The organism is Nostoc sp. (genome assembly GCF_036917135.1).
In the GTDB taxonomy this organism is placed as follows: domain Bacteria; phylum Cyanobacteriota; class Cyanobacteriia; order Cyanobacteriales; family Nostocaceae; genus Nostoc.
The window spans coordinates 57,672-105,622 of the sequence record NZ_JBALEA010000087.1 but is presented as its reverse complement, the minus strand read 5'-3'; the positions used below and the strand labels follow the sequence as shown (position 1 = coordinate 105,622).

Below are 47,951 nucleotides of genomic sequence, written 5' to 3'. Positions count from 1 at the left end.
GTAACCGACGTCTTCGCGACAGTCCCCAGATCAGACGGCAGTGGCAGCCAGTGGGTGGTCTCGGACGGCGGCACGTCCAACTTCCGCAACCTCGCTTTTGGATCGCCACTCGCTGGTCTCAGGTTTGGCGACTTCAACGGTGACGGTGTAACCGACGTCTTCGCGACAGTCCCCAGATCAGACGGCAGTGGCAGCCAGTGGGTGGTCTCGGACGGCGGCACGTCCAACTTCCGCAACCTCGCCTTTGGACCGGCACTGGACGGTCTCAGGTTTGGCGACTTCAACGGTGACGGTGTAACCGACGTCTTCGCAGTCTCCTGCAGCTGAAGGCTTTGTGCAGCAAAGAGCCAATGGGGTAAGAGCCGACTTGATTAGCAAGAAAGCTTCGCAGCGGCCATTTGCGAGCTACCAGCAGGCCTGACTCGACACAGAAGAGTGAATGGAAGCGGAATATGGCGACTTAACACCTCTTTATATTCCGCGACAATTTCTTCAGAAACAATCCATTCCCAGTTGGGATTATCAAAAATAAACTGAATAATTGCTCTTGGTACTCCACCCTTAAGGACACCAGAAACTAAAACATTCGTGTCAACAACAACTTTCATTCTCCGCGTCGGTAAGCTTCAACCTCTGCTGCTATTTCTCTACTATTACTGACATGCTTGCTGACCTATTTTGAGTCAGTCTGAAAAGAGTTATGTGCTATATCCAAGACTAAAATTTGCAGCAGTTGATCAGGGTTAGGTTGATGAGTCCGTCAATTGAAAAAATTTTAAGCGAGATTGAGCAATTAACTCCAGAAGAGCAATTGACGGTGATGGGGCATTTGGTGGAGCGGATGAAAAAACATATCACTCAAGCCCAACCAAAACGCAAGTGGAGGGATTTGAAGGGTATGTCATCTTATCCGCTATTGGGTGAGGATGCTCAGGAATGGGTTTCGCGCACTCGACGGGAAGGAGATGAGCATCGAGAAGGGTTGTTGCGAGGAGAGGAATGAGGATTAGTGATGCGTTATATTATGTCCGCTTGATTACTTATTAAACCCGGAGAACCCCAAAAAGCCAAAGCTGTGCTTTGTCTCCCCTCCCGAAGAGCGGGGAGGGGTTGGGGGTGGGGTTCTTTTATTATGGGTAATTTGGCGGATATGATATTAGATGGAGTTTCTCGCTTATTTCTCGATAACTACTTTACATCTGTGGAAAACTTGTGGAAAAACTCACCTACTTCTCCACAAGGTAATTATACTTAATTAAGTTTTACCAGCAAAATATCAAGTTTTCCCCAGTTTTTTCCCAAATCTAAGTTAAATTTAATCAATTTTTATACGTTACTTAATATTATTGACTAAATATTCAGCCGTAAATGCTAATTATCAAACTACTGGTTGTGGAAAACTTAACCTATCTTCAGGATGGTTTTTGGGAACGGCTAGTCATATTGATGCGATCGCTCAGTTGGCGGATAGTTTGTGATAAAGTGCGATCGCTCTGGTGAAGTTGAGTAATTTTATCGCAACTGTAAATCACCGTTGTATGGTCTTTACCACCAAACTCCTCCCCAATTCTTGGCAAACTTAGAGCCGTGTGTTGACGCATAAGATACATCCCAATTTGACGCGCCCAGCTAATCTCTCTGCGGCGTGAGTTACTTTTAAGGTCGTCTATGGAAATATCAAAATTATCCGCCACCACCTTTAAAATTGCTTCGGGGGTAGCTGCCATTTTTTCGTTCGGCGGTTCTAAAACTGGTGTGATATTTTCTACCGTCATCGGTAAGCCCCAAATAGAAATATAAGCCACCGCCCGAATTAAAGCTCCTTCTAATTCTCGAATATTAGAAGTATAGTTAGAAGCAATATACTCAATCACATCGCGGGGAAGACTAATATTTTCATCCTCAGCCTTTTTTTGCAAAATTGCCATTCGCGTTTCTAAATCTGGCTTTTGGATATCTGCAATTAACCCCATAGAAAACCGAGAACAAAGACGTTCTTGCAAACTAGAAATCTGATTAGGAGGACGATCAGAAGCAATGACAACTTGTTTACCAGCTTCGTGTAAAGTATTAAAAGTATAAAAAAATTCTTCTTGGGTGTATTCCTTCCCTTCCAGAAACTGAATATCATCAACTAATAAAAGATCGGCGGCTCGGTAATGCTCTCGGAAACTCTGCATACTATCCTTACGAATCGCTGTAATTAAATCATTAGTAAACTTCTCAGTAGAAACATAAAATATTTTACAATCAGGAGAAATTTCCCAGCGATAATGACCAATAGCTTGCATCAGATGAGTTTTACCCAAACCTACGCCACCGCATAAAAACAAAGGATTAAACTCTTTACCTGGAGATTCTGCAACCGCCAAAGAAGCAGCGTGAGCCATCCGATTGTTGGCACCAACTACAAATCGTGAAAAGACATATTTAGAATTTAATTCAGTATTTTTATGATTGTGATGCAGAACAGCTTCAGAAATACTACTGGAGTTTGGTGATTGCCAAGAAACCTCTCGTTCACTAAAATGAGAAACTTCATCACCTTGAGCAACAGTAATGTAAATTCCCACAGGATGACCGAGAATATCTTCTACTACATGAGCAATGGTATTGATGTAATACTTCTGTAACCAATTACGAGCAAACGGGTTAGGAGTGCGGATTACCAAGCAATTATTTTCTAATCGCTCTGCACTAGCAGTTTTAATCCAAGTTTCAAAGGTGGGGCGAGATAGTTCAAGCTTTAAGCGCTCTAGTACCTGACTCCACAGACTTTCTATGGGAATTTCCACTATCCACCACCTTTGCTGCTAATTGTCACAATAAAAGAGAAAGCATAAATTTAGCGCCGTGTGCAACTTTCTCGCAGACCTAACCCCCAACCCCTTCCCTACAAGGGAAGGGGAGCAAGAATCAAAGCCTCTCTCCCTGTGGGGGAGAGGAATGGAAGTGGGGTTTTAAGGATAAGTTGCACATCGCGTAATTTAGCATTGAGACACGCTAGACCTAAAATAAACTTTTAAGTTGTAATCATTTTGGGACATACCCAGTTGGCAAGATCCTAACACCCACTGACTGACACGGAGAAGCAACGACACATGAAGACAAGAAACCATCACTCAGCCCCCAAAAAGATTAATACCAGGCGTTTGCCCCACAGATGGGGAGCAGATAAGATTCTGGGGATGCTCTCAGGGGTAGCAGTGGTGTTCCTGGCGAGCTGCTCTCTTCTACCAGCGAAAACCTTTGAGACTCAACAAAGCGAGCCTCAAACCCAAAAGATAATAGAACCCAATTCGGTAATTGTCCCTCCGCCAATGATCTCTTCCTCTGGAGACCCTAATTTTATTGTGAAAGTAGTGCAACAGGTGGGGCCTGCGGTAGTTCGCATTGATTCTTCCCGAACAATCACTTCTCGCGTACCAGATCAATTTAACAACGATCCATTTTTCCGGCGGTTTTTTGGAGACGCAGCGCCACAGCCTAGACAACGGGTAGAGCGGGGTAGTGGCTCTGGATTTATCATTAATTCTTCAGGTCAAATTGTGACCAATTCCCATGTGGTAGATGGTGCTGATAGAGTGACTGTCACACTTAAAGATGGCCGGACTTTTGATGGTAAAGTTTTGGGTGAAGACCCTGTAACAGATGTGGCTACAATCAAAATTGATGCTAATAATCTGCCAACTCTATCTGTGGGTAACTCCGATGCTTTGCAACCAGGAGAGACTGTAATTGCCATTGGTAATCCATTAGGCTTGAATAATACCGTCACTGCTGGAATTGTTAGTGCTACAGGTCGTTCTAGTAGCGACATCGGTGCTAGTGACAAGCGGGTTGATTACATCCAAACGGATGCAGCGATTAATCCTGGTAATTCCGGTGGGCCATTGCTAAATACTCGTGGCCAAGTAATTGCCATGAACACAGCGATTATCCGAGGCGCTCAAGGTTTGGGATTTGCTATACCCATTAACACCGTGCAAAAAATTGCCCAAGAATTAATTGCTACAGGTAAGGTGGATCATCCTTATTTGGGTGTTCAGATGGTGACATTGACACCAGAAAATAAAGAAAGAATCAAAAAGGTAGCTGGCGATCGCTTAAATCTGACAGCAGATGACGGCGTTTTGCTAGTTGAGATTGTGCCGCGATCGCCCGCATCTGAGGCTGGACTACGAGTTGGTGATGTGATTAAAAGCATTAATAGCCAACCTGTTACTAAAATCGAACAAGTACAAAAGCTAGTAGAAAATAGCAAAATCGGTACTAAGTTACCAATAGAAGTAGAACGTAATGGGCAAATTGTCCAACTAGGAGTAAAACCTGCTACTTTGCCCGTAAGACGTGAAGGGTGAAGTTAGGAGTTAGGAGTTAGGAGTTATAAAATTTTTCCAATGCCCAATACTTCGGCTTACCTCGGCTTCGGCTCCATCAAGCGAAGTCGAGATGCTCGGCACAAGTCGCGGTAGTTGAGCGTAGTCGAAACTCAGTACAAGTGCCCAATGCCCAAAAGGAGTTTTATCATGACCGAATTAACGCCAATCATTCAATTAGGCAATCCAACATTGCGCCAAAAAGCTGCTTGGGTTGAGAATATTCAAGATGAGCATATCCAAAAATTAATTCAAGACTTAATCGCCACTGTTGTCAAGGCTAACGGTGTGGGAATTGCTGCGCCTCAAGTAGCACAATCCTATCGTTTATTTATCGTGGCTTCCCATCCTAATGCCAGGTATCCCAACGCCCCGGAAATGGAACCTACTGCGATGATTAATCCCAAAATAATTGCTCATTCAACCGAAGTTGTTAAAGATTGGGAAGGTTGTTTAAGTGTTCCAGGAATTAGGGGTTTAGTTCCTCGTTATCAAGCTATTGAAGTTGAATACACTGACTTTCAAGGCAACTTACAAAAGCAAGAATTAACCGATTTTATTGCTCGGATTTTTCAACACGAATACGATCATCTCGACGGTATCGTATTTGTAGATCGTCTAGAAAGCACTCTCGATATGATTACTGAGCAGGAATATCAACAACAAGTTGTTAAAAGTTAATAAATTTGCTCACTGCTCCCTTGCCTCTTTTTCAACGACATTGACGCAATGCCCACAGGTAGCTTGACATCTGGGCTGAGGCTTTAACTTGAAACCAATGGCAAGATGCCCGTCAACAAAAGGGTGTGGGGTGTAGGGTGTAGGGTGTGGGGTGTAAGAAAAATTAGTGGGGGCTTGTACCCACCACTAATTTAAGACCACCAAATCTCCGATTTGGTGGGGGCTTGTACCCTATTGGTTCTGGGGCGGGGTGTACACAAATACCAAGTTTTCTCTTCTTGACACGCAACCCCACACCCCACACCCTAGTTTTGGTTATTAGTAAATTGAGGGCAGGCATCTCACCTACCCTACAAGAGTCTTTTAAATTATTTTGGCAGTCCGCAGACCAAACAGCAGACCGACAGACAAACCAAAGAACAAAGCTAAAAAGCCGATGTAAGCTGCAATTGCAAACATTTATTTTTCTCCACAATACTTCCTAAATCTATTGAATCATTAGTTGTTGGGCATTGGGTATGGGTTATTATCCTTATCCCCCAATCCCTAGTCGCCAATACTTCGGCTTCGCGGTAGTTGAGCGTAGTCGAAACTCAGTACAAGTCCCCAATCCTCACTGCCCAGATTGCGATACAATACAGCCCACGGGCGCTTGTTTGGGGTTGGGCAATGACTTCTGTAATTAATGTAAATTTACCAGGGCAGTCTTATGAGATTGCGATACCTTCTCTACCAGACGCTACAGCAACGGTGAGCGACGCTAACGCACCTTCGGGTTTAGATCAGCTGGGTCAAAAGATGGCCAGTCTCAAGCTAGGCAAAAAGGTATTGCTAGTTTCTAATCCGACGATTTTTAAGCATTTTGGCGAAAGAGTAATTACATCTCTGATATCTGCTGGATTTGAAGTTGCTAGTTGTACCCTACCACCTGGGGAACGCTACAAAACTCTCAATTCCATTCAAAAACTCTACGATATCGCCTTAGAAAACCGCCTAGAACGTTCTTCTACGATGGTGGCTTTGGGCGGAGGTGTGATTGGCGATATGACTGGCTTTGCCGCCGCAACTTGGCTGCGCGGTATTAATGTTGTTCAAGTGCCTACCTCTCTCTTGGCGATGGTAGATTCGGCAATTGGTGGCAAAACTGGCGTAAATCATCCCCACGGCAAAAACTTGATTGGGGCATTCCATCAACCGCGTTTGGTTTGGATTGACCCAGATGTGTTAAAAACCCTACCGATGCGTGAGTTTCGGGCAGGAATCGCAGAAGTTATTAAGTACGGTGTGATTTGGGATGCCGAATTGTTTGCCCAGTTAGAAGCAAGTAAACGTCTCGACCAACTCCGCTATGTAAAACCTGAACTGATAAATTACATAATAATACGCTCTTGTCAAGCTAAAGCTGACGTTGTTAGCAAAGATGAAAAAGAAGGCGGATTACGGGCAATTCTCAACTATGGACATACCATCGGGCATGCAGTAGAAAGTTTGACTGGTTATCGTTTAGTAAATCACGGTGAAGCGGTAGCCATTGGCATGGTAGCAGCCGGTCAAATTGCTGTAGATTTGGGACTGTGGCAAAAGGAAGATACAGAACGTCAAAATGCTTTAATTCAAAAAACGGGTTTACCGACTCAGTTACCAGATGGGGTAGATATTGAAGCAATTATTGAGGCGTTGCAGTTAGATAAAAAAGTCAAAGCAGGGAAAGTGCGGTTTGTTTTACCAAGGTCGATTGGTGTAGTAACAGTTACCGATGAAGTGCCATCGGATATTATTCGGCAAGTGTTACGAGGAATGTGAACAATTTGAAGAACAATTCAGGAGTCAGAATGGGCTAAACGCCCCGCTACCGCTAACAGGAGTCAGAATAAAAATTAGTTGCTCTGTTCTTCAATTACGAATTACGAATTATTCAGCCATGATACTCCAAGCCAAAAATCAATTAACTTTGCAAGAGTTCCTAAATCTTCCACCAGGCGAAGGAGACATAACCTACGAACTTGTTGATGGTAAAGTAATTCCTAAGATGTCACCAAAATTTTTTCACGCAAAACTTACCCGCGTCTTTCTCAATTTGATTGAGCAGTGGTGTGAGGGGAAAGGAGAAGTTTGCCCCGAATGGGCTGTTTCATTAACCCGTCGGGGGCGAGATTGGATGCCAATACCGGATATTTTATATATTTCTAATGAGCATTTACCCGCTAACTGGGACGAAGATGAAGCTTGTCCTGTTCCTCCTGATTTGGTGATTGAGATTATTTCGCCCGGACAAACTTTTGGACAAATGGCGGCTAAAGCCAAAGACTACTTAGATGCTAAGGTGCTGCGGGTGTGGGTATTAGATAGTAAAGCCAGAAGTATCACTGTTTTTTATCCAGATGCAGCGCCACAAACTTATATGGGAGAAGAATTATTGACAGATTCTTTATTTCAGGGATTGGAATTTACTGTTGAACAGGTGTTTCAAAAGGCGAAAATACCATTAGATACCGAATAGCACACTTTTTGACTTTTGCATCTAGCGATCGCTCCTCAATAACACCTCGGGCAAATTTGGGAAATTGTCGATGAGATTTCAGAAGCCGGCAATGGCATTCTAACCCCGCCAGCGCATTGCCTTTCGAGAATAATGCGATCGCTCGACAGTCACAGCCCAAGACGAAAGCACCGTCATTTACCATCTAGAAGCTCTCAAGCAAGAAGCATCACAGCAATGGCAAAAAGTCAATATTTTGGCGCTGCCTACCACGGGAGAATTCACAATCTTAATCGTCTAGCAAACTCATCAACGCCTGAATTTCAACGTCTTGCGGCTCTGACAATTGACGCTGTAAGTTTAATAATTGATTCTGTAATGCTTCTGCCACATGGATCATATGAGATTCTTGGGCAATTTTTAGCTGACTTTCTTTAATTTTGACTTGTTTCAGCAAGTTGTTATCAACATGAATTGAATTGTAATGTTGAGCAATCATAGCTTTACATTTGTTATCAATCTATGGAGTGCAGTTAAATTTATCACCTATGCATTATTCCACACTTTTTTGATTTTTTAAATATCTGGTGATTTAATCTTGAACCCTCGTAGTCTTTACGGGTATGGTGTTCCTTTGATCAAGAGAATGACTATTGAGGTTTCCATGCCTTGAAAGTGTGAGATTTTTCAAATATATAGGTTTGTGGGGCGCGATCGCGATCGCATAACGTAACGCCAGTTACTACAAGGCACTGCCTCACCTACGTAGAAAAGTTGTCGGTTAGTGACATCTACACTAGTCAGCAAAAGTCAGTTGCGGGGGTTTCCCAATCTAGGTGAGTGGTGAATCTAACAGCCAGAAGGGAGTATAGTTTGTATAGTTAGCTTGTTACTGAAATTTTAGTTTGACACTAAGGAATTAAAAAATGTCTACTGATACTCATATAGTTGCTTACGTTGAAGAAAGTGAATTTGATGTTGTTTTAAATGGAAGTGAAGAGAAAGTCGTTGTTGTTGATTTTACTGCTACTTGGTGTGGTCCCTGTCGCCTGATCAGTCCTTTAATGGAGCAACTTGCCCAGGAATATAAAGGTCGCGCCAAAGTAGTTAAGGTAGACGTTGACAGCAACAAGCCGATTTTCAAAAAATTCGGTCTTCGCAGTATTCCGGCGGTTTTAATTTTCAAAGATGGTATTTTAGCAGAGACCATCGTGGGAGTTTCTCCTTACGAAGACTTTAGCAGCGCTGTTCAGAAGCTTCTTTAGCAATTCGTAATAGACATCTGGTGAAAAAGAAAGAATGTAGAGACGTAGCACTGCTACGTCTCTACAAGGATTCTGGGTAACGCATATTTAGTTTCTGGAGATGTCTAATGTTCCCAGCCTGGAGGCAGCGATATTGCAGATGTGGCTACCTTTCTCGCTTCATCTGAAAGCCGTTGCTTGACCGATCAATACCTTGATGTTACTTGCGGGTCGCATCTTTAGCGGCTAGCGCGATCTGTAAACGGATTGCTGCCTCCTTCACTTATTTACCTTGCCCATTGCTGCAAAATGTAAGCATAAAAAGCCTCTTTATCTACTTTATCCATCGCCGAAATTTTCCGACCACTAGGAACTACTTTAGTACGCCCCTGACTAAGGCCAGTGGTAATAATTTCTGTTTCCCATTGGCGCAATTCATAGAATTCTGGATGTCCCAGATAAGCCGTTGCCAAGACATCCCAAAAATAATAATCTTGGGGAATAACTAGTGCATAACATTGTCCCGCTAAATCCGAGATGGGATAGTGGCGTTGTCGTCCCATTTTTTGCACTAATTCTGATGTGACTGGGACATTGTTAGTCAAATCCAAAGGACACATAATAATTTCAATTTGGGTTTGCCATACCCGCGCTGCTGAAACTGCGTCCCAATAAACATTCCATTCGGCGGAACCGTCTTGTCCTGCTTCCAGACTTTTTTCCACATTCCCACCAACATTCAACGCTCCCCCCATCCACACAATCTTGTGAATCTTTGCTTCAATGTCTGGTGCTTTATCCAAAGCTACTGCAACGGTGGTCAACGGCCCAGTTACCATCAACGTTACGGGGTCTAATGCGTCACGTAACACCTGGATCATAAAATCTTGACCTGTTTCGGCAACCAGAGGCGTAGCGATGCTTTCCCTTTGATTGAGAATGGGGAGATGGTCAACGATAAACGAATCACGGCGATAGAGAGTAGGAAATGGATTAATACCGCGCACAGTGCTTTCTGCAACCGAGATATGAGAAAATCCCATCAAATCTATAATTTTACGTGTGGCGCTAACAGCCGGTTGAACGTAGCAATCTGCTGGAGTGACGACAACACCAAGGAGTTCAATATGATCCATCGTCAACAGCAGCATAGTTGCTAGATAATCATCTACACCGCCATCGTGATCCATTAATACAAGTTGTTTTGTCATAAAAGGAGATATTAATATGGATGAGTTTATGGAAGCTGCAATTCAAGAAGCAAAACAAGGCAGACAAGAAGGTGGGATTCCCATTGGTTCGGTTCTCGTCAAGGATGGCAAAATTCTCGGCAGAGGACACAATAAACGTGTGCAAGACGCCGATCCTGTTACCCACGCCGAAATCGATTGTCTCCGCAATGCTGGAAGAGTCGGCAGCTATAGAGGTACAACACTTTATTCAACCTTAATGCCGTGTTACCTGTGCGCTGGGGCAGTAGTACAATTTGGCATTAAAAAAGTCATCGCCGGAGAATCGAGAACTTTTCCTGGTGCTAAAGAATTTATGGTATCTCACGGTGTGGAAGTAATTGATCTTAATCTTGACGAATGCGAACAAATGATGAGTGAGTTTATTGAAACTAATTCTGAACTTTGGAATGAAGATATTGGGAAATAGGGATTGGGGATTGGGTATTGGGTATTGGGGACTGGGTATTGGGTATTAACGTAAGAGTTGTTTTCCAGTCCCCAGTCCCTAGTCCCTAGTCCCTAGTCCCTAGTCCCTAGTCCCTAGTCCCTAGTCCCTAGTCCCTAGTCCCCAGTCCCTAGTCCCTAGTCCCCAATCCCCTTTCCTGAAGAAATGCATCAAATGTAAACCTATCCGGTAGCGAAGTTTGTGCGCCTGATTTTGTTGCCGCTAAAGCACCGGCGGCGGCACCCCAAACCACTGCTTGATGTAAAGAAAGTCCTTCAAAAAGTGCCGCCGCTAAACCGCCATTGAAAGCATCACCTGCGGCTACTGTGTCAAGCACATTAACCCGAAATGCGGGTACAAAAAACTTTTCCTCAGCCGTGGCACAAAAAACACCCTTAGCACCCAGTTTGACGATCGCACATTTCACACCACGTTGTAACAAAACCGCAGCTGCTTTGGCTGCTTGTTCCTCTCCATCCACTGTAAAACCCACCAACTGGGCTGCTTCAACTTCATTGGGTGTAATAATATCTACTAATGTGTACAGTTTATCTGGTAAGTTAGATTGTGCTGGTGCGGGGTCGAGAATTACTTTGATGTTTGCAGCTTTTGCGGCTTTAGCAGCAGCAACCACGGCAGTAATCGGAATTTCTAGTTGTAAAAGTAGTGCTGTAGCTTCTGGTAATAAGTGGGATAATCGCTCTACATCTTCTTGATTGACGCGCCCATTTGCACCAGGAATGACGACGATTTGATTTTCACCAGTATGACTCACGGTGATAATGGCGACTCCAGAACTAACAGTTTCATCTACAAAAATGTTATCAATCTGCACACCAGATGTTTGCAAATTGTTAACAAGTTCCGTACCAAAATCGTCTGCACCTACACGCCCAACTATCTGGGTAGGAATTCCCAATTTTGCTAATGCTACAGCTTGATTGGCTCCTTTACCTCCCGAAACTTTAAAAAATTCTTCTCCTAGCAACGTTTCTCCTGCAACTGGCAACCGAGGTGTTGTTGCTACCAAGTCTATATTGATGCTGCCGAAGACGATAATACTCATGATGCTGATTTCTATTGAGCTTAAAGTTATTTTGATTGATATTACAGGATGCGATCGCAAACTGCATAAATATCGCACTTACTCAAGAACTTGCACAAGAATTGCGATGTCTACGACGGGCTACGCCTAGGCTGTTGACTAGCCCACAAGACTTTATGCAAAATCTGTGTTTTTTGTTTTGGCGTAAAAATTGCTGTTGCAGGCGCTTTCACACTTGCTTCTCCTTTTCGACAGTCGCCGGAAAATTTTTCACTCTCCTTGGAATTTCTCACCAATAACTGGGAACCATACAACTATCGTTCTAATCGCTGTCTTATTAGGAGTAGGTTATGACATTCAAAATTCTCAGTTTAGATGGTGGTGGAATTCGTGGTGTAGTTTCGGTACAAATGCTCAAAGAGGTTGAAAGGCAAATCAGAGAAACTTACGACTTAGAGTTACACCAATACTTTGACATGATTACCGGTACTTCTACTGGTTCGATTATTGCTGCGGGACTGGCGAAAGGCTTAAACACCACTAGACTGCTAGAACTATATCAAAATAAAGCCAAACAAATCTTTCCGCAGCCAGCGAATTTTGAAAAACCCTGGCGATTTGTCAGAGATCTATTTTCACCCAAATATTCTCATGATGGATTAGAGAAAGCGCTTGAAGATGAATCTGTTTTGGGTAAGACTAAAATTGGCGAAATTACCAATACTATATTGTTGATTCTCGCCTATGATATGCGTTATCGCAACACAACTTTTTTCACCAATTTACATCCAGATTTGGGCGCTCGCTGGTATGATGAACTTCCACTCAAGGATATATGTATTAGTTCGTCATCAGCGCCCACTTTCTTCCCACCACGCGAGTTAAAAGCATCTAACGAAGAGAAATTTGGTAACTGGTCATTCCCTCACATTGATGGTGGAGTTTCTGCTAATAATCCATCCTTGGCAGCAATTAGTCAAGCTTTAAAAGTGAGTCGTTCTTATCGTGGTCTCTCGCCAGAAGATCAGAGTAAATATAATTTAAAGGATCTCAAACTAGAGGATATTTCCGTACTTTCTATCGGTACGGGTAGAAGCGCGAACCCATTTGAATATGGAAAAATAAAAAAATGGAACAAATTAAGCTGGGTAGAACGACTTGTGGACGTGTTCATGGAGCCAACAGGTGAAATAAATGCTACGATTTGTCAAAATATCCTTGGAGGTCACAAGTCAGGGCACTACCTCCGATTGGATTTTGATTTGAATGAGAGATACCAAATCTCGGCAAGTGAAGATGAAAATGGAAATGAAAAGTATAAAATCACTCGTACTCTCATAGAAAAAAAAGAGGAGAGGAAAAATAAGTATTTAGTTGAAGCTGTAAAGGAAAACCTCAAAGAATACAAGGATTATGAGAATAATACGCGTGTGAATGAAGACATTGATGATCCCACAGATAGAAATATTACCACTTTGATTGCTGCGGCTCAAGCCTTCGTTGATTATGGTCTGATTTTTGAGTCTAGAGTATATGGTTCTGGACCTCAAGTAAAAGACGCAATTCAACAATTTCTAAAAGGTAATCCTGTTACTCATACAACTACGAACCAGCCCGAGGCGCTACTAGTCTAACATCGTTGCTAGGTAACTCTAGCAATCCTGAATCATTTGTGAAAAACAAGATATCCGACTTATTTTAGAAGTCGGATATCTGCGACTTACAATTCTCAAAAATCAAATCAGATTGCGATAAAAACAGAATTTGTTTTTAGGCGATCGCAGCAAAAGTTGCCTCACTGTTAAAAGACTCCTATTTGATTTTTGAAACACACTTAGGTTGCCCACTAAAATTCGCTGTTAGCCTCTGCAAAACTTGCTTAGTACAACACCAGATTGTGGACAGGTAGCAAGAATCGGAAGTTTACAGATATCTTCAGGGTAGGGTGCAAAATGAAGTTTCCGTTTTTGAGTATCTTCTGGCAAAATATCCCAGACATCGCTAGGTTTACTACCATTTGGGTGATATTTGAGAAAATAGAAGCCGCGTTCAGTAAGTTCACGCGCTCGTCCAGAAACCTTTGTTGAATCGGAGTGCGTAGTTCGTTGCTGACCGCGAATAATCATGCGAAAGTCAGATAATTTACCTAGTCGCACTTCCTGTAATATTTCACCAAGAGCCTTCAGAGCATTTGTACGTTCCAAATCACTAAGCGCTGTAGATAATTCAATTTGCCGACGATAGCGTACACCAGAAACGCCTGTTGCAGAAACTACGGAACCATTGACAATTTTGGCTTGTCTTGGCTTCGAGCGAATTGCATCAACATCGTAAAAATAGCGGTCTGTCTTTACAAAATGGAAAACAGGTTCATACACATTTCGGAGTTTGTCTTTTGCATTATCAGGTGCGCCTTTTACTTTATTCCAAATGACGCTATTGCGAAGAATCCAACCTTGTTTATCGCTCATTGCTAGTGCAACTCTCCAGGGTATACCAATCAGAGATTTACGCTGATATGTATCTCCGAGATTTAACCAAAAAGAGCCACTGGGTTTAAGAATTCGCTTTACTTCACAGAAGATTCTAAGCAAGTTATTGATATAGTCTTCCCACTTGTCTTCAAGACCAATTCCTCCATTAATGTAAGCTCTTTGTCCCCAATAGGGAGGAGATGTGATTACACAATCGATACAATCAGCAGGAAATAACTTTAGTAGGGCATAACTGTCAGCCTGTAAGAACAGTGGTGTGCGATTTGATGAAGTGAGGTAATCCTTAACAGTACCTATATCCTTCAGAAGCTCTTTCTCCTCAATCATCGGAACACCTAGCGAATTCATCCTAATTACTTTACTCGAATTTGAAGGAGCTGTTGCTTTAATGATTCGCTTGTTAGCCTTTGCAAAACTTGCTTCAACACCATCACTGTCCAATCTATATCAGCTTCAGTCGTATCACGCCCCAATGTGATGCGAATTCCGCCCAAAGCCGCTTTTTCGGAATAACCCATCGCTAATAATATTGGGCTAGGGCTAAGTTTACCACTGTGACAGGCAGCACCCGCACTGATGCCAATCCCAGCAAGATTTAGTTGTCGTACCAAAGTTTTACCGCTAAGTTTTTTTCCGTCGGCGTTTTCTAAGCACATACTTACATGGTGAGGCAAACGATCGCAGCTATCACCTGTAGGAATTAAACCCGGAATCTCCGCTAATTGGGCAAAGGCGCGATCGCGTAACTCAATTAACCGTGGTATTTCTGTAGCCAATTCTTGAGCTGCTAATTCTGCTGCTACACCAAATCCGGCAATTATCGGTACTGCTTGCGTACCAGAACGCAGTCCCATTTCTTGTCCACCGCCACTAATTAAGGGCAATAATTCTACACCAGGACGCACATATAGCGCCCCTGCACCTTGTGGCCCATATATTTTATGACTGGAAAGGCTAAGTAAGTCTACAGGAAGTTGTTGCACATCTATAGGTAAGCGTCCCGCAGCTTGAACCGCATCTGTATGGAACAAAGCACCATGCGAACGCACTATTTTACCCAGTTCTGCGATCGGTTGCACTGTCCCTACTTCACTTTGACCGTAAATTATAGAAACCAACACTGTATTATGTCGCAACGCCGCCTTTAAATCCAAGGGATTAACTCTGCCTTTAACATCTACAGACAAGCGCGTAACTTCCCAACCCCACATTTCTAGCAACCTTACTGTCTCAGAAATTGCGGAATGCTCAACGCTGGATATAATTAGATGTTGAGGAACAGCATACAACCGAGCCACACCCATAATTGCGAGATTATTTGCTTCAGTACCACCAGATGTAAAGATTATTGATGCTGGATCGACAGCGTTAATTAAACCAGCAACTTGGACTCTGGCTTGTTCTACAACCGTTGCTGCTCGTTGTCCCCACTCATGTAAGCTGGAAGGATTGCCCCACTGTTGAGTGAGGACTGTTTGCATAACTGCGATCGCTTCTTTTCGAGTTGGTGTAGTGGCGCTGTAATCTAGATAAATTTGCATAAAACCGATAATAGTGAGAACACACGCTAGTAATAAACTGCTGAACTTGTCAGCATATACAGTTGGAGTGGACAAATCAGGAAAAATCTCTGTAATTCTGCATGGATTTTTCCCTTTACTTTGAAAGTTATTTCTCTGCTTAATTCAGAACCCAAAATTTTGGGAATTATAAATATAGCGGTTCTCAATTGGGTGCAGTAGAGTTTTAACCTCACTTCTATTGAAGGGTAGAGGCTTTGAGTCTTACTCCCCTTCCCTTGTAGGGAAGGGGTTGGGGGTTAGGTTTTGTATTTAACTTAAGTGAAAACCGCCTTATATCTATATCCACTCCCAATCTACTTTTAACAGATTACAGTGCAACTTATCTCTAGACAAAGATATTTTTTATATATCTTTTTACTCATATTCTCCCTCGCTGGTTGTCAACGAGTCCAGTCCTTCAATCAGCGTCTAGCACCCTTACCACAAGATCCGTTAGTTCAAGTTTACTTTAACCATTCTGAGTCTTCAGAATACCAAGAAGCTTACCGTCAGCAAACTCGCCTTGGGGATGATTTAGAAAAACAGATTGTCGATGCTATTACCCACGCTAAATCTACAGTAGATGTGGCGGTGCAAGAATTACGTTTACCCAGAGTTGCCCAAGCATTGGTTGATAGACAAAAAGCTGGGGTAAAAGTCAGAATCATTTTAGAAAATATCTATAGCCGACCTTGGAGTAGCTTAACATCTACTGAAGTAGATAAGTTAGATAAAAGAGAACGGGAACGCTATAACGAATCTCGCCAATTTATCGATATTAACCAAGATAATCAACTCAGTCCAGCAGAAATCAATCAAAGAGATGCTTTGATGATTTTGCAAAATGCCAAAATTCCCTGGCTGGACGATCAAGCAGATGGTTCAGCAGGTAGCAGTTTGATGCATCACAAATTTGTGATTGTGGACAATCGCGTTGTAATTATCACTTCGGCTAATTTTACATTAAGTGATACTTCTGGCGATTTTACAAATCTCAGTAGTTTAGGAAATGCCAATAACTTATTGCAGATTGACAGCCCAGAATTAGCATCTTTATTTACAGAAGAGTTTAACATTATGTGGGGGGATGGGCCAGGAGGTCAACCAGATAGTCGATTTGGTTTAAAAAAACCGATGCGTTTACCTAAAAAAATAACTTTGGGTAATACCAAAATTACTGTGCAATTTTCGCCTACTTCTCCAACTCAACCTTGGAGTAACAGTAGCAATGGTTTAATTGGCAAAACTTTAGATTCAGCAACAAAATCTACTGATTTGGCGTTATTTGTATTTTCCGAACAGCGTCTTGCCAATATTTTAGAAAAACGCCATCAACAAAGTGTGGAAATTCGCGCTTTAATTGAACCACAATTTGCCTATCGTCCTTATAGCGAAGCATTAGATATGATGGGGGTTGCTCTTAGTAATAAATGTAAATATGAAATTGACAACCATCCTTGGGCAAATCCAATTACTACCGTAGGTGTACCTGTGTTACCCAAAGGTGATTTATTGCATCACAAATTTGGTGTGATTGATAGTCAAACAGTAATTACAGGTTCTCATAATTGGTCAGATGCTGCCAATAATGGTAACGATGAGACGCTGGTAGTAATTGAAAATCCTCTAGTTGCTGCCCATTATGTACGAGAATTTGCTCGTCTTTATGCAAAAGTTAAACCAGGTTTACCACCAGCAATTCAAGAAAAAATTAAATTAGAACAAACACGGTGTCCCCAGATAAAAACTTCTTCATCAACTGAACTTCAAGCAATTCAAAAAGTAAATATTAACACCGCAGGTTTAGAAGAATTAGCAACTCTCCCCGGTGTGGGTAAGAAGTTAGCACAGCGAATAATAATTAGCCGTGAAAAGCAAAAGTTTACATCTTTACAAGACTTAGAACGAGTTCCAGGAGTGAGTGCTAAGATGTTGGGAAAATGGAGCGATCGCATAACTTGGTAGGTATCCCTCATTCCCTAACCCCGAATCCCATGTTGGGATTCAGGAAACTAGAGAATTTTCTCCCCTCTCCCAATATTGGGAGAGGCGCTGGGGGTGAGGGCAAAACTCATACAGTCAGAAGATTTCAGATGAAGTTGACAGTAATGACATCTGTGCATCCCTAGGATGGTCTGTATTCTACCTAGTTAAAAATAATGTAAGATTACACAAATGGGATATTTAAATGCGATCGCTAGCTAGCTAAATCAACCAAACTGCGAAAATGCCCATTCTGAGAAAATCGTTCTGCGATTATTTGTTGATAAACCGCCTCATAGCCATCAGTCATGTGCTTAACGCTGAAAAGGTTTTCGACATACTGACGACAGGCATAGCGATCTAACTCTGTGACGCGATCGATAGCACTGATGCACTCTTCAATATTATTGCAGAGGAAACCCGTCTTGCCGTGAGAAATTACCTCCTCAGTAGACCCCAATTTCATCGCAATCACTGGCGTACCTGAAGCCATTGACTCTACCATCACCAAACCAAAGGGTTCACGCCAAGTGATGGGGAACAGAGTTGCTACTGCACCTCCCATCAGGGCATTTTTTTGAGCATGGTTGGCTTCACCCAGATATTCAATTTGCTCCCCGTCAATATGTGGTTTAATTTCCTTCTCAAAGTATTCCACATCAACGACATCGATCTTACCTGCCATTTTTAAATGCCAGCCAGCTTTTTTGGCAATTTCTATCGCTAAGTGCGCTCCCTTCTCTGGAGACATCCGACCTAAAAACGCTAAGTAAGGAGGATCTTGTGGTTGGGAGTGAAACTGATAACTGCTAACATCAATCCCGTTGTAAACCGTTGCTAGACAGTTCAACCCTAACCTTGGTTCTCGTTGTGCATCAGAAATATTGACGTAGGGTTGTTTTTTAGCAAAACTAAACATCTTTTCGTTGTCAGGGGTAAAAATACCGTGCAACGTGTGAACTGTAGGGGTTTTGACAAGATTCGCGTAAGCCAGTGCCCCATGCCCAATATGAGAGTGAATAATATCAAACTCTTCTGCACGTTCATAAACTGAAGCTATATTCAGCATCTCGTAAATGCCATAATCTTTGATTGTGCCATCGAGTCTAAGGGCACGGGGATGAACTGACGTTAGTTTTCCCAGGCTAATAGAATCTCCCGATGCAAATAAAGTTACTTCATGTCCGCGTCGGACTAATTCATCGGTCAGCAAGCCCACTACTAACTCGACACCACCATAAGCTGGAGGTGGAACTCTTTCCCACAGTGGAGCTATTTGAGCAATTCGCATTATAAACCTCCGAAAAAATAAAACTTGAATTAGAAGTTTTTTCTTTCTGTTGCTGTAGTGCTTATAATTGATTCACTCTGCATCAGAAAGGAACTTCAGATAGTAGACTTATTAACAATTACCTCCAAATCTTATGCTGTTACTTCTATATTTTGTATCTATCATAGTACGGAAGTTACCCACTCCTAAAGAGGTAAATACATTCAATTTATTAATTGTTGGTGATTTGGTACAATTTTAAATATAGGTTTTTTTGTAAATCTATATTTCCCATAATCTCCAAAAACTGCCTTTAAATGGTGATAAATGGCGAAAAAGGTCTATTGCTGCCTCTCAATTATTTTATTTACAAATGTTAATTAAAAAATAAGTGGGTAGACATTTTTTGGGCGGCTTTCCGTACTCTAAAGGATAACCTGTAGCCGTCTAAAGGGTAGATTTTCGTAAAATAGGGTGGTTTGAAATCAGAAGTGGCAATTTTTCTTAGGGACTGACAAGAAATAAATTATGGCAAGTTATTCAGCCGATTGCCCACAGGAAAGCCAGTTAAAACTCCCAAGTGATAGAACCGATGATTGTAAAGGGCGCACCTGTTTTAACCCTTGCTCTGACTCCATTGCTGTCAGTGAAATATTCCGTATCAAATAGATTACGGATATTGATGGCAGCCTTTAAAGCATCTCTACGGTAGTAAATCGCTGCATCGGTACGCAAGTAATCGGGGAGTTCAAATGAGTTATCTAAATCTCCCGCCCGCGTACCCACATAAAACAGCCCCATACCAAATCCGAAACCCTTGAAATCGCCATTTTGGAGTTCATATGTTGTCCAAAGGCTAGCTTGATTCTTTGGTACATCCTCCAATCTATTGCCAATAGTAGGAGAGTCAGAGTTATCCTCGGTGACTTCTGCATTGGTATAAGCATAAGAAGCGATCGCCTTCCACCCTGGTAAAATCTCACCTGTAATATCCAACTCAATCCCCCGACTTCTTTGCTCTCCTACCTGAATAAAGAAATCAGGGTTAAGGTTATTGGGATCGTCTGTGACAATATTCGTCTTGGTGACTTGATAGACTGCCAATGTTGTCGAAAGTCTGTTTTCTAGAAAATCAGCTTTAATGCCCACTTCATATTGGCTTCCTTTGGTTGGCTCAAACTGGCTACCATCACCGTTAAATCCCTGGTTAGGGTTAAAAGATTGACTGTAACTGGTGTAGAGAGAAACAGATTTGCTGGGCTGATACACCAACCCGATTCGCGGGCTGAACGCACTATCATTCTGTTCTGGCCCGTCTGTGCCACTCTTTTGTGAAATCCAATCAAAACGCCCGCCAATCAGTAACTTCAGGTTATCTTGAAAGCTAATCTGATCCTGAAGGTAGAACCCATAAGATTGAATAGTCCCAAAGTTACTATAAGTATAAAGAGTATTAAGTGGCTTGGGAATATTGTAGTTTGGGTTGAAGACATCTAGAGCAGGCACAGAAAGAATAATGGGATTATAAATTTGCACAGAGCGGTTGACATCAAAGCCTAACAGAACTTGGTGTGGAATCGAGCCTGTATTAAACTTACCAAGCAAGTCGATCTGTCCAAAATAGTTGTCTGTCATGTAGTTACGTCTTGCAGCATATTGCTGTAAGAAACGATCATCCACTAGATTTGTTCCTACCGTATACTCCTCGATGGCGTTAGCAGCAGTTATAGAAAAATTATTACGGAGCTGCCAGTTATCGCTAAACTTGTGGTTTAGCGTGTAGCCATATCTTTGAGTGGTATAATGTTGACCATCAAGAGGATAACTTAAGTAACGACTTCGAGGCAGCTTGAAGGTATTATCGCTGAAAAGAGTAGTGAAAGTCTCAGGAATACCATTGAATTGAGTAGATTCATAATATAGATTTAGGTCTGTCCGATTTCCCAATTTCCAAGTGATTGAGGGTGCGATCGTGGTCAAATGTGAGGTGACAAAATCTTGAAACCCGTTTGAACTTTGATAGCTGGCGTTTAAGCGATAGAGCAGGGTTTTATCGTCATTCAATGGCCCTGAAAAATCAATACTGGGCTGATAAAATTCACGGTTTCCGGCCTCAAATGCAAGATTGTAATAGGGTTCACTGAGGGGTTGTTTGGTGATAACGTTGATGATTCCACCGGGTTCTACTGCTCCAAACAAAACCGAGGCAGGCCCTTTCAAAACTTCCACTCGCTCAATTGTCCCAATTGGTGTCAGACCATAGCTACCTACATCTCGATAGCCATTTCGGAAATTTCCTCCTTGTTCAAATCCTCTGATAATATAGGTTCCTGAGGGTGCGTTAAAATTGGTATCTGCACTGGAAACGCCACTAACTGTTTCCACTGCCTCGGTCACAGTTTTCACATTGCGATCTTCTAGCACCTGTCGCGGTATAACCTGAATCGATTGGGGAATATCGCGCAAAGGGGTGTCTGTTGTTGTTGCAGTTGTAGCATCCTGCACGCGATACCCATCTTGCTCACCCGTCACCACCAACTCAATCGGCTCGTCCTGCTGTGCTGTTGGCTTTTCGGTTTCATTCGTTGGTTTCTGTGATGTTTGGGGTGGCTGCGATCGCTCTGTCGCTGTTACAGCAGAAGCTATACCAAAAACCAGACCTGCATTATCATCAAATAACTCAACCGTGGGTAAAGCCTTTTCACCTACCACCGTCACTCGGACAGTGTTTGCATCAATATTAGTTACCTTTACCTCAGTAATTCCCGCAAGCGGTTTCTCAGAACGAAACGTAAAAGCCTCGCCCGATGCTAAACGCAACTGCCCGCCAGATAGATCGGCAATAAAATTATTACCCGTACTGCGATTTGTTAGTTGCAGTTGAGTCCCTTGAGTCGTCTGTAAAATTATCTCCACACCTTGAACAGTGGGATTTGCTTTAACTCCCGCAATTTGTACTATTTCTGAAGTTGGTGTTATTTGTGGTGTGGGCGACTGTACTAGTAACGGTTGGGCATTGGTAATAGGGGGTTCGACTTCCCTGAGTTGTCGAATTATAGGAGAATTGCGGTTGCTCCTCCCAACTTTCAAAAGGGGAGTAAGGTTGCTGGGAACAGGGGAATCTACATTGCTTTCTGATTTAACCTGTGCTGATGCAGGCGCGATCGCTAAAGTATTTAAGTATCCTGATAGACTCAGTGCCAGCCACAACTGAAAACCGCTATATAACCACCAACTTTTCATCACGACTCCTCAAACACCAGCTTGCTTAACCTAACTCTATTGACACTATTTGCAACAATCATCTCAAAAAGCAGAGATTAGTCATCCAAAAAGTTGAATGACTAAAAACTTAATTCCCTGCTACAGGGAATTAAACTACTCAGCTTTTATTGAATATGCACACAAGCCCAGAATTTAAAAAAATCTGGTTTATTGCAAATTATTTTTATTCTTTAATGAGAGTGATTATAAAGACAAGCCGGCTGTTGAGTCTATGGCAAAAACGGCATCGTCAGTCTGAAACGGACTTTTTACTTGATAAACATTCACTCGGTATGATACCGAATCTACGTTTAAAAGCAGACGCAAAGCGCCCTTGCTCACAATAACCGACTTGGTGGGCAACCTCGGCAACGGTGATGTTTCCCTGACGTAATAAATTTTCTGCCCACTCCATACGCTTATCTGTCAGGTAACGAAATACTGTTGTGCCGAAGAGTTCCTGAAATCCGCGTCGGAGAGTGCGATCGCTAATTCCTACTTGTTGAGCTAATTCTACTAATAAGGGTGGATTTTCTAAATGAGAGTGCAAAATTTCTCTAGCGTGATGAATTCTGGCAATAGTTCCTGACTTTAATCTTGGTGATGGTTGCAATCCCTCTTGATGCGACAAAATCGGGGTTAGTTGCAATGTCATCAATTCCAAAACCTTCGCTTGCAAATACATCCGCTTAGTTATCCCGTAGTAAGGACAATTAATCATTTGTTGCACTACACCTTGGATAGCTGGTGTAATTTCTGGGTAAATTAAACTTTGCCAATCATCACCCTGTGCTAAAAAACGCAACTGGGGCAAAATTTCCCCATCTGTTGTCGGGAAAAAAGTTCTCAATACATCAGGCGACATCTGAATATCCACACCCACGCGTCGGGTTTGAGGAATTTTAAGGGACATTTCACGTTGGATACCACTACCAGAGATACAACTGTATCCTTCTCCAACTTTTCCTCCGTATTGATCTATTGTGCTGCCTGAAAGCAAAACGCCAAATTGCAAGGGGTGTTCGCATTCGGTACATCCGATAATGACATCATCATGATATTTATAGTCCATAATGGCTAGCGAAATTTCCGGATGTACTTCAATACTACGAGAACCACCTTTGCCTAATTTCTTAGGCATTTCATAAGTAAATTCAAAGGGTTCTGAGCTAGTATCACATTCAACACTCTGGGCAACCTCATCCCATAGTTGCTCTTCTTCCTCGGCTGTCATGGTAATGGTCATAGCTAGCAAGTGGTAAAGTTAATGCTAATAATTAGCAATAACTTTACAGCAACTAGGGCAAGTTTTCATGAAAATGTAAGGCTTTAGGGAGCCGCCAGAGCGATCGCTTGTCTTAGTTAGATTATTTGTGATTGCGAACAATTTCCAAGCGATGTCTACGATGGGCTATGACGCTCGTTACGCTAAAGCGTCTCCCCTTCTCCCAAAGGGAGAGGCTAACGCCAAGGGAGAAGACTCGCTAACGCAACTCTTGGAGACGCTACCCGAACGCTATCGGAGTCACGCACAAAGGTAGATTTTTGATTAGTCAAAATATTGACTTATTACACAAAATATGATATTTTGTATTTCTATCAATAAAATTACATATAAACGTGAATATCTCTCCATCTCTCAAAAAACCGCGTGTCTCATGGCAGGCGGTTTTCTCAGTGCTGATGTTTGTGTTCATGTACCTGCCCATACTGGTACTTGGCTTTTATAGCTTCAATCAGTCGCCCTACAGTGCAACTTGGCAAGGATTCACTCTCGATTGGTATCGCAAGTTATTCAGTGACGATCGCATCTTATCAGCTTTGCAAAATAGTATGATCGTTGCTGGTTGTGCTGTGGCAATTTCAGCAGTGCTGGGAACCTTGATGGCGGTTGGGTTAGCGCGTTACGATTTTTTTGGTAAGAAATTGTATCGGGGTGTTGCTTACCTACCATTGATTATTCCTGATATTGCGATCGCAGTGGCTACCCTAGTATGTCTAGCGGCCTTTGCAATCCCTTTGAGTTTATGGACAATAGTTGCAGCCCATATCGTCTTTTGTCTCGCCTACGTCGGACTTGTGGTTGCTTCCCGACTGACTAATTTAGATCCCCACTTAGAAGAAGCAGCCCTAGATTTAGGCGCTACACCAACGCAAGCCTTCATCAAAGTATTGCTACCTCAATTAATGCCTGGGATTATAGCTGGTTGTCTCTTGGCTTTTGTCCTCAGCTTAGATGACTTTCTCATTGCCAGTTTTACGGCTGGTAGCGGTTATAACACCCTGCCAATGGAGATTTTTAGCCGGATTAGAGCTGGAGTTAAGCCTGATATCAATGCACTCAGTGTAATGTTAATTTCAGTATCTGCGATCGTTGCTCTTGTAGCTGAATTAATTCACGTTTCTGGAGAGAATAAAAGTTTCAAATAATGTTAAGCTAAAAAACATTTAATTTGCATAATCGAATTAACCATTCGGCTTCGCTCAGGGTAAAATATAACTCTTGTGGGGTGGGCATCCTGCCTGCCCAGTATATGCAATTTAAATGGGGAACAGCTTATAACCCTCAGTTTATCTTAACCAAACCATATTTGAGAGTTAAAAATCAAGGGTCAAAAATTAATATTTTAGTATTTATATTAATTCTTTAAAATCCGGCAACAATACTGCGTAGGTTTTGGTGCATGGTCATTGGATATCCCCCTTTTTAAGCTGACTTTTCACGGTATGTGGAAAAGGTCATTTTGATGGCTTCCCAAGCCCTGATTTATCCGTTAGCTATTTTCATTAACTCAGAGTTATTGAGAATTAGCCTGTGGAAAAAGCCACACTTTTTGGGGGCTTGAGGACTTCCCGTGAAAAGTCAGCTTTTTAAGGGGAAAAATAAGGCGTTCTTAGCCCATCTTTTTAAGCATGGTTGGGGGTCGCTGGCTCTTAAACGAGCAGTATTAAATCCAGTAAGACTTAAAATTAAGCAAATTTACAGTGGTCAAATATTAGGATTTATAAAGACAATCAAGTATATAAAGTTCAATACCAAATCAGCCAAACATTGTTGGCTTTTCATAAAAATTGATGAAGTTACTTTCAATCAAACTTATGAATAATCTGCTGTTGAAAGTAAAAATCCAATATTTAGTTTCTCTTCGTCCACCTAATTATCAAATTGTGGATTAATTGTATGTACTGGATTAACAACCCATCAAGTTTTAGGGGATTTTTGTTGTGAGTTATTACATAAAAAGATAAAGGAAATTCATTTATCTATCTATTTTTGGATTGATTCTATCGTAGCTTTTGCATGATTGCTACTCCTAAAAATAGTACCACATAGTGTAAACAAATCTAGCATTTCAATTAAGCAAAAATGGACAGACTAACAAGGGTATTAAACCCCTTATTAAAGTACAAAAACTTCTGTCATACTGTACCAGCAACATTTAAAACTCATATATTGCACCATTCTTAATATCTGGAGAGTGGGCAGTGCTTACAAATCAAAAATCAGGATTTGAGCCAATAGTAAGTAGTGTCAAGTCTCCAGAAAGTGTTTTAAAACAACTGGTGCAAGATATTAGACAACGAAAATTAAAGAACTGAAAATCAGGTCATAAATCATGAAACCATCACGTAACTTTTCCGCTCACAAACTCTATCACTACCGTTTTTTATTAGCAGCAGCAGTTTCTTTAGGAGGCTCATTTACATTAGCAATGCCTTCTCTCGCCGATGGTACAACTGCTGGTACTACCATCGATAACACTGCAACTGCTGAATATAATTACGTGAATAATTTGGGAGTAAATGTTCTTAATAAAGCTAGTTCCAATACTGTAACAATCACCGTAGCAGAGACAGCAGGTATTACAGTTAATTCTCAAGGCATGACAGATACAACAGGTGGTACTGTTGTTGCTAACGATTTGCTGTACTACGATTTTTTGATTAGTAATTTAGGTAACGATCCGACCCGTTTCTTTATTCCAGGTACAGCTACTATTACAGGGTCAGCAACAGCTGGCACAATCACCGCAGATTTAAATGGCGACGGTACATTTGAAACTACTATTCCCAACACTGGTTTTACCACTGGTTCCATTCCTGTCGGTGGAACCGTCAAAGTACGTGTTCCTGTCACAGTTAATCTTGCAGCAACGCCGGGTTCGACTATTTCAGTCTTACTAGGTAATACAGGCCCCAACGATAATACTAGTATTACCCAGAACCAACCTGATAGTCCTGATGGTTCAAACGCTACAGAAGTCCGCACCGTTGATAATTTAGATGCAACAGCAGGAGAAACGGCTGGGATACCGTTGAATGGGGAAAGAGAAGCCAGTGGTATCCAAACAACTACTATTGGTGCAACTTCACAAGCCTTTGCTAAAGTCTTAAAAGTTCGTTCTGCCTACTTAGATCCCGGTACACCCAAAAACCTGAATGATGATAAGTTGACCTACGATTTGAGTCTAAAAGTTGACTCCACAAGTCCCACCGGTAGTACAGGATTAACCCCAGGAAATTTGGTAGGTACGAATATTAGTGTAGATGGGTTGGTTGGGGCCAAAATTTTGGTATCTGATGCCATTCCCGTAAATACTCATTTAGCGAGTGTCGTTACTCCTCCTACAGGTTGGACTGTTGTTTACACTGTGATACCTACAACAGTGACGGCAAACAATGCCCTTTGGACTAGTATTGTGCCAGTTGATTTAACGTTAGTAACTCGTGTTGGATTTGTTTACTCTGGAACTCTCACCTCGGGCACAACAGTCAATGGCTTATCTTTCCAAGTCGTGACAAATGGAATTCTAACTTCTACAGCCACCATTTCTAATATTGCTCAAAGCTTTGGTCAAACTCAAGGTGATGTACTTAATAAGCTAGTTTATGATGAGTCGGGTGACCAAAACCCTAGCAACTTTAATGATGATGGTACTATTGGTTCAAATGTTCCGACTAATGGGGTAGCCAATGTTGCTACTCAAGGGGCAGATACCAGTAATAACAACACAGGTCAAGGGGCTGGGGGTGAAGTTAACACCTTTACGATGACTGCCCAAACTTCGATTTTGAACGGCCCCAACCTCTTCCCTAATGCTGTGGGGCCAACTAATAATAATGATGATTTTTCAAACCAATCAGCGATCGTTCCCCTCTATCTAGCACCAGGTTCTACCATCGATCCTAGCCCTGTCAGCTTCTTTAATACTATACTAAACCCCGATCCAACGTTGTTGAGCAATGTCTTATTAGTACCAGTTGTTCCAACCAATCCTAGTGACTTACCATCAGGTACAACTGTAACATTGATCTCTGGAGTCAATATTGCCACTTACACATACAATGGCACTGACTTCACTTTGACTTCTGGCTTAGGAATTGTCCTACCAACCCTCAATAATATCCCAGTTGCTTACACCGTAACTATAAATTTACCTGGAGGAACACCTCTCTCAACAGATACAAATAAAGCTTTTCCTGTGACAATTAAAGCTTTTGTGGATAGCAATAATGATGGAGCCTTTAACTCTGGAGAAACTTCCAATAATACGATTGACCAAGTTTATACAGGTTTCTTGAAACTTGTAAAAGAATCTCGGATTTTACAAGGAACTGGGTCTGCTGTTGCTGCGAGTGATAGCACTTTTAGCACAACCACTAAAAAGCCTGGTATAGGCAACATCATTGAGTATCGAATTACTTACACCAATATTTCATCCGCTCCCATCGGCTCAAATAACGCTATCCTCAATGCAACTGGAATTATTATTACTGAAAATGGTAATTCCACTAATAATAACTGGGCGAAAGATAATGATGGCAATGGAAAGGTTGATACCAGTCATGTATTTAATACTGCAACTGATTCTGCCGGAATTGTAACTTATCTAAATGTAGGAGCAGCGATAACAGATGCAATAGGTGTTGATATCACCACCTATTTAGACACAATTGCTGGGCCACTTCAGCCTGGACAGTCTGGAACATTTAGTTTCCAACGTAAAGTCAACTAGCTCAGATCCCCGACTTCTTGAAGAAGTCGGGGATCTTTTTGTTGGTAGTATTGGGTTTAAATCCCATTATGTAATTCTCTTAAATTTTGAATTGTTGAATTGGTTCTTTGCGAACTTTTTTGGATAGTGAATAGCAGCTATATTAAAGTACAGGGGTGTGTTACAGCAAGCCTAGTCTACTAATATCAGCTTAAATTCTCTTATGTAACTATTTTAAATTTTTAATTCTTAATCACCCTTATGCCCTCGTGTGAAAGATAGTTTTAAGCACATGAATAAATTTCCGTGTTCGCTTCTCTACATCACGGTTTTCAATTAGATAATATTGGGGCTAACTTTGGAGAAGATGCTATTTCCCCCTCATTATGCAAATCTGCCAAAATCCCAATTGCTCAAATCCATTCAACTCTGATAGCAATCGGTTTTGCGTGAGTTGCGGACAAAGTAACTTTGGCAAACTTCTCAGAAACCGTTACCGCGTATTAAGACTATTAGGTGAAGGTGGATTTAGTAGAACTTATGCTACAGAAGATGTCGATAGACTAAACGCACCTTGCGTCATCAAGCAATTTTTCCCGCAATTTCAGGGAACAGGACAACGCACAAAAGCAGCAGAATTTTTTAAAGAAGAGGCTTTTCGGTTGTATGAACTGGGAGAAAATCATACCCAAATTCCCAGATTACTAGCTTATTTTGAACAAGGTACTAGTTTGTATCTCGTCCAAGAATTTATTCAAGGAAAAACTCTCTTACAAGAAGTTCAGCAACAAATCTATGGGGAACAACAAATTTGGGAACTTTTAGCTGATTTATTACCAGTTCTGGAATTCATTCATACCCATAACGTCATTCATCGTGATATCAAGCCAGAAAATATTATCCGCCGTGCAAGTGATGAGAAACCCGTCTTAATTGACTTTGGCGGTGCTAAACAGGTAACACAAACCAGTTTAGGAAGACAAGCCACAGTAATTTATACCCTTGGTTATGCCCCAACTGAACAAATGGCTGGATTTGCTTGTCATGGCAGTGATTTATATGCTTTGGGTGTAACTTGTGTGCGTCTTTTAACTCAATGTTTGCCTTTACAAGATGCTTCTGGACAGATTAATGATCCTATTTATGATGCCATGAATGCTAAATGGTTGTGGCGCGAACATTTACAGAAAAAAGGTATTACTATCAGCGACGACTTAGGGAAAATTTTAGATAAATTATTAAAACATTTACCAAGTGAAAGGTATCAAACAGCAGTAGAAGTTATCAACGATTTAAATTTTGTAACATCGAACATTGAACCTATTGCCCTAAAAATTGTTTCGATGTCTCAACCCAGATTACCGCCGCTACCACAAAAAGCAATTGTACCATTACCCCCCTTAGAAACCTTTGAGTTTGACATAGTGACAGTAGACACAGGTGGTAGAGAAGTTAACCGCATGAGTGGTAATGCAAACTTTTTTGCCGAAGAATTGGGTAAATCTGTCACCTTAGAAATGGTATCGATTCCTGGTGGTACTTACATGATGGGTTCACCGGAGTTTGAAGGGGATGCTGACGAACGTCCTCGACATCAAGTTACCGTCGAACCATTTTTCATGGGGAAATTTCCTGTAACTCAAGCACAGTGGAGAGTAGTTGCAGCTTTACCCAAAGTCAAACAAGCTTTAAATCCCCATCCGTCGAAATTCCAAGGTCTAGATAGACCAGTGGAAAATGTATCTTGGTATGAGGCTGTAGAATTCTGTCTGAGGCTATCAGAAAAAACTGGACGCGACTATCGTTTACCGAGTGAAGCTGAATGGGAATATGCTTGTCGGGCTGGAACTACAACTTCATTTCACTTTGGCGAAACCATTACCCCTGAGTTAGTCAGTTGCACTATGGAACCAAAAAGCAAATTTCGTAAAGAAACAACAAACGTCGGTAGTTTTGAAGTTGCCAATGCCTTTGGATTGTATGATATGCACGGGCTAGTTTGGGAATGGTGTGCTGATTCGTGGCACAACAATTACAGCGACGCACCCTTAGATGGAACAGCTTGGCAAGTTGGCGGTGATATTCATCGCCGGGTACTACGCGGTGGTTCTTGGAGTTTCAATGCAGAACTTTGTCGCAGCGCTAGCCGTAGCTGGAACGAGTCAGACGGTGGACTAAGGGTTTGTGGCTTTAGAGTAGTATTTTCTGTAGAGGAGATTATTTAGCAATTTAATTCAGAGGTTGTATAAATTATGGACGGTAGAATTGAGAAAGGTGACATAGTACTGATAAATAAAAGTGGAAAATATCATCAACAAGTTGGTGAAGTAAGTGAGATTGATTATAATATTTTCTTCGTCAAAATAGTGATAGTAAACTTAGGGAATCAAGAAGCAAACTTTGAAGAAAAAGACTTACAATTACAAACTAAAAAGCCGAACCTACAAGAAGTCATTGCATCAGTAGACAAAATTCTAGAACAAGTTGTGCAGATTACTAGTTTGCCGACAAGAGAGAAAGTAGAGTTACCCAACCGGCTGAAATATCTGAAATTAGATATTCCTAAACTAGATAAGCAGTTGATTGAAAAAAACTTCGACAGCATAGATAAAATATTCGCAGCAACAAGAGAAGCAGACTCTTCAGCAAGCTTTTGGCAGGAAATCGATCCTAATTTGGAGAAAATAAGCTGGTGGATGAGAACAAGTTTGTGAACTAAAAAGTAACTCGGTGAGAAGAATCACCTTTGTCTCATTTTCAACCAGAATATAGACCAATATGGTTCATTTAAGGATTTTTGGTGCTGATTTTAGACCTGTAGAGACGCGAAATTTCGCGTCTCTACTGAACGGTATTGGAATATAGACATTACATGAGCCATTGAACTCACGTTTAATTAACATTATTTTGGCATTAATTTGAGCAGATTTATACAAACAAAAAAAAGGAGAGTAACAATACTCTCCTAAGGTAATATGAGGTAAAATTTTCAGTTTAGTGATTATAACGAGTTTGACGTTCACGTGATTCACGAGCGCGTCGTTCACGGGCTTGACGTTCACGTAATTCACGAGCGCGTTGTTCACGTACTTGACGTTCATGCAATTCACGAGCGCGTTGTTCACGTACTTGACGTTCGCGTTGGGCTTTATTGTTATTAAAAGCTACAGTATCACGATTAAAATGATCATGCTCAGATTTAAATTCAGCAGCATTAGCATTTTGAGAAAGAGCAGCAATTGAAGCAGCTGCTAATAAGCCTCCAAGAAGAATAGATTTAATGCGGTTCATATATCCTTTAATCTCCGTTGCGTTACTTGATTTGTATATTCACAATGTAATCGGAATAATCAGGTACACGCCTGTATCGAAAGTCATGTTTGAATAGTTACTTTTGTCACTAATACTAGGATTTATATAACGCCTCTTAAAAAGGCTTGCTCATATATCTTTTAGCCCCTTTTTAACGCAATACGGTTCAGTTAAGGCTAAAACTCTTTGTCAAAATGATTTTTTTTAACGAACCGCAAAGGACGCAAAGGACGCAAAGTACGCAAAGGAAGAGAAGGAAGAGAAGGAAGAGGAGGAAGAGAAGGAATAAATGCTTAACTGAACTGTATTGCTTTTTAACGGAGTCGCCGAAGGCGGGGGGATCTTCTTAACTAAACTGTATTGGCTTATATCCCAGTATGTCTAGTCAGCTAATAGGTAATGTAAACCAGAAGGTTGCGCCTGCATTCAATGCACTGTTGACACCAATTTCGCCGCCGTGAGCATGAATGATTTGCTTACATAGATACAAGCCCAATCCCAAACCTACAGAATTGCGGATACTTGCACCCCGAAAGTAAAGGTCAAAAAGCCGATCGCTTTGTTGTTGACTAATTCCCACACCGTTATCACTAACAGTACAATAAATTTTGTCATCCTTATGGGTAGCATTGATTGTTAAAAGCAATTCCGGGGGATTATGTTTCAGAGCGTTGACGATTAAGTTAGAAAAAACTCGCCATAGTTGCGTAGGATCAGCATTCACTAATGGCAAGTCTGCGGATACTAGATTTGTCAGCTTGGCTTGATTTTGTGCTAGTAATGGCTCTAAATCAACGATCGCAGCTTCGACCACTGACAGTAATTTTACGGGTTGACGTTGTAAAATAACACCCTGTATCTCATTGAGATGAGCTGACATTAACGAATTAATTAAGTTTAGTTGGCGATCGCTACTTTGAATCATCCGCTCTAAAATTGAGCGTGAAATCGAAATATTTTCCTCTGGATGTGCAAGCAAATTCTTCAGCACCATTAAACTACCCAACACTGGGTTGCGTAAGTCGTGGGAAACTGCATGGAAAAATACTCGTAGTTCTTCTTCAGTTTGCTTGCGCTGGGTAATGTCTTCAATCAAACCTTCGTAGTAAAGCAGTTTTCCCTGTTCATCACAAACTGCATAGGCTTTTTCCGAAATCCAGACAATACTCCCGTCTCGGCGATAAATTTGGGACTCGAACTCGGAAACGCTGCCATACTTTTCCATCAGGCGCACAAATTCTGCCCGACGGTTTGGATCTACGTATAATTGCTCAATTTCAGTGAAATTGGCTGTCACATCTTCTACTAAAGAATAACCATAAATACGTGCTAAAGCCGGATTTGCCGTAATGTAACGTCCATTGGGACTGCTTTGAAAAATCCCTTCAACGGCGTTTTCAAAAATGCTCCGATATTTAGCTTCTGCAACCTTGAGTTTTTGGTAGGCAGATTCCAGTTCTTGACGGGCGTAAAACTCAGAACGTTGCAAGCGATCGTATAGATAAACTCCGATGTCACATATAGTACAAAACCAAAATATGTATAAAATGAACGTTACATTATATATTTCCGGGTGATCCGCTATTGGTGTTTTTAGCCCAAGTGCCGTATTCACACCAAAATAGTAAATCAGCACACTCACTTGAGTCAGCAAGTGAAGAATCCAGCAGACTGGCATTAATATAGCTTGACTCAAGAACAGCAGCGACCAACCGATGGTATCAGGTAGTGCAAAACCTCTAACAGTTGCAAACAACTGCGTAGCTAAACTAATTGACCAAGAAGACCCCAAAAATAATAAATCTGGATGATGACGACCTAACTTAGTTTTATGTAAGGCAAAGCAGATCAGTATACTCAGGAGCATTGCAATATTGATTACAAGATGTTCTGTTGTCAGTACTTCTGGTAGCTTCTGCAACTCTTGAGAAGGGAAAAACAAGTCGTAAATGTCTCGCAAAGTAAAAGACAACAGACAGATTAGCGCCAGCCATAACCATAAATGCAATCTCTGCCACAAAAAATGGTTACGCCAAGCTTTGTAAGGAGTACTGATTTCATCTGTTGTTGGTGCGGAAAAAGTTTTTCTCCACCAGCTTTGCACTTTTGTAATTGGAGTAGCCATTAGCATCCGATCAACTTGCCCACAGGGTCGGGGGTGTTTTCCTTACTCAATATTGCTATATAGCGCTTCTCTGTTGAGTGCAATACAGACCTAACAAGAACAGCCCCTTCCCTACTAGCGTTGGGGAGCAAGATTCAAAGCCTCTCTCTTAAAAGCAGAGAGGAATGGAAGTGAGGTCAAAGTGTATTGCATCCATTGGAGAACCGTTATAAATAACACCCTGCCTTGTTGTACACGGTTGTCTATTATTCTATATGCTTAGGACACCCTCTGATTTTTTGTTGATTTATGGGCGATTTGTTGCGGATGGAGTGAAGAGAGGTAGTGTAAACCAGAATGTTAACCCACCCTTGCGGTTACTAATCACACCGATTTTGCCGCCATGTGCCTTAATAACTTTCCGACAAAGATACATTTTTAAGCCAATGCTTGTGGAACAACAGTCTTGAGGATCGCGGACATGGAGATCGAAAAGGCGATCGCACTCGACTTTACTCATTACCACACCGTCATCTTGAATCTGAGTGCGAATCATTCCGCCCTCAACGGTGGCACTCAGAATAAAATTTAATCCTGGTGGATTATTTTGCAAGCTATATGTTAATAAATATGCCAAAACTTTCTGCAACCGAGTTCCATCTGCCATTACTAACGGTAAATCTGCGGGAACCAAGTTCTTCAGAGTCGCTTGATTTTGTGTCAGTATGGGTGACAACTGGGCGAATATTCCTCCCAGGAGGGTGCTAAAATACACAGGTTCGGGTTTGATATCAATACCGTGTTTTTCATAGGAATTGATTTCTAGCAATGAGTTAATCATCGTCAGTTGGCGATCGTTGCCTTGAATCATCCGCTCGATGATTGAGCGAGATATTGGAATTTGAGATTGGGCAGAAGAGGCAGAGGGGCAGGGTGCGGGGGGCAGAGGAGAGGAATTTTCCCCCTGCTCCCTGCTCCCTGCTCCCTGCTCCCCACTACTTCGGCTTACCTCGGCTTCGGCTCCATCGAGCGAAGTCGAGATGCTCGGCACAAGTCGCTCAGTACAAGTCCCTACTCCCTGATTTAACAAATTCTTTAACACCATCAAGTTACCCATTACTGAAGTTTGCAAATCGTGGGTAACTGTGTGCAAAACAACATCTTTGACGCGATGCAATTTTTCCACTTCTTGCATTTTCTGCTGCAACTCTGCTGTCCGTTCTTGTACTTGGTGTTCTAAATTAGTGTTAAGTTCTGCTAGTTTTTGGTATATCTGGCTTTGGTGAATGGCGATCGCTACCTGTTCTGACATCTGCTGTAACAAATCAATTTCCATTGGCTGCCAATGACGCGAACCTGAGCATTGATGAGCAATCAACGCACCAAATAATTCGTTATTTAGCATAATTGGTACAGCCAAGCTAGCTTTCGTTTGGAATTTTTGGCAGTGGGCTTTGACTTTGGGGGATACTTCTACTTGTGTTATGTCTTCAATGACACGCACAATATTATCTTTTAGTAACTTTCTTAATTCTTGTAGATAAGCTTCATCATTAGTAGACCAACCTGTGATTGATGGATACTTAGAATCTACTGATTCGGCAAGAGTTTTGATGCCTAAATTGGCATTACTTAAACCTATAAAAACTCGATCTGCTTGCAGAAATTGCCTGACTTCCGTCACGGTGGTTTGGAGAATTTGCTCTAAGTTGAGCGAAGATCGAATTCGGACTAGGGTTTCTGCCAATAAGCGATCGCGTTGGGCCGAAAGGCAAAATTGCGCTTCTACCTGTTTACGTTCTGTAATGTCGTGATGCACTGCGAGGATGGAACGCATACCATCCAAATCAATGACTTCGGCTGAAAGTATTGCTGTGATTATCTCGCCAGACTTTTTCCGAAATTGAACTTCCAAGTTGCGAACAACTCCCGTGGCTTGCAACTCTTGTACCAAGTTTAGGCGATCGCGATCGTCTACCCAAAGATTTAACTCAAAAGCAGTTTGACCAATGGCCTGATCTCGCTCATAACCTGAAAGTTTCACAAAACTGTCGTTAACTTCGATGAAGCGTCCTTCTTGCAGCGTACTAATAGTAATTGAATCGGGGCTGCAACTAAAAGCTTTCGCAAATTTTTGGGCAAGATTTTGTAACCTGACTTCTACTTGTTTGCGTTCTGTGATATCTCGGACAATTGCTAGGATCTCATTTTCACCACTCACTACCAACCGCGCTTCATAATCTCTGATTCCCAAAGGCGTTGGTAGCTGATATTCGCAAGTTTGTAAAGTTCCAGAATCTAAAGTTTTAGCAATCGCTACTTGGCTAATAGCCGCCACATCACTAGGCAATAACTCTTGCAAATGTTTGCCAACTATTTCTTTTCTCGAAAGAGTGACATTTGCTCCCTCACTTTTCAAATCTAAATACTCACCATCGCGGCTGATGCGAAACATCAAATCGGGGATAGCATCTAAAATTGCTTGATACCGCGCCTCACTTTCTTGCAATTTTTCTTGGGCTTGTTTGCGGTCTGTAATATCCACCATCAAGCCATTCCAAAGCAAATCGCCTGCTGCTTGTAATTCGGGTTGCGAAGTACCTTGAATCCACTTAAGTTTGCCACTAGGCGTAATCATACGACCTTCCCAATGCCAAGGTGCAAGAGTGGTGCGACAAACCGCAATAGATTCCCTAAAAGCTTTTATATCCTCTGGATGAATCAGTTTATGTAGCACCTGGAAGTCTGCCTGTATCGCTTCTGGTTCTAATTCATACAAATATTTACAACCAGAACTAATATAAAGGATAGATACAGAACCATCCTGCTGTTGCAGAATTTGGAAAATCATCCCCGGTAAATTGGCAGCAATTGTTTCCAACAGAGTCATATTCTCTGGTTTATCCGGTGATTTGACAATTTCATCCACTCTTAGACCCTTTGATATATAAGCAATTGGCATAATATTCAAGGCAATCATAGCCATTGTGAGAGTTTTTTGACTGTCGGCGTGATCACTAACAGCAGAAAAAGTGGCTCTACTTTTAGGGTAGTTCTGGATGTTGCGATCGCATACACCCAATCGGGTGAACCCGTTGTCCAAAAATGAATCAGTTCAAGAGTGCTGAGTAAAACCGCAGATCCCCGACAACTTTTACGAAGTCGGGAATCTTGTCGATCGCGAATGATTCAGTAGGGCAATGAAGTGCTTAATACAAGGACTAAAGTCTTTACTACAAACTTATTTATCCGGCATAGCTGACTTGACAGACTACTAGAATAGATATATAGCTTCCACCTAAACTGATAATATGAATATTACCACCGTCAGTTTACCTCCTACCCTGGAATTAAATATCGACTTGACTGACGAGCAATTTTTTCAACTTTGTCAAAATAATCGAGATTTAAAGTTTGAGCGGACAGCTTCAGGGGAATTAATTATTATGCCGCCTACGGGGAGTAGTACTAGTGACCGTAATGCTGATTTAACTTATCAATTAAGAGCTTGGAGTCGTCAAAATCAGCTAGAAAAATCCTTTGACTCTTCTGGCGGTTTCAAACTTCCCAATGGTGCAGAACGTTCCCCAGATGCGTCTTGGGTGAAAATAGACCGGTGGAATGCTTTAAGCGAAGCAGAAAAAGAAAGATTTGCTCCTTTGTGTCCCGATTTTGTGGTTGAATTAATGTCTCCAAGTGATTCCTCAGAAAAAACCCGAACCAAAATGAGGGAATATATAGAAAATGGCTCAAGATTGGGCTGGTTAATTAATAGAGGACAGCAACAGGTAGAAATTTATCGCCATAATCGAGAAGTTGAGATTTTACAAAGTCCTAATACTCTATCAGGTGAAGATGTTTTGCCAGGATTTATTTTAGATTTAGCGGAAATTTGGTGATTAATTTGCCTACTGTAGAACGCTGGCATAATTATCATAAATTATTCTGGTAAATCAAATGCGATGTCTACGAGAACATCGCCCGTAATATCCTTTAGCCGTAGTTGCTGTAAATAGAGCCGACTTTGATCGCAACAATTAGATAGAAACTAGTTTCTCCATACACTTAATCTAGTGTTATATCAAGCTTAGTATGTGGCGATGTATCTGGAAAACCTCTCTCTAAATCTCTCTCCTAAAAGGAGAGAGACTTTGAATTCTCCCCCTTCCCTAGTAGGGAAGGGGGCTGGGGGGTTAGGTTTCGCCCTGTGATTTAGCAAAAAGGGCAGAGGAGGCATCAATGCAATTACAACAAACACCAGTCTTAGAAGAAACCCTTTGGGAAGCAGTTCTCAATCGAGATCCCACAATTGACGGCAAGTTTTTCTACGGTGTTCGCTCTACAGGCGTTTATTGCCGACCGATTTGCCCTAGTCGCAGACCAAATCGCCATCAAGTTTGTTTCTTTGAGTCGCCACAAGAGGCTGAAATCGCAGGTTTTCGACCTTGTAAGCGCTGTCAACCACAATCTGAAACAGTTCCAAATCCGGCGAAAGCGAAAGTTTTAGCAGTATGTCGATACATTGAAGCACAAGGCGATCGCATCCCAACTCTCTCAGAATTATCTTCTGAAGTTGAAATGAGTCCCAGTTATCTGCAAAGAATATTTAAGCAAATCATTGGCGTATCCCCTTTTCAATATGCAGATGCATTGCGTAGCCAACGATTGAAACAGCGTTTACAGTCAGGGGAAGAAATTGCTCATGCAGTTTACGACACGGGGTATGGTTCAAGTAGTCAACTCTATGAGAAAGCACCTAAGCAACTGGGAATGACACCGAAAACTTACCAACAAGCTGGAAAGACAATCAGTATTGTCTATGCGATCGCTCCATGTCCACTAGGATATTTGCTAGTGGCAACAACAGAGAAGGGTATCTGCGCCGTCAAATTAGGTGATGAAGCAGACAAGCTAGAACACATCTTGAACCAAGAATTTCACCAAGCGCACATCATCCGGGATGACCACACACACAAGGAATGGATAGAAGCAATCCTTGATTTTATCGTGGGAGGTGAAACACATCTCGATTTACCACTTGATGTCCGGGGGACAGCATTTCAGAAACAGGTTTGGCAAGCATTACAAAAAATTCCTTATGGCGAAACCCGTACATACACTGATATCGCCTGTGATATTGCTAAACCCCAGGCAGTCCGCGCGGTGGGTAATGCTTGTGGAGCTAATGCGATCGCGCTGATTGTACCATGTCATCGTGTCTTGCGGAGTGATGGCAGTCTTGGTGGTTATCACTGGGGAATTGAGCGCAAACAAAAACTGCTGATACAAGAATCGAAATTTCTCAAAGATGACTCAAACACCTGAACTAGAATCGCTGACTGAAGAAAGTCTTACCCGTGGTTTAATGGTGCTTGCCAAACTTGATAGCGATTTGGCTCGGATTTTACAAACACTGGGGCTACCACCGATGTGGAAAAGAGAAGCGGGTTTTACAACACTTCTGTGCATAATTCTGGAACAACAAGTTTCCGTAGCGGCTGCAAGGGCTGTATTTACCCGACTATGTGGGATTGTTGTAACTCTGACACCAGAAAATTTTCTGATATTGGATGATGTTCAGTTAAAAGGGATTGGATTCAGTCGGCAAAAGATTTTATACTGTCGTGGGTTGGCGAATGCAATTGTAAGTGGTCAGCTTGACCTAACCAAGCTGGAAACAATGGACGAAACTACGATCAGAACTGAGTTAAAGCGTCTAAAAGGTATAGGAGACTGGACAGTTGACATTTATTTGCTCATGGCGCTGCAACGTCCTGATGTCTTTCCTAAAGGCGATTTAGCGATCGCGATCGCTTTCCAAAAACTCAAAAACTTGGCGACGCGTCCAACACCTGCACAACTAGAAGCAATGACACAGCACTGGCGACCGTGGCGGGCAGTTGCAACCAGACTTCTATGGCATTACTACTTGAGTAATGCCAATGTTAAATCCGTTACAGTTTCCCAGTGAATACCCGCTCGGCTGGGCCTGTCATGTAAACCCGTTGGTCTACTTCTGACCATTCAATTTGTAAGGGACCACCAGGTAATTCTATCGTGGCGGTGCGATCGCATTTCCCCGTTAACACACCAGCCACCAAGGAAGCACAAGCGCCAGTTCCGCAAGCTAATGTGATTCCAGCGCCCCGTTCCCACACCCGCATTTTCAAATAGTCACGGCTTACCACTTGTATAAATTCAGTATTTATGCGTTGGGGAAAAACTGGATGATGCTCAAATTTTGGGCCGATGGTTTCTAGCTCAATTGCTGCGACATCTTGCACAAAGGTAATGCAGTGAGGATTTCCCATACTTACACAAGTGACATCCCAAATTTGCCCCGCCACCTCCAATGGCTGAGAAATGACTTTTTCTTCAGCAGGTGCAAGGGTGGTAGGAATTTCGCCAGCGAGTAACCTGGGTAAACCCATATCTACTTTAACTTGACCATTAGACAAGATTTGAGGAATCATCACACCAGCTAGGGTATGAATACGATATGTGATTGAAGATTGGGAAGATTCTTGCCCAGTCCCCAGTCCCTCTAAATCTGCTAAAAAACCAGCTAAACAGCGAATGCCATTACCACACATTTCCGGTTCTGAACCATCAGAATTAAAAATCCGCATAGTGTAATCCGTGCCATTTTCTCCAGGTAATGCAAAAATTACACCATCAGCACCGATACCAAAATGGCGATCGCACAACTTGATGGCTTGCTCTGGAGTCAATACAGGCAAGGATGACGAGCGATTGTCAATGAGAATAAAGTCGTTGCCTAGACCATGATACTTAGTAAATTCGATTGCCATTTGTTCAAGGATGAATTATCAAGGATTAGTTACTCTTTATTTTGCCTTGTAGGTTCATCTTTACTAAAAATGCTTACCGAATTTGACACCACTTTGCCTAGTATTAGACAAGTCCAGAACCTGATTAAACAAACAACGCCAGTAGAGTTAAAGCTGCTGACTGGTGATGTAATCACAGGAAAGGTTGTATGGCAAGATCCCCAGTGTATCTGTATTGCCGATGAAAACAGCCAGCAAACCATTATTTGGAAACACGCGATCGCATACATCAAGCCGAAAACAAGTTAGGAGTCTTTGACATTAGTTGCCTTTTAAGCTAAAACACATCTAATTTGCATATTAAAATTTTCTCAACATCTTGTGGGGTGGGCAACATGAGCGCCTTGATTATGCAACTTAAATGCCGATTAGCTTATTGCTGGGTAGCGCTAATACCGCTCTCAGCAATCTACCTCCATCCCCACCTGATTTGGATGGATATGGTTAGGAAGCTACAAAATATATCAAATCCACTACCAAGAGCAATGCTACGGCTGCGATCGCTTTAACAGCGAGTGTTTTAGAAGAAGACAAAGCGATCGTTCTTTCATCTGGGTGTGATGAGTTTCTATGTAAATCTTTTGCATACACTAGCGAAACATCCTGACTTTTCACGTTATGTGGAAAAGCTAACGATTGACCTAACCCCCTAACCCCCTTCCCGCACGAAGTGCGGGAAGGGGGAAAATTCAGGCGAAACATCTAGGTGTCAAATATATATTTGCTGAGAATAATTATTCAAATTTGGAATATACAGAAGAAAATTCTTCATAATTTATATGTTTCCAAAAGGGATTAATCAATTCTATGATATAGCAATCCTAAATCATTCGTGAACAACGAGATTCCCGACTTCTTAGAGAAGTCGGGGATCTGAGTCTTGTGATTTTCACAAATCAAATAAGATTGCTATATGAGGCTGCTTTAGAAGCAAATACTAATATTATCATATAATTGGTCAATTAGAGAATCGGTAAGTTTTTGATTCAAAATCAACAAAGCTTGCCTCTTAATTTGAATTTAAACAGACAGCTTGTTTCCTAGTCAATGATTAAAGAGCATCAAATCTTATATGTTTAAACTATTCAGATACATTAGTATTTTTCTCATGACTGCCTGTTTGCTATTTGGTTGTCATGCTTGGACAGCGACCGAATTAAAGCGTCCTCCCTTGAAAGTAGAATTTGCATCTTTTGTTGGGGAGTATCCAGGCCTCATTGCTCAAGAAAAAGGATTCTTTAAAGCCCAAGGGGTAGATGTGGAACTAGTTTATAAACGATACACCCAATTGGAAAGAGCAAATTTCAGTGCGGGTAAGTATGATGGCATTTCATTATCATTAGGAAGTTTTATAATCTTGAGTGCCACAAATCCAGATATACAAGGCGTAATGCTTATAGATGAATCAACAGGAGCAGATGTGGTAGTCGCCCAATCACAAATTAAAACCGTCGCTGACTTGAAAGGGAAAAAGCTGGGTGCAAATCTAGGCGGTTTTAGCGAAGTTTTCGTGACTGAGATGTTGAAAATAGCTAACTTAACTAGCGATGATGTAAACTTAGTTAAATCAGAGGCTTTTGAAATTCCTCAACGCCTGAAAAATAATTCTATTCAAGCTGGACACACTTGGGAACCCTATCTTTCTAAAGCTATTAAATTAGGAGGACATATCCTATTTACCAGCAAACAAACCCCTGGCTTCATTTTAGATATGATTGTCTTTCGCGGTGAGACAATCCGCGATCGCCCCGAAGACATTCGTGCATTTGTGCGAGGATGGCTGCAAGCCATAACCTACTGGAAAGCAAATGTTCAGGAAGGAAAAGCTATCATCAGCAAAGCGTTAGAAATTCCTGGCAATACAATCTCCCTGGAGGGAATAAACCTAACTGATTTAGGTGAAAATCAAAAATTCTTTCAATCTAGCAACCCTAATTCCATCTACAAAACTGCCAAGATATATGCAGACTTTTTTATTCGCTCTGGAAACGTGACGCGCATTCCTGAGCTAAAAAGTTTGTTCAATTCTTCTTTTTTGAACCCTCCCTCCTAATTTAAAGCCATGCAGCACCCTCTTTTGGGCGGCATCCGTACAAAGTTGATCGCCTGGTTTCTGATTGTTGCTTTGATTCCGTTGTTGTTATTGGCATTTATCAACACACAGACAACTGAAAAAGCACTAACTGACAACGCGAAACAGGCCCTATCTGCGGCGGCTAACGAAACTGCTAATAGAATAGATACCTTTATTGATGGAAATCTCGATGCCGTGCGTGTAGAGGCAATTTTACCAGGTTTGGCACGCTACCTGAGCCTAACTCTAAAACAGCGAGATGACAGCCCCGAAATGCAATTGGCGACAGAAACATTAATCAGTCTTAGTCGCAAAGATACGCTCAATGTTCTCTCTTATGCTTTGCTCGACTTAAACGGGAAAAATGTATTGGATACATATACACCGAACATTGGCAAAGATGAATCAGTTGAAGATTATTTTCAAGAACCAGTGCAAACTGGGTTCTACTTTGTTTCTAGCATGAAGTTATCGTCGGCAATTTCTGACCTTGTTACCATCTTTTTTAGCAGTCCGGTTCGCAATGGCAAGGGAGATATATTAGGTGTATTACGTGTTTCATACAATGCGACTGTTGTCCAGCAGCTAGTAACTCGACAAACTGAACAGACTGGGGCAAAATATTTTGCTATTCTTTTAGATGAAAATAATATTTATCTGGCACATAGTACTGCACCAGAACTGCTTTTTAAATCAATTGTACCTCTGCCTTCTGATGTTGTAACTCAACTCCAAAAAGAAGAGCGTTTGCCTAATTATCCTGTCAAAGAATTGGCAACTAATGAGTGGAAACTTAAGCAAGCATTGGATAATAAGCAGTCGTATTTAATTACATCTTTGTCAGCAACAGGTAATCAGGTCAATCTGATTGCGATCGCTCATTTAAAAGATAAACTTTGGACTGTGTTGTTCGCACAGCCCCTTGCTGTTGCCAAAGCACCTGTAGAAAAGCAAATTCGTGACGCAATGTTTCTATTTGCATTTATCGCTGGAGTAGTGACAATCATGGCTTTCGCCATTGGGGAACTGCTAACAAAGCCAATAATTTACCTTACCAATGTAGTTTTCCAGTTTACCGCAGGTAACTTAGATATCCGCGCCAAAACTAGCTCAAAAGACGAAATAAGTCAACTGGCAAAATCGTTTAACAATATGGCACTTCAGTTACAAACATCTTTTGAAACTTTGGAGCAACGGGTACAGGAGAGAACAGCAGAGTTAGTAATTGCTAAAGAAAATGTAGAAGATGCAAATCACAAATTAGAACAACTGGTAAATCTAGATGGTTTGACTCAGGTGGCTAACCGTCGCTGCTTCGATGAACGACTACAAGCAGAATGGAAACGCCTTGCACGAGAACAACAACCCCTGTCAGTGATTTTTTTCGATGTTGATAAATTCAAACTTTACAACGACTACTATGGTCATCTTGGAGGCGATGATTGCCTAGTTAGGATAGCCCAAACACTGCAACAGATAGTTCATCGTCCTGCTGATCTAGTAGCGCGTTACGGAGGAGAAGAATTTTCGGTACTCCTCCCCAATACTGACTTAGTAGGAGCAATCAAGATCGCACAAAATATTCAGCAAGCAATTCACGATCAGGCTATTCCCCATGTAAAGTCTGATATCAAGGATATTGTCACACTTAGTTTGGGCATTAGTTCTGTCATACCCACTTGCGACATCAAGCCAGATACACTCATCGCTTCAGCTGATATAGCAATGTACAATGCCAAAAAAGAAGGGCGCGATCGCTATTGTACTTATTAGGTAACTCCCAGAAATAAATTATCCAATATTGTGGGGTGGGCAACATGAGCGCCTTAGCTTAGGGGCGGGCGAGACGCCATTCGTGAAAAATTAGATCCCCGACTTCTCGAAGAAGTCGGGGATCTGGACATCGCGCATTTTCACAAACTCTACATTTCTGAATTACGAATTAAGCTAAAACACATCTAATTTGCAGATTAAAATTTTCTCAACATCTTGTGGGGTGGGCATCTTGCCCGCCTTGGTTATGCAACTTCAATGCCGATTAGCTTAGTTAATCTTTAAGCGCTTCCGCCTCAGCAGCTTGCACCACTGGTATAGAAAGGGGTATTTTATTAGCGATCGCAAATAACTGTTCTAATTGACTTAAACCTGTCAAGTTACCACATAACAAAACTTGGTCGCTAATTCGCAAATCCATACCGCCATCAGGATAGCGGATAAACTTCCCATCTCGCCGGATCGCCTGTACCTGTACTCCATATTGCTTGCCGATATCTAAATCTGCAAGGGTTTTACCCAATATTGGTGCATCTGCATTAACTGTAACCCACTGACAAGCACTATTTTCTCCGGGAACAGCCGCCTGTCCCTTGGCAAATTCTGCCAAAGCTGCTAATTCTTCATCCGCTCCCACAATCAGCAAGCGATCGCCATCTGACAATTTGGTTTGATTATTGGGATAATCGATTTCATCGCCGTTAGCGCGGCGAATTGCCATCAAACTTGCTCCTGTTAAATAGCGCATATCGGCTTCTTCTAAAGTCATGCCAATTAAAGGCGAATCAGCTGGGAGAGGATACCAACGCTGATTTAAATCGCGGGTTGCTTGGCGCAAATCGCGGGCGACTTCAGTTGCAGAACGCTCTGGCCGCAAATCTAAATAATGATCGTTGCGGATTTGCTGCATTTCTCGTTGGACGTCAACTGACGACAACAAGCCTAAGCCAGTTAATAAATAAGTTGCCATTTCTAAGCTGGCTTCAAACTCTGGTTGCACCACCTCCCTAGCTCCCAATTGATACAACACCTCAATATTTTTATCCTGGGTAGCACGGACAACCAAATCTAATTCTGGGCGCAATTCCAAAGCGCGTTTCAAGCAAAGACGGGTACTCATGGGGTCTGGGAGTGCGATCGCCATTCCTTTGGCATGATTCACCCCGGCAGTTTCCAAAACGTGTAAACTCACACAATTGCCATAGACATAAGACACCCCAGCCTCACGTAATTGCTGAATTCTACTCTCTGATTGGTCGATTACTACCACAGGTAGGTGATGTTGCTGCAACAATTTCACCAAATTCTTGCCCACTCGTCCATAGCCACAAACTACCACATGGTCATTGAAGGGCAAATCTTCCGATACATCCCGCGCCTCATCTTCTTCTAAGTATGGTTTCAACCAAGGCATTGATTCGGCAAAGTTAAATAAAAATGGCACTAACCGCAGTACAAATGGGGTAAGCATGAGAGTAACTGCGGTGGTTCCCAAAATTAATAAATATATTTGTCGGGACACCAGCCCCAAAGATTGCCCTTCACTAGCGAGAACAAAGGAAAATTCCCCAATTTGCGCCAGTCCTAAACCGGCGATAATGGCTGTTTTCAAAGGGTAGTGGAATAGTTTTACCAGGGGCGTGATAATCAAAAACTTACCGACAAAAACTATTGCCACCAACCCCAAAATCAATTCTAGGTTGTTCCACAAAAACACTGGGTCAATTAACATCCCAATGGCGGCAAAAAATAAACTAGCAAAGATATCTCGCAATGGTTCCACATAAGTCAGGGTTTGATCGGCGTACTCCACCTCAGAAATCATCAAACCCGCCACAAATGCCCCCATCTCAATGGACAGCCCCAAATGCTCTGTTAATAGGGCAATGCCCAAACACAAAGCCACAACTCCTAATAAAAATAGTTCTCGGCTTTCGGTACGGGCTAACAGTCGCAACAAAGGCGGTATCAGCCAAATCCCCGCAAATACTGCACCAGCAGCAAATAAACCAATTAACAACAGCGCTGTCAGCACGGCCATACCAATGGTTTCTGCTGGTTGGTTGAGGGCTGGTAAGACTGCTAACATCAGTCCTAGTGCCAAGTCCTGTACTACCAAAATCCCTAACATCACTTGTCCGTGGGGTGTTTCTGTTTCGTTGCTTTCCATCAAGCATTTGAGAACAACGGCTGTGGAAGACAAGGAGAGAATACACCCCAAAAACATTCCCTTCGCAGGTAAAGTTCCCCAGGCTCCAGTTAACCCACAGACTACAACTGTGACCAAAATCGTCAAAGCAATCTGGAGTCCACCGCCGCCAAGAGCGATCGCTTTTACCTTCTTGAGTTCCGCTAAGGAAAATTCCACACCCAAGGCGAATAATAAAAAGGCGACTCCGAACTGTGCCAGAGTCTCGACTTGAATAACTTCTTTAATCAATCCCAGCCCGGCTGGGCCAATGATCATCCCGCCAATTAGATAGCCCAGCAGCACGGGTTGCCGCAATAGTGCCGCCAACAGCCCGCCACAGGCTGCAACGCCTAGAACTAAAACTAAATCAACAATTAACCTAAAATCTTCTTCCACCAATTTTAAAAAAACTATTAAGACCTATTAATTCAGCATACAAAGTTTTACGATCTCAAACAGCTTGTTTTGTAAAGGGGCACCCATTAAACAAGTAATGAGTAATAAGTAATAAGTAATGGGTATTACTCATTACTCATTACTTATTACTCATTACTTAAATTTTAGGCGAACTGAGGGCATTCAATAATAGTAGTGACCACGGCATTTTAATATCGGGTATGAGCCATGAGTACTTTCTCAGTACGGGTAAGGCAGCCGGTAGTACAAAACGCAGAGAACGTAATGATGCAGGTTGATGGCCATTTTCATCGACAATTCCATATTTACTACCTAGTTCGGCAACAATCTGTACACGTCCTGTAAGGCGCATAATATTTGGCTCACAAGCAAGTGCAGCGATCGCTCGTCCGGTTAATAGGGGAGTTTCCCAGTTGTAGCGATCGCTGATAAATGAGTTTTTCTGTTCACTAGCATTGGTTTGATTCATTTGGGCAGCAAAACTGGAAAAAAGCTCAGTACCAACAATACCCGGCCAAATTGAGACAGAAGCGATGTTATGTGGCTTTAACTCAACAGCCATATTAGCAGCAAGGCGATCGCACCCTGCTTTCCCAACACCATAAGCTGTATTAAAGATATAAGACATCCCACCCCACGAGGAAATGGTGCAAATCAGTCCAGAGTTCCGCTTAGTCATCATTCGGGCTGCAAAAATACTGGCAACATAGTGGCTACGAAGACCAACATTGTTGCTAGCATCCCAAAGACTTGGCTCACAATCCCAAAAAGGCTGTCCATAAGCGTCTTTTAATGCCTGAACTCCTGAGTAAGCATTGTTTACCAGAAGATCGAGTTGTCCATTTTGTTCATCTTGAATGCGATCGAAAAGCGATCGCACCTGCTCATCGTCGCTGTGGTCTACTTGGACGGGAATACATACACCACCGACTTCTTCAATGGCTGATTGGGTTTCACTAAGACTTCCTGAAACCGCATCACTAGAAGAGTTATTGAGGCTACGGCCTGTGATGTATACAGTTGCACCTGCTTCACCGAGACCAATAGCAATTCCCCTACCAATTCCCCGCGTAGCACCTGTAACTAATGTTACCTTACCTTCAAGGTGTTTCATGATAGCTGATTTGTACCTAATGTTTTAAATGAGGGGTATC

43 protein-coding genes are annotated in these 47,951 nt (G+C 41.9%); 24 read left to right on the top strand and 19 right to left on the bottom strand.

Annotated elements, in window-relative coordinates; translation table 11 throughout:
* The first annotated feature begins 54 nt into the window (after positions 1–54).
* Complete coding sequence (locus V7K50_RS30850) at positions 55–327, top strand: FG-GAP-like repeat-containing protein (RefSeq protein WP_442944673.1); 273 nt, start codon at positions 55–57, stop codon at positions 325–327.
* A gap of 44 nt (positions 328–371) precedes the next feature.
* On the opposite strand, the gene V7K50_RS27415 is transcribed toward V7K50_RS30850, so the two are convergent.
* Positions 372–608: a putative toxin-antitoxin system toxin component, PIN family gene (locus tag V7K50_RS27415; RefSeq protein ID WP_334965669.1), complete on the bottom strand. Its 237-nt coding sequence runs from the start codon at positions 606–608 to the stop codon at positions 372–374.
* A gap of 143 nt (positions 609–751) precedes the next feature.
* On the opposite strand from V7K50_RS27415, the gene V7K50_RS27410 reads away from it, so the two are divergent.
* Positions 752–1,003, top strand: a complete 252-nt coding sequence (locus tag V7K50_RS27410; protein WP_334965667.1) for a hypothetical protein — start codon at positions 752–754, stop codon at positions 1,001–1,003.
* Positions 1,004–1,132: 129 nt separating this feature from the next.
* Complete coding sequence (locus tag V7K50_RS27405; RefSeq protein ID WP_334965665.1) at positions 1,133–1,255, top strand: hypothetical protein; 123 nt, start codon at positions 1,133–1,135, stop codon at positions 1,253–1,255.
* Positions 1,256–1,412: 157 nt separating this feature from the next.
* Here V7K50_RS27405 and dnaA read toward each other — a convergent pair whose 3' ends face one another.
* Positions 1,413–2,795: a chromosomal replication initiator protein DnaA gene (gene dnaA, locus V7K50_RS27400; protein WP_334965663.1), complete on the bottom strand. Its 1,383-nt coding sequence runs from the start codon at positions 2,793–2,795 to the stop codon at positions 1,413–1,415.
* A gap of 306 nt (positions 2,796–3,101) precedes the next feature.
* On the opposite strand from dnaA, the gene V7K50_RS27395 reads away from it, so the two are divergent.
* The gene (locus V7K50_RS27395; protein WP_334965661.1) at positions 3,102–4,361 is read left to right on the top strand and encodes an HhoA/HhoB/HtrA family serine endopeptidase; all 1,260 of its coding nucleotides are present in this window, start codon (positions 3,102–3,104) and stop codon (positions 4,359–4,361) included.
* Positions 4,362–4,529: 168 nt separating this feature from the next.
* On the top strand, positions 4,530–5,060 hold the full coding sequence (gene def / locus V7K50_RS27390; RefSeq protein WP_334965659.1) for a peptide deformylase: 531 nt from the start codon (positions 4,530–4,532) through the stop codon (positions 5,058–5,060).
* A gap of 363 nt (positions 5,061–5,423) precedes the next feature.
* On the opposite strand, the gene petL is transcribed toward def, so the two are convergent.
* The gene (gene petL / locus V7K50_RS27385; RefSeq protein ID WP_094332720.1) at positions 5,424–5,519 is read right to left on the bottom strand and encodes a cytochrome b6-f complex subunit PetL; all 96 of its coding nucleotides are present in this window, start codon (positions 5,517–5,519) and stop codon (positions 5,424–5,426) included.
* A gap of 210 nt (positions 5,520–5,729) precedes the next feature.
* Here petL and aroB point away from each other — a divergent pair, with 210 nt between their 5' ends.
* On the top strand, positions 5,730–6,863 hold the full coding sequence (gene aroB / locus V7K50_RS27380) for a 3-dehydroquinate synthase (RefSeq protein WP_334965657.1): 1,134 nt from the start codon (positions 5,730–5,732) through the stop codon (positions 6,861–6,863).
* Between the two features lie 118 nt (positions 6,864–6,981).
* Positions 6,982–7,560 (top strand): Uma2 family endonuclease, encoded by a 579-nt coding sequence (locus tag V7K50_RS27375; protein WP_334965655.1) that lies wholly within the window; start codon positions 6,982–6,984, stop codon positions 7,558–7,560.
* Here the strand turns inward: V7K50_RS27375 and V7K50_RS27370 are convergent.
* Both V7K50_RS27370 and V7K50_RS27365 read right to left on the bottom strand, forming a co-directional pair.
* Positions 7,508–7,744 carry a hypothetical protein gene (locus tag V7K50_RS27370; protein WP_334965653.1) on the bottom strand — a complete coding sequence of 79 codons (237 nt, stop codon included), beginning with the start codon at positions 7,742–7,744 and terminating at the stop codon, positions 7,508–7,510. The genes V7K50_RS27375 and V7K50_RS27370 overlap by 53 nt on opposite strands.
* An 84-nt stretch (positions 7,745–7,828) precedes the next feature.
* Positions 7,829–8,038, bottom strand: coding sequence for a hypothetical protein (locus V7K50_RS27365; RefSeq protein WP_334965651.1), 210 nt, complete (start codon positions 8,036–8,038; stop codon positions 7,829–7,831).
* A gap of 427 nt (positions 8,039–8,465) precedes the next feature.
* Here V7K50_RS27365 and trxA point away from each other — a divergent pair, with 427 nt between their 5' ends.
* Positions 8,466–8,804 carry a thioredoxin gene (gene trxA, locus V7K50_RS27360; RefSeq protein ID WP_334800483.1) on the top strand — a complete coding sequence of 113 codons (339 nt, stop codon included), beginning with the start codon at positions 8,466–8,468 and terminating at the stop codon, positions 8,802–8,804.
* A gap of 266 nt (positions 8,805–9,070) precedes the next feature.
* Here trxA and V7K50_RS27355 read toward each other — a convergent pair whose 3' ends face one another.
* Entirely contained in the window at positions 9,071–9,994 is a 924-nt protein-coding gene (locus V7K50_RS27355) for a nucleoside hydrolase (protein ID WP_334965649.1), read from the bottom strand.
* A 16-nt stretch (positions 9,995–10,010) separates the two neighbouring features.
* Here V7K50_RS27355 and V7K50_RS27350 point away from each other — a divergent pair, with 16 nt between their 5' ends.
* On the top strand, positions 10,011–10,442 hold the full coding sequence (locus tag V7K50_RS27350; protein ID WP_334965647.1) for a nucleoside deaminase: 432 nt from the start codon (positions 10,011–10,013) through the stop codon (positions 10,440–10,442).
* Positions 10,443–10,590: 148 nt separating this feature from the next.
* On the opposite strand, the gene rbsK is transcribed toward V7K50_RS27350, so the two are convergent.
* Complete coding sequence (gene rbsK / locus V7K50_RS27345) at positions 10,591–11,526, bottom strand: ribokinase (protein WP_334965645.1); 936 nt, start codon at positions 11,524–11,526, stop codon at positions 10,591–10,593.
* Here rbsK and V7K50_RS27340 point away from each other — a divergent pair.
* The gene (locus V7K50_RS27340) at positions 11,525–11,656 is read left to right on the top strand and encodes a hypothetical protein (RefSeq protein WP_334965643.1); all 132 of its coding nucleotides are present in this window, start codon (positions 11,525–11,527) and stop codon (positions 11,654–11,656) included. The two genes, rbsK and V7K50_RS27340, sit on opposite strands and share 2 nt — an antisense overlap.
* A gap of 199 nt (positions 11,657–11,855) precedes the next feature.
* Positions 11,856–13,139, top strand: a complete 1,284-nt coding sequence (locus tag V7K50_RS27335) for a patatin-like phospholipase family protein (protein ID WP_334965642.1) — start codon at positions 11,856–11,858, stop codon at positions 13,137–13,139.
* Positions 13,140–13,364: 225 nt separating this feature from the next.
* Here the strand turns inward: V7K50_RS27335 and V7K50_RS27330 are convergent, their stop codons facing one another.
* Positions 13,365–14,348: a DNA-methyltransferase gene (locus tag V7K50_RS27330; protein WP_334965640.1), complete on the bottom strand. Its 984-nt coding sequence runs from the start codon at positions 14,346–14,348 to the stop codon at positions 13,365–13,367.
* A gap of 5 nt (positions 14,349–14,353) precedes the next feature.
* Positions 14,354–15,541, bottom strand: a complete 1,188-nt coding sequence (locus V7K50_RS27325; RefSeq protein WP_334965638.1) for a cysteine desulfurase family protein — start codon at positions 15,539–15,541, stop codon at positions 14,354–14,356.
* A 354-nt stretch (positions 15,542–15,895) separates the two neighbouring features.
* Here V7K50_RS27325 and V7K50_RS27320 point away from each other — a divergent pair, with 354 nt between their 5' ends.
* Entirely contained in the window at positions 15,896–17,527 is a 1,632-nt protein-coding gene (locus V7K50_RS27320) for a DUF655 domain-containing protein (protein ID WP_334965636.1), read from the top strand.
* A gap of 232 nt (positions 17,528–17,759) precedes the next feature.
* Here the strand turns inward: V7K50_RS27320 and V7K50_RS27315 are convergent, their stop codons facing one another.
* From V7K50_RS27315 to V7K50_RS27305, 3 genes are all read right to left on the bottom strand, one after another.
* Positions 17,760–18,836: a glycosyltransferase family 4 protein gene (locus V7K50_RS27315; protein WP_334965634.1), complete on the bottom strand. Its 1,077-nt coding sequence runs from the start codon at positions 18,834–18,836 to the stop codon at positions 17,760–17,762.
* Positions 18,837–19,382: 546 nt separating this feature from the next.
* On the bottom strand, positions 19,383–22,058 hold the full coding sequence (locus V7K50_RS27310; RefSeq protein ID WP_334965632.1) for a TonB-dependent siderophore receptor: 2,676 nt from the start codon (positions 22,056–22,058) through the stop codon (positions 19,383–19,385).
* A 271-nt stretch (positions 22,059–22,329) separates the two neighbouring features.
* Positions 22,330–23,325 carry a helix-turn-helix transcriptional regulator gene (locus tag V7K50_RS27305; protein WP_334965630.1) on the bottom strand — a complete coding sequence of 332 codons (996 nt, stop codon included), beginning with the start codon at positions 23,323–23,325 and terminating at the stop codon, positions 22,330–22,332.
* 127 nt (positions 23,326–23,452) lie between these two features.
* Here V7K50_RS27305 and V7K50_RS27300 point away from each other — a divergent pair, with 127 nt between their 5' ends.
* The 6 genes from V7K50_RS27300 (at position 23,453) to V7K50_RS27275 (ending at position 30,789) form a co-directional block, all read left to right on the top strand.
* Positions 23,453–23,620 carry a hypothetical protein gene (locus V7K50_RS27300; RefSeq protein WP_334965628.1) on the top strand — a complete coding sequence of 56 codons (168 nt, stop codon included), beginning with the start codon at positions 23,453–23,455 and terminating at the stop codon, positions 23,618–23,620.
* Between the two features lie 79 nt (positions 23,621–23,699).
* Positions 23,700–24,509: an ABC transporter permease gene (locus tag V7K50_RS27295; protein ID WP_334965626.1), complete on the top strand. Its 810-nt coding sequence runs from the start codon at positions 23,700–23,702 to the stop codon at positions 24,507–24,509.
* A 425-nt stretch (positions 24,510–24,934) separates the two neighbouring features.
* Positions 24,935–25,186, top strand: a complete 252-nt coding sequence (locus V7K50_RS27290; RefSeq protein ID WP_334965624.1) for a hypothetical protein — start codon at positions 24,935–24,937, stop codon at positions 25,184–25,186.
* 510 nt (positions 25,187–25,696) lie between these two features.
* Entirely contained in the window at positions 25,697–28,096 is a 2,400-nt protein-coding gene (locus V7K50_RS27285; protein WP_334965622.1) for a beta strand repeat-containing protein, read from the top strand.
* Between the two features lie 365 nt (positions 28,097–28,461).
* The gene (locus V7K50_RS27280) at positions 28,462–30,300 is read left to right on the top strand and encodes a bifunctional serine/threonine-protein kinase/formylglycine-generating enzyme family protein (RefSeq protein ID WP_334965620.1); all 1,839 of its coding nucleotides are present in this window, start codon (positions 28,462–28,464) and stop codon (positions 30,298–30,300) included.
* Between the two features lie 27 nt (positions 30,301–30,327).
* Positions 30,328–30,789, top strand: a complete 462-nt coding sequence (locus tag V7K50_RS27275; RefSeq protein ID WP_334965618.1) for a hypothetical protein — start codon at positions 30,328–30,330, stop codon at positions 30,787–30,789.
* Between the two features lie 280 nt (positions 30,790–31,069).
* Here V7K50_RS27275 and V7K50_RS27270 read toward each other — a convergent pair whose 3' ends face one another.
* From V7K50_RS27270 to V7K50_RS27260, 3 genes are all read right to left on the bottom strand, one after another.
* Positions 31,070–31,366, bottom strand: a complete 297-nt coding sequence (locus V7K50_RS27270; protein WP_334965616.1) for a hypothetical protein — start codon at positions 31,364–31,366, stop codon at positions 31,070–31,072.
* Between the two features lie 406 nt (positions 31,367–31,772).
* Positions 31,773–33,512, bottom strand: coding sequence for a PAS domain-containing sensor histidine kinase (locus V7K50_RS27265; protein ID WP_334965614.1), 1,740 nt, complete (start codon positions 33,510–33,512; stop codon positions 31,773–31,775).
* Positions 33,513–33,798: 286 nt separating this feature from the next.
* Positions 33,799–36,477: a sensor histidine kinase gene (locus V7K50_RS27260; RefSeq protein ID WP_334965676.1), complete on the bottom strand. Its 2,679-nt coding sequence runs from the start codon at positions 36,475–36,477 to the stop codon at positions 33,799–33,801.
* A gap of 325 nt (positions 36,478–36,802) precedes the next feature.
* Between V7K50_RS27260 and V7K50_RS27255 the strand changes: the two genes are divergently transcribed.
* The 3 genes from V7K50_RS27255 (at position 36,803) to V7K50_RS27245 (ending at position 39,462) form a co-directional block, all read left to right on the top strand.
* The gene (locus V7K50_RS27255) at positions 36,803–37,390 is read left to right on the top strand and encodes a Uma2 family endonuclease (RefSeq protein WP_334965612.1); all 588 of its coding nucleotides are present in this window, start codon (positions 36,803–36,805) and stop codon (positions 37,388–37,390) included.
* A gap of 340 nt (positions 37,391–37,730) precedes the next feature.
* On the top strand, positions 37,731–38,816 hold the full coding sequence (ada, locus tag V7K50_RS27250) for a bifunctional DNA-binding transcriptional regulator/O6-methylguanine-DNA methyltransferase Ada (protein WP_334965610.1): 1,086 nt from the start codon (positions 37,731–37,733) through the stop codon (positions 38,814–38,816).
* Positions 38,800–39,462 (top strand): DNA-3-methyladenine glycosylase family protein, encoded by a 663-nt coding sequence (locus V7K50_RS27245; RefSeq protein ID WP_334965608.1) that lies wholly within the window; start codon positions 38,800–38,802, stop codon positions 39,460–39,462. The genes ada and V7K50_RS27245 overlap by 17 nt, the downstream gene beginning before the upstream one ends.
* Here V7K50_RS27245 and dapF read toward each other — a convergent pair.
* Complete coding sequence (gene dapF / locus V7K50_RS27240; RefSeq protein ID WP_334965606.1) at positions 39,446–40,303, bottom strand: diaminopimelate epimerase; 858 nt, start codon at positions 40,301–40,303, stop codon at positions 39,446–39,448. The two genes, V7K50_RS27245 and dapF, sit on opposite strands and share 17 nt — an antisense overlap.
* Before the next feature lie 69 nt (positions 40,304–40,372).
* Here dapF and V7K50_RS27235 point away from each other — a divergent pair, with 69 nt between their 5' ends.
* A complete protein-coding gene (locus tag V7K50_RS27235) occupies positions 40,373–40,591 on the top strand; it encodes an Hfq-related RNA-binding protein (protein WP_334965604.1) in 219 nt (72 codons plus the stop codon).
* 195 nt (positions 40,592–40,786) lie between these two features.
* On the opposite strand, the gene V7K50_RS27230 is transcribed toward V7K50_RS27235, so the two are convergent.
* Positions 40,787–40,933, bottom strand: coding sequence for a hypothetical protein (locus V7K50_RS27230; RefSeq protein ID WP_334965602.1), 147 nt, complete (start codon positions 40,931–40,933; stop codon positions 40,787–40,789).
* A 481-nt stretch (positions 40,934–41,414) separates the two neighbouring features.
* Here V7K50_RS27230 and V7K50_RS27225 point away from each other — a divergent pair, with 481 nt between their 5' ends.
* Positions 41,415–42,395, top strand: coding sequence for an ABC transporter substrate-binding protein (locus tag V7K50_RS27225; protein WP_334965600.1), 981 nt, complete (start codon positions 41,415–41,417; stop codon positions 42,393–42,395).
* A 9-nt stretch (positions 42,396–42,404) separates the two neighbouring features.
* On the top strand, positions 42,405–44,189 hold the full coding sequence (locus V7K50_RS27220; RefSeq protein WP_334965597.1) for a diguanylate cyclase domain-containing protein: 1,785 nt from the start codon (positions 42,405–42,407) through the stop codon (positions 44,187–44,189).
* Between the two features lie 274 nt (positions 44,190–44,463).
* Here V7K50_RS27220 and V7K50_RS27215 read toward each other — a convergent pair whose 3' ends face one another.
* Positions 44,464–46,776 carry a cation:proton antiporter domain-containing protein gene (locus V7K50_RS27215; RefSeq protein ID WP_334965596.1) on the bottom strand — a complete coding sequence of 771 codons (2,313 nt, stop codon included), beginning with the start codon at positions 46,774–46,776 and terminating at the stop codon, positions 44,464–44,466.
* A 157-nt stretch (positions 46,777–46,933) separates the two neighbouring features.
* A complete protein-coding gene (locus V7K50_RS27210) occupies positions 46,934–47,911 on the bottom strand; it encodes an SDR family NAD(P)-dependent oxidoreductase (protein ID WP_334965594.1) in 978 nt (325 codons plus the stop codon).
* Between the last annotated feature and the right edge of the window lie 40 nt (positions 47,912–47,951).

Excerpts from the sequence above, each read along its gene's own strand:
- V7K50_RS27355 (WP_334965649.1), bottom strand. The coding sequence starts at position 9,994 with ATGACAAAACAACTTGTATTAATGGATCACGATGGCGGTGTAGATGAT.
- V7K50_RS27210 (WP_334965594.1), bottom strand. The coding sequence starts at position 47,911 with ATGAAACACCTTGAAGGTAAGGTAACATTAGTTACAGGTGCTACGCGG.
- V7K50_RS27375 (WP_334965655.1), top strand. The coding sequence starts at position 6,982 with ATGATACTCCAAGCCAAAAATCAATTAACTTTGCAAGAGTTCCTAAAT.
- V7K50_RS27235 (WP_334965604.1), top strand. The coding sequence starts at position 40,373 with ATGCTTACCGAATTTGACACCACTTTGCCTAGTATTAGACAAGTCCAG.
- V7K50_RS27305 (WP_334965630.1), bottom strand. The coding sequence starts at position 23,325 with ATGACCATTACCATGACAGCCGAGGAAGAAGAGCAACTATGGGATGAG.
- petL (WP_094332720.1), bottom strand. The coding sequence starts at position 5,519 with ATGTTTGCAATTGCAGCTTACATCGGCTTTTTAGCTTTGTTCTTTGGT.
- V7K50_RS27415 (WP_334965669.1), bottom strand. The coding sequence starts at position 608 with ATGAAAGTTGTTGTTGACACGAATGTTTTAGTTTCTGGTGTCCTTAAG.
- V7K50_RS27325 (WP_334965638.1), bottom strand. The coding sequence starts at position 15,541 with ATGCAAATTTATCTAGATTACAGCGCCACTACACCAACTCGAAAAGAA.
- def (WP_334965659.1), top strand. The coding sequence starts at position 4,530 with ATGACCGAATTAACGCCAATCATTCAATTAGGCAATCCAACATTGCGC.
- V7K50_RS27410 (WP_334965667.1), top strand. The coding sequence starts at position 752 with ATGAGTCCGTCAATTGAAAAAATTTTAAGCGAGATTGAGCAATTAACT.
- rbsK (WP_334965645.1), bottom strand. The coding sequence starts at position 11,526 with ATGAGTATTATCGTCTTCGGCAGCATCAATATAGACTTGGTAGCAACA.
- V7K50_RS27350 (WP_334965647.1), top strand. The coding sequence starts at position 10,011 with ATGGATGAGTTTATGGAAGCTGCAATTCAAGAAGCAAAACAAGGCAGA.
- ada (WP_334965610.1), top strand. The coding sequence starts at position 37,731 with ATGCAATTACAACAAACACCAGTCTTAGAAGAAACCCTTTGGGAAGCA.
- V7K50_RS27225 (WP_334965600.1), top strand. The coding sequence starts at position 41,415 with ATGTTTAAACTATTCAGATACATTAGTATTTTTCTCATGACTGCCTGT.
- V7K50_RS27260 (WP_334965676.1), bottom strand. The coding sequence starts at position 36,477 with ATGGCTATGATTGCCTTGAATATTATGCCAATTGCTTATATATCAAAG.
- V7K50_RS27245 (WP_334965608.1), top strand. The coding sequence starts at position 38,800 with ATGACTCAAACACCTGAACTAGAATCGCTGACTGAAGAAAGTCTTACC.
- V7K50_RS27285 (WP_334965622.1), top strand. The coding sequence starts at position 25,697 with ATGAAACCATCACGTAACTTTTCCGCTCACAAACTCTATCACTACCGT.
- V7K50_RS27280 (WP_334965620.1), top strand. The coding sequence starts at position 28,462 with ATGCAAATCTGCCAAAATCCCAATTGCTCAAATCCATTCAACTCTGAT.
- V7K50_RS27265 (WP_334965614.1), bottom strand. The coding sequence starts at position 33,512 with ATGGCTACTCCAATTACAAAAGTGCAAAGCTGGTGGAGAAAAACTTTT.
- V7K50_RS27275 (WP_334965618.1), top strand. The coding sequence starts at position 30,328 with ATGGACGGTAGAATTGAGAAAGGTGACATAGTACTGATAAATAAAAGT.
- V7K50_RS27310 (WP_334965632.1), bottom strand. The coding sequence starts at position 22,058 with ATGAAAAGTTGGTGGTTATATAGCGGTTTTCAGTTGTGGCTGGCACTG.
- V7K50_RS27270 (WP_334965616.1), bottom strand. The coding sequence starts at position 31,366 with ATGAACCGCATTAAATCTATTCTTCTTGGAGGCTTATTAGCAGCTGCT.
- aroB (WP_334965657.1), top strand. The coding sequence starts at position 5,730 with ATGACTTCTGTAATTAATGTAAATTTACCAGGGCAGTCTTATGAGATT.
- V7K50_RS27330 (WP_334965640.1), bottom strand. The coding sequence starts at position 14,348 with ATGAATTCGCTAGGTGTTCCGATGATTGAGGAGAAAGAGCTTCTGAAG.
- dapF (WP_334965606.1), bottom strand. The coding sequence starts at position 40,303 with ATGGCAATCGAATTTACTAAGTATCATGGTCTAGGCAACGACTTTATT.
- V7K50_RS27370 (WP_334965653.1), bottom strand. The coding sequence starts at position 7,744 with ATGGTAAATGACGGTGCTTTCGTCTTGGGCTGTGACTGTCGAGCGATC.
- V7K50_RS27365 (WP_334965651.1), bottom strand. The coding sequence starts at position 8,038 with ATGATTGCTCAACATTACAATTCAATTCATGTTGATAACAACTTGCTG.
- V7K50_RS27255 (WP_334965612.1), top strand. The coding sequence starts at position 36,803 with ATGAATATTACCACCGTCAGTTTACCTCCTACCCTGGAATTAAATATC.
- V7K50_RS27405 (WP_334965665.1), top strand. The coding sequence starts at position 1,133 with ATGGGTAATTTGGCGGATATGATATTAGATGGAGTTTCTCGCTTATTT.
- V7K50_RS27340 (WP_334965643.1), top strand. The coding sequence starts at position 11,525 with ATGATGCTGATTTCTATTGAGCTTAAAGTTATTTTGATTGATATTACA.
- V7K50_RS27220 (WP_334965597.1), top strand. The coding sequence starts at position 42,405 with ATGCAGCACCCTCTTTTGGGCGGCATCCGTACAAAGTTGATCGCCTGG.
- V7K50_RS27335 (WP_334965642.1), top strand. The coding sequence starts at position 11,856 with ATGACATTCAAAATTCTCAGTTTAGATGGTGGTGGAATTCGTGGTGTA.
- V7K50_RS27315 (WP_334965634.1), bottom strand. The coding sequence starts at position 18,836 with ATGCGAATTGCTCAAATAGCTCCACTGTGGGAAAGAGTTCCACCTCCA.
- trxA (WP_334800483.1), top strand. The coding sequence starts at position 8,466 with ATGTCTACTGATACTCATATAGTTGCTTACGTTGAAGAAAGTGAATTT.
- V7K50_RS27395 (WP_334965661.1), top strand. The coding sequence starts at position 3,102 with ATGAAGACAAGAAACCATCACTCAGCCCCCAAAAAGATTAATACCAGG.